The organism is Nonomuraea sp. NPDC003560 (assembly GCF_042878785.1).
Lineage (GTDB): Bacteria > Actinomycetota > Actinomycetes > Streptosporangiales > Streptosporangiaceae > Nonomuraea.
Genome location: NZ_JBIAOF010000006.1, coordinates 283,830 through 338,960 on the forward strand (window position 1 = coordinate 283,830; position 55,131 = coordinate 338,960).

The window sequence follows — 55,131 nt, forward strand, 5'->3', positions numbered from 1 at the left end:
GCCATCGTGCCCCGGTGGTAGTCCAGGGCCAGGCGGCCGGCGGTCACCGCGCGGGTGGCGTGCCAGATGCCGAGGCCGGACGCCTGGTCGGCGGCGTCGGCGTACAGGTCGTCCGCCTGGTCGAAGTGGCCGCCGAGCACCATCCGGCCCGCCCGCCAGAGCGTGTGCTGGAAGCGCGGCCAGGGCAGCGGGAGCCGGTCGAGCAGGTCGTCGCAGCGGGCCGCGGCCAGGTCGGCGCCAGTGACGTCGAACAGCTCCAGCCGGTTGTGGGCGTCCATCATGTTCGCCAGCAGCTGGTAGGCCGGCTCGCCGTCCGCCAGCTCGTGCAGCTCGGCGGCGAGGTCCGCCAGCTCGTGCACGTGCAGCGGACGCGGCAGCGACAGGTGCCTGGCGTTGAGCGCGCGCATCAGCAGCCGCCGGTCGCCCAGCCGCCGGGCCATGGCCACGGCCTGCGCGGACAGCCCCTCGGCCCGCGGGTCGCCGGAGGCGTCGTAGAGCTCCTGGGCCAGCCCGGCCAGCAGCATCGCGCGCTCGGGGCCGTCCGGTTCCGGCAGCTCGCGCAGCGCGTCCTCGAAGCGGCGGACGAGCAGCGGGTCGGCCGCGCCGTACGGGTCGCGCAGCGTCCAGATCGTCGGCGTGTCGAACGAGGTCAGCGCCCGGACCCGGAGCGCCGCTCCCCCGTCCGTGACGCGGTCGGCCGCCCGCACGGCCTGGTCCCTGACCCGGCGGGCGGCAGCCGGCTCGCCCGCCGCGAGCAGCGCGCGCACCTGCCGCAGCAGCAGCTCCACGTGCTCGGCCGGGTCGCCGCCGCAGGCGTCGTGCGCGGTCACCGCGTGCCCCAGCCAGGACGCGGACTCGGCGTAGCCCAGGCGCAGCTCGGCCTGCTCGGCCGCGGCCCGCGCCCACCGCACCGCCTCCCCGTACGCCACCGGCCCGGCCTGCACGGCGTGATGGGCGATCACCTCGACGTCGGTCGCCGGACGGGCGGACAGCGCGGCGGCCAGGTCCCGGTGCAGCGCCGCCCTGCGCAGCGGCGGCAGGTCCCTGACGAGCGCCTCGCGCACCAGGTCGTGCACGAACGCCAGCCGCCCGCCGGCCCGCGCCGCCAGCAGGCCGCCGCGCACGGCCCGGTCGAGCGGCCCGTACGCCTCCTCCCCCGCGACCCGGGCCACCACGGCCGGGTCGAACTCCCGGCCGGCCAGCGCCGCGACCGCCAGCACGTCCGTGACCCCGGCGAGCGCGTCCAGCCGCAGGCGGACCAGCTCGGCCACCGCCTCGGGCACCTCGTCCACGTCCGGGTTCTGAGCGAGCAGCCTGATGCTCTCGCGCAGGAAGAACGGGTTGCCGCCGGTGCGGTCGGCCATCCTGGCGCACGACTCGTCGTCCAGCTCGACGCCGAGGTCGGCCGCGATGGCCCGGACCGCCTCGGGGCCGACGCCGGTCAGGCGCACCCGCGACAGGTCGTAGCGGACCAGCCGCCCGAGCACGTCGCCGGTCCCGGTGCGGAAGGCCGCGACCAGCGTGACCGCGCCGCCGCGCAGCAGCATGACCAGATGCCTGAGCAGGTCGAGCGAGGCCGGGTCGGCCCATTGGAGATCGTCCAGGACGATGACGAGCGGCTGGGCGCGCGAGGCCGTGACCAGCCATCGGGCGGCGGCCTGGTTCCGGCGCGACAACAGGACCTCGGCCGGGCCACCGGCGTCCGGCGGCGCTTCGGGGCGGGCGTCGAGGAGGCCGGACAGGGGCTCGCGGTCCGGCGGCGGGCAGTGCGGCTCCAGCGCCTGGAACACCTGCGTCCACGGCCACAGCGCGGGCGTGCCCTCGGCGTCGTGGCAGCGTCCGCGGAGCACGAGCCGGCCGAGCCGCGCGCAGTGCTCGCCGAACGCCTCCAGCAGCCGCGTCTTCCCGATCCCCGGCTCACCGCTGACCTCGGCGACCGCGAGCCCGGCGGGCGCGGCCCGCTCGGCCACCGCCACCAGCTCGGCCAGCTCGGCCTCCCGCCCGTGCGGGACGTCCAGCGGGCGTGGCGCGGCCACCAGCGCCGGGGTGTCGTCCACCGGCGCGAGCGAGCCGGCCTGGCGCAGGATGTCCGACTCCAGCGACCGCAGCTCGGGCCCGGGATCGAGGCCGAGCTCCTCGGACAGCCGCCTGGCCGCCGTACGCAGCACGGCCAGCGCCTCGGCCTGGCGGCCGGTGCGGTACAGGGACAGCGCGAGCAGGCACCACAGGCGCTCGCGCAGCGGGTTGGCGACGGTCTCGGCCTCCAGCTCGGTGATCAACGCCTGCGGACGGCCCAGGTCGAGCAGCGCGCGGGCCCGCCGCTCGACCGCGACCAGGCGCAGCTCGCGCAGGCGGCTCACCTCGACGATCGTCCACGGCTCGTCCTGGAACTCCTCGTACGGCGAGCCGCGCCACAGCCCGAGCGCCTCCTCCAGGCAGGCCAGCGCCTCCTCGGCCGACCGGAACTCGGCCCGGTTCACCAGCGCGGCGAAGCGGAGCGCGTCCACGTCGGCGGCGGCCAGCAGGTAGCCGGGCGGGCGGGCGATCAGCGTCCTGGGCCGGGCGCGCGGCCCCCGGTCCGGCTCGATCGCGCGGCGCAGGTTGGAGACGTAGGAGTGCAGGGTGGGCAGGGCGCTGGGCGGGGCGGCGTCGCCGTACAGGTCGTCGATCAGCGTCTCGGCGGGGACCACGGCCCCCTGCGCGACCAGCAGCCGGGCCAGCACGGCTCGCGGACGGGGGCCGCCGAGACCGACCGCGCCCCCGTCGGCGTCGCGGACCTCCAGCGGCCCCAGAACTCGGAATTCCACGTTGTCCCACTCATCGGCTTCGTCCAAATCGATCACAGTATGGTCGGGCCGACTTGCAGGAGACTGGAAACCCTCTACGTGCCCGCCCTGATCGGGACGACGTTGCCGGGCCCGCCGCGGCGTGGCAGCGCGAACCAGGTGGCCTTGCCGACCAGGTCGGGGTGGGTCAGGTACCGCTGGGGATGACAGCCGTAGAAGCCGTCGGAGAGCCGGGCGACGATGCGCAGCCCCCGTCCGTGCTCGGCGGACGAGTCGGGGACCGAGGGGGCGGGCAGGGGCGGGCCGGCGTCCACGACGACGCACATGACCTCCTTGGCGTCCACGTGCAGGAGCAGCTCGTAGGGGCCCTCGCCGTACATGAACGCGTTGGTGACCAGCTCGCTCACCATGAGGACGGCGTCGTCCACGACGTCGTCGTGCAGGTCGAGCCCGGACAGCTCCTCCCGGACGATCGACCGGGCGTGGCCGACGGTCCGGGCGTCCGGGCGCAACGGCCATACGTACTGCATCCGGCTCCGCCGGGCCGACCGCAGCCTGGACATGGCCTCTCCATCCTGGGAAGGGCGGCGACGAATGCTCGTTTCAGTCAACACGAGACCTGCCTCCGAGTTGTCGGACATGCGGCTGTCCAAACCTGTACGCACGCAAGGGCCGTTCGGGTCGAACGTTTTCCGAGAAATCCCGACTTTCTTCGCGTCCGACATGTCTTCCCAGGTCAGCGGGTACGGACAGGGCCATGAGCAGTCCTGACGAGAACACCCCCGAGACCGACACCACGCCGCTCCTCGACGCGGCCAGGCGTCCGGCCAGGCGTCCGGCCGAGCGCCCGGGTGAACGTCCGGGTGAGCGCCCGGCCGGACGTCCGGGCGTGGCGGGGAGGACCCCGGCGGAGCACAAGACCGCCGGGCAGGCGGCGCTGGAACAGGCCCTGTCGCAGTCGGGCAAGCACCTGGAGGACCTGACCGGCGAGACGACGCCCGACCGGCCGCGCGGCTAGCCAGGCCCGCGCCCCGAGACCGGCCGGGCCCGCGGCTACGGGCGGCCGATGCCGGCGCCCACCTCCTCGATGAGGTCGTCGACCCGCCTGGCCAGCTGCACGTCGAGGGCCGTCACCGCGCCCACGGAGACGGTCCTGACCACGATGGCCAGGCCGTCGGCGGTGTCGTGGAGCTGGGGCTGCCGGCCGTAGGTGGCCTTGAGCCGGTCGAGCGCGCGGCGGACGGCACGCAGGTTCTCCCGCGGCAGGGAGATCTCCCGGCGCAGCGCCGAGCGGTCGCCGGTCCACAGCGGCAGGGTGGCGAGGGCCGCGGCGATCTCGTCGGCGGTGAGCGGGGCGGCGTGCCCCTTGGGGCCGGTGATGCCGCCGCCGCTGTCCGGCGGGTCGAACAGGGGGCGTACCTGCTCGGGGATGTGCAGCCGGGCGATCAGCTCGGGGTCCTGCTCGGCGACGGCGGCCAGCACGGCCTGCGCCCTGATCCTGGCCTGCTCGGGCGGACGGCGGCCGAGCAGCGCCGCCTGCCGGACGAAGCCCTCCTCGGTGCCGTCGTTGCGCGGATGGTCCATGGGGAAGTCGTTGGTCAGCTCGGGCGGCAGGGCGTCGATGAGCTCGCGCCGGTCGTCGTCGTCGAGTGTGCGGGCGAGCGTGGTCAGCGTGGCCTCCGCCGCCGCTCTGGCCGGGCCGGCGCCCAGGCCCGTCATGCGGCCGATGGACGCCAAGAGTGCACGATATTCCATGATTCGTCCCCCGATCCGAACCTTCAGGCTCCTCGTGCCCAGGTCAGAGGTGCCGACACCTCCACACGGCCTGAGGGGTGAGGGGCACGTCGGTGACGCGTCCGGCCAGCTCGGGCATGGCGGCGGCGACCGCGTTGCCGATGGCGGCGGGCGGGCCGATCGTGCCCGCCTCGCCCGCCCCCTTCATGCCGCCAGGGGTGAGCGGCGAGGGGGTCTCCAGCAGCACGACCTCGATGTCGGGCACCTCGCGGGTGGTCGGCAGCAGGTACTCGGCGAGCGGCTGCCCGTCCTCGGTGTGGACGATCTCCTCGGTCAGCGCCATGCCGATGCTCTGCGCGACCCCGCCGCGGATCTGGCCCTCGACCATGGACGGGTTGACCAGCGTCCCGGCGTCGTTGACCACCCAGTAGCGCTCCACCTCGACCGCGCCGGTCTCGGGGTCCACCGCGACGGCGGCGGCGTGCGCGCCGTAGGCGAACGTGTAGGCGGCCGGGTCGTAGCTGACCCGCTCCTCCAACCCCGGCGTGACGCCTTCCGGCAGGTCCCAGGCCCGCCAGGCGGACGTGGCCAGCTCCCGCAGCGACACCGACGCCCGCGGGTCGCCCTTGACGCGTACGCGCTCCTCGGCGATCTCCAGGTCGCCGGGCGCCGCCTCCAGCCGGTGGGCGGCGATGGCCAGCAGCTTGTTCCGCAGCCGGGCGGCGGCCTGGACGAGCGCCCCGCCGCCGACCGCCAGCGACCGGCTGGCGATCGACCCGATCGACGAGTACGGCGTCGCCGCCGTGTCCCCCAGCACCACCCGCACCCGCTCGATCGGCACCCCCATCCGGTCGGCCGCGACCTGGGCCAGCGCGGTCTCGATGCCCTGCCCGATCGAGACCACCCCGGACGACACCACCACCGACGCGTCCGGCTCCATGCGCAGCACCGCCGTCTCGTAGCCGCCCGCCTGGATGCCCGACGCCTTCATCTCCATCGACGGGCCCAGGCCGGTGGTCTCGACGTGGCAGGAGTAGCCGACGCCGCGAAGGCGGCCGTCGTCCACGCCGGTGACCGGGGTGACCAGGTCGCGCAGGGTGCGCAGGGCCCGGGGATAGTCGCCGGAGTCGTACTGCTGGTAGACCCGGCTCGTGCACGGCAGCTCGTCCGGCGTCAGCATGTTGCGCAGCCGCAGCTCGACCGGGTCCAGGCCGAGCCGCCGGGCCGCCTCGTCGATCAGGCGCTCCCTGGTCCAGGTGCACTCGGGCTGCCCGAAGCCGCGGTAGGAGCCGGTCGGGGTGGTGTTGGTGACCACCCCGCGCACCCGTACGCCGACCCGCTCGAACCGGTACGGCCCCGGCAGCAGGGTGGCCGAGACCGCGAAGGGCGAGATGCCCACGTTCGAGGGATGGGCGCCGAGGTCGCCGAGGATGTCGGCGTCCAGGGCGACGAACCGGCCCTGGCCGTCGAGCGCCAGCCTGGCCCGGTGGACGGCGGCCCGCGCGGGCAGGGTCGCCGCCAGCCGGTCGCCGGGCGACTCGGTCCAGCTCACCGGGCGGCCCGTCCGCATCGCGGCCAGGCAGACGAGCGCCTCGTCGGGGTAGACGTGCTCCTTGCCGCCGAACCCGCCGCCGACGTCCCGGCTGATCACGCGTACCCGGTCGTGGGTGAGCCCGAACGCGTCGGCCAGGTGCTCGCGCACGTGGTGCGGGGCCTGGGAGGAGGTGTGCACGGTCAGCTCGTCGTCGGCGTAGGAGGCCACCACGCCGCGCGGCTCGACGGGATGCGGTGAGATCCGGCCCGTCCTGAACGTCATCTCGACGACGTGCTCGGCGGACTCGACGAACTCCGCGCAGTCGGCGTCGCCGAGCAGGAAGTCGGTGACCAGGTTCGTGCCCCACTCGGGGTAGAGCAGCGGCGCGTCCTCGTCGAGTGCGCGTTCCGCGCCGACGGTCGCGGGCGACTGGTCGAGCTCCAGGTCCAGCAGGTCCGCGGCGTCGCGGGCGGCGGCGGGGGTGCCGGCCACGACGACGGCGATCGGCTGGCCGGCGTACCTGATCGTGTCGTCGAGCACCCGGTAGGCGGTCAGCCGCTGGCCGGGGGCGAGGGTGACGCAGGGCAGCAGCAGCTCCGCGGCGTCGGCGGGGGTGATGACGTCGAGCACCCCCTCGACCGTCCAGGCCGCCTTGGCGTCGCAGCCGAGGAGCCGTCCGTGCGCGACGGGGCTGCGCACCACCACCGCGTACGCCATACCGGGCAGGCGTACGTTGCCGACGTATCTCCCCTTTCCGGTCAGCAGTCTGGCGTCTTCCCTGCGAGGCGTCCGCGCGCCGACATAGCCCATGGGCCGATTGTGCGCGCCGCGAGGCGTGCGGTCCATATACGATCTCGCGGGGCGGCAGGCGGGAAAGACCAGGTCAGCGGGGGTATAGATGCAGACATTTCTTCCGTATCCGGATTTCGCGGCCAGTGCCGGGGTCCTGGACGCGCTGCGGCTGGGCAAGCAGCGGGTGGAGGCCCTGCAGGTGCTGCGCGCCCTGATCGTCCCCGGCTACGGCTGGCGCCACCACCCCGCCGTCAAGATGTGGGCCGGCTACGAGGAGGCCCTGGTCCGCTACGGGCTCGACGTGTGCGAACGCTGGTGCTCGACCGGCCGGGCCGACACCTGCGCGGCCACGATGTCCGTCGAGCTGGGCCGCGCCTGCGGCACCCCCGTCATCCGCACCCAGCACGAGCTGGCGGCGGCCGGCGAGCTGCCGCCCTGGCTCGGCGACGACGCCTTCCACCTCAGCCACCGCTCCGCCCTCCTGCGCAAGGACCCCGATCACTACCGCCCGCTCTTCGGCGACGAGCCCGACGACCTGGAATACGTCTGGCCCGCCTCGGGCCGCCCGCCCGCCTGCCTACCGGCCTGACCGCCCGCCCGCGCCCGCGCGGGTCCCGGTGAGGACGCCCTCCGCGTGCCGCGTCGCCGTGGCGGCGCCGAAGGCGACGAGCCGCACCAGGTCCTCGTCCGTCGTCGCATCGCCGCGCCAGGCGGCGACGTCCGCGTCGGTGACCCGGTAGGGGGCGAGGGCGGCGAGCAGCGCGAGCCTGGCTCCCGGCCGTTCCTCGCCGGGCACGCCCGTCAGCGGGCCCGAGAGCCAGTCGCCGCCCATCGGCGGGTGCTCGCCGTCCCAGGCCGCGACCGCCTCGGTGACGGCCGTCCGCGCCGCCTCGCCGAGCAGCTCCCCGCCCGTCGCCGCGACGGCCATGAGCGTGGCGTACGCCGTGCCGACCGGCGTGCCGGCCGCCCAGGCGGGCTCGGGCGAGGAGGGCAGGCCGTCCAGCACGTCCAGGCCCGCGCCGGGCGGCAGCTCCCTGCGCACCGTCCGGGACATGGCCCGGCCGCCCACGCTGCGCACCAGGCGCGACTTCTGCAGGTTGCCCGGCAGCAGGTTCTCGGTGAGCAGGGACGAGGCGATCCGGTTGACGAAGTGGAAGGTCAGCGCGGTGCCGACGTACGCGGGCGCCTCGTCCGCGGGGAAGGGCGCGGGCACGCGCCGGTCCTTGGCCCACCGCAGCAGCGCGGCGTGCCCGGGATCCGCCGGCACGCCCCCGGCCGCGACGGTCTCGGCCAGCCTGTGGTCGCCGGTGGCGTGCAGCAGCGTCGTGTGCGCGGCCACGCAGAACGGGCACCGGTTGGCCAGCGACACCCCCAGCGCCACCACCTCCCTGCCGGTCCTGGACCCCGGCCCGGCCAGCAGCGACTCCCGCAGCAGCGCCCAGGTCCCGGCCAGCACGGCGGGCGCGGGCGACAGGGTCAGGAAGACCGCCATGCGGGCCATGCCGAAGTCGTCGGCGAGGCGGGCGTAGACCTGGGCCACCCGGCCCGTGGCGTCCTGCGGCCGGACGGGCGTGACGTAGCGGAACTGGCCTGCGGCCGTCTGCGTCGTGTTCATGGCCGCCATGGTGGGCCGCGGGACGGGCCGGAGTCGTCCTGCCCGGGATGACTTCCGCGGCTACGGCGCGGGGCGCAGAGGCGGACGGCGTACGACGGCGGGAGTAGTCCCCCATTCCGCCCACGTGAGGACGATTATCGACACATCAGGCTCTACTGTGCTTGGCATGAGCTTGCGATGGCACCCCGCCGTCATGGACGCGGCCCTCGCGGCTGTCGTGGCCGTGCTGCTGACGGCGACCGTGGTGGCCACGCCGGACGCGGGGCCCGCGGACTACGCCGCCGTGCTCGCCGGGTCGCTCGCGCTCGTCGCCTGGCGGCGGGCGCCGGTCCCGGCGCTGCTGGTCACCACGCTGTGCATGCTGGTCTACTCCGCGCACGCGCAGCCCGGCCCGCCGGCCGCCTTCCCGGTGATGGTGACCGTGTTCGCCACGGTCAGGGCCGGTCACCGGGCGCTCGCGGCGGCGGCCGGCGCGGTGTTCCTGGGCGGGACCCTGGCGGTCAACCTGGCCACCCCCGACGGGCAGACCGCGCAGGAGATCGTGCAGAAGACGACGCTGCTGCTCGGCTGGTTCCTGGCGGCCGGGGTGACCGCGACCGTGACCCGGCACCGGCAGGCGTACCTCGTGCAGGTCGAGCAGCGGGCCGCCGAGGCCGAGCGGACCCGCGAGGAGGCGGCGCTGCGCCGGGCGGGCGAGGAGCGGCTGCGCATCGCCAGGGAGCTGCACGACTCGCTCACCCACACCATCTCGGTCATCAAGGTGCAGGCGGGCGTGGCCGTGCACCTCGCGCGCAAGCGCGGCGAGGAGGTGCCGGCGGCGCTGCTGGCCATCCAGGAGGCCAGCGGCGAGGCCATGCGCGAGCTGCGCGCCACGCTGGAGGTGCTGCGCGAGGACGACGACGCCCCCGCGGCCAGCGGCCTCGACCGGCTCACCCACCTGGTCGAACGGGCCCGCTCGACCGGCGTCCCGGCCACGGTGACGGTCACCGGCGACCGCCGCGACCTGCCGGCCGAGGTCGACCGGGCGGCCTACCGGATCGTCCAGGAGGCGCTGACCAACGTCTCCAAGCACGCCGGTCCCGCCACCGCCTCGGTACGCGTCGACTACGGCGAGGAGGAGCTGATCGTGCAGGTGGACGACGACGGGCGAGCGAACGGCGGCCCCTGCGACCCCGGAGTGGGCCTGCTGGGCATGCGCGAGCGCGTCACGGCGCTCGGCGGGCGGCTGGCGACCGGGCCGCGTCCCGAGGGCGGGTTCACCGTGCGCGCCGAGCTGCCGCTGCAGGAGGCCCGGTGATCCGCGTGCTGCTGGTGGACGACCAGGCCCTCATCCGCGGCGGCTTCCGCGCCCTGCTGGAGGCCGAGGACGACATCGAGGTCGTCGCCGAGGCCGCCAACGGGGAGCAGGCGGTCGCCCTCGCCCTGGAGCACCGCCCCGACGTGGCGCTCGTGGACGTGCAGATGCCCGTCATGGACGGCATCGAGGCCACCAGGCGGATCGCCGCCGACGAACGCCTGGCCGAGCTCCACGTGGTGATCCTGACCAACTACGGCCTGGACGAGTACGTCTTCCACGCCCTGCGCGCCGGCGCGAGCGGCTTCCTGGTCAAGGACACCGAGCCCGCGGACCTGCTCCAGGGCGTCAGGGTGGCCGCCCGCGGCGACGCCCTGCTCTCCCCCGCCATCACCCGCCGCCTGATCGGCGAGTACGTCGCCCGCCGCCCCGAACCCGACCCCCAGGGCCTGGACGTGCTCACCAACCGCGAACGCGAGGTGACCGCCCTGGTCGCCCGCGGCATGTCCAACGACGAGATCGCCGCCCAGATGGTGATCAGCCCGACCACCGCCAAGACGCACGTCAGCCGGGCGATGACCAAGCTGCACGCCCGCGACCGCGCCCAGCTCGTGGTCTTCGCCTACGAGTCGGGCCTGGTGACCCCGCGCGAGCGCTGACCCGAGGCTTGACCGTCGAGGAACGCGGTCCCTCCGCATACCCGTCCCGGACTGAGTACACTCGGGCACGTTCAACGGCCGAGACTTGTACGGCGAGGCTCTTGGCCCGGGGCGGTGGCCCCTCGGCCCCCGTCCCTCTGGAGTCACGTGAGCAGCGGGCTTGTCGATGCTCCGCCCTCCAGCGACCCCGGCGCCCCCAAGAGGCGCCACGGGCGCTGGCTACGCTGGGTGATCGCGATCGCGGTCGCCGTCGTCCTCCTGGTCGCCGGCGTGGCCGTCGGCGTCACCGCGAAGCTCAGCGGCAACCTCAAGCGCTCCACGGTCACCAAGGAGGACCTCGGCGAGACGCGGCCCCCCAAGGTCGCCACCTCGGCGATGAACGTCCTGATCGTGGGCTCCGACCAGCGCGACGGCAAGAACGCCAGGTACGGCCGCCGCATCGCGGGCGAGCGCACCGACACGATCATGCTGGCGCACGTGTCGTCCAAGCGGGACAACGCCATGGTGATCAGCTTCCCGCGCGACTCGCTGGTCCAGCTCCCCGCCTGCCGGGCCACGGGCGGCCTGCCCGGCCAGCAGCCGCACCTGGGCATGATCAACGAGTCGTTCAACTCCGGGGGCATCGCCTGCACCTGGAAGACGATCGAGTCGCTCACCCGCATCCACATCGACCACTTCGTGAAGGTGGACTTCACCGGCTTCAAGAGCATGGTCAACGCCGTGGGCGGCGTCGAGGTCTGCCTGCCCTCCCCGGTGAACGACAAGAAGGCCCTGCTCCACCTGCCCGCCGGGCGGCAGACGCTCAACGGCGAGCAGGCGCTCGGCTACGTCCGCGCCCGCTACAGCCTCGGCGACGGCTCCGACATCGGGCGCATCCAGCGGCAGCAGATGTTCATCGCCTCGATGCTCAAGAAGGTGATGAGCGGCGAGACGCTCACCGACCCGTCCAAGCTGTTCGGCTTCCTCGACGCCGGGACCAAGTCGGTGACCGTCGACGACGACCTGTCGGTGGGCGTCATGAAGGACCTCGCCACCAGCCTCCAGGGCCTCAACGCCGGGCAGATCCGGTTCATCACCACCCCCTGGCACTACTCGCTGACCCAGCCGGGCCGGGTCGAGTGGGTGCAGCCGCAGGCGGGCCGGCTGTTCCAGATCGTCGCCAGGGACCAGAGCGTCCAGGGCGTCAAGGGCGGCCAGGCCAAGGTGGGGCGGTCGAAGATCCAGATCGAGCTGCGCAACGGCACCTACCGCGGCGGCCTCGGCACGCAGGTGGCCGCCTTCCTGGAACAGCGCGGCTACCACATCAGCAAGATCGGCGACACGGCCAGGAAGCCCCAGGCGAAGACCACGCTGCTCTACGGCCCCAACGCCGAGACGCGGGTGCCCACGCTCACCAACGACCTGCTCGCCGCCACGCCCAAGCTGGTCGCCGGCGCCCGGACGAACCACCTGGTGCTGGTGATCGGCGACGACTGGAAGGGGCTCAAGCCGCTGCGCGCCGACGACACCGAGGCGATCAAGGGCTTCGACGCCACCCACGACACCTGCGCGGCCTAATTCCGGCCCCCTCGGCTCCCCCAGGCCCGTCCCGGCTCATGTAGGGCCGGCCGGGCCCAGCCCGGCTCGGCCCGGCTCACAGGGCGTCGGCGAGCCCGCCTCCGTCGATGGCGGTGAAGCCGGCGTCCTCGATGAGCGGCACCACGGCCTTCTTGGCGGCCTCGTCGTCGCCCCAGTAGGGCATGTCGGCCCGCGGGCCGCCCCGCTGCCCGGCCGTGCCGAGGTCCAGCAGCTCGTTGGGGTACTTGGTGTTGAACGTGCGCACCAGCCGCACCTCGCGGCCGAGCACGTGCTGCTGGTACTGCGGGCTGGTCAGCCCGTCCGGCACGGCCACCACCGCCTCGGCGCCGTCGAGCCGGGTGATCGGGTTGCTGGGATCGATGACGATCTTGCCGCCCAGCGCCGCGCCCAGCTCCTCGACCACGGTGGGGAACGCCTCCCACCACACCGCCATGACGACGACCTCGCCGAAGCGCGCCGACTCGATCGGCGAGCCGACGCCCGACTGCCCCTCGGCGGCGGCCGCGGCCTCCTCGGCCAGGGCCGGCCGGGCGTCGCTGAAGAGCACGTCGTGACCGGCCGCCGCGAACAGCCGGCCGAGCGGCGCGCCGAGCCGGCCCGAACCCACGATTCCTACGCGCATGTCTGGATCTCCTTGTCGGCCGATCGGCACCTGCCCATCGGCCTTCCCCGCATGCCCGGCTTTGCGCCTGCGCCGCGAGATCTTTTGCCCGCCGGTGATCCCTACACTCGTCGTCCATGAACGATCCCGATGTCCACGAGCTGCGCAGGGGCAGCGCCGAGCGGGCGCACCTGCGTGCGCGGGGGCCCGAGCTGCCGCAGGTGAGCGACCTGGCCGGGCCGCGCGGGCTGCCGCTGCGGCACTACCGGCCCGCGCGGGAGCGGCGGCCGCTGGTGGTGTACGTGCACGGCGGCGCGTGGGTGCTCTGCGACCTGGACACCCACGACCGGATCTGCCGCCTGCTGGCCCGCGAGTGCGACGTGGAGGTGCTGGCCGTGGACTACCGGCTGGCGCCCGAGCACCCGTACCCGGCGGCCGTCGAGGACGTCGTGGACGTGCTGCGCGAGGCCCGTCCGGTCGCGGTGGCCGGGGACAGCGCGGGCGGCTACCTGGCCACGATGGCCTGCCTGGCGCTGCGGGACGCGGGCGACCCGTTGCCCGCCGCCCAGATCCTGGTCTGCCCCAACACCGACCTCACGCTCTCCTGCCCCAGCGTGCGGGAGAAGGGCACCGGTCACGGCCTCGACGAGAGCTTCCTCGCCTGGGCCGTGCGGCAGTGGGCGCCCGATCCGGCGCGGCGCGCCGACCCGAGGCTGAGCCCGCTGCTCGTGCCCGACCTGAGCGGGATGCCCGCCACGCTGGTGGTCACCGCCGAGCACGACGCCCTCAGGGACGAGGGCGAGGCGTACGCCCGCCGGCTGGCCGAGGCGGGCGTGCCGGTCACGTGCCGCAGGGAGCCCGGCCTCACGCACGGATTCCAGCAGAACGCCGACCCGGTGTCGCAGGCCGCCACCGGCCGCCTGCTCGCCGACGCGCGCCGCCTGCTCGAAGCGGTGACGGGCTAGCCCGCCGGACCACCGTGGCCCGGCCCGCGCCCTGCGGCACGCCGCCGGGCGGGCACGGGAACACCGCCTGGAACTCGCGGCGACCGGTCAGGCGCCGGAGGCCAGGCGGCCCGAGAACGTCGCGGACGCCCCCGCGAAGCCGGCGCGCGTCATTGCGCGCGCTCGGACTCCTGCTCGGACGCCGTAGACGTGTACATCTCCTCGCGCGGCGTGTCCGCGCCCAGCTCCTCGCGCAGCCGGTCGTAGTCGATGTTGTGGTTGGCGTACTTCAGCTGGCGAGCGACCTTCGTCTGCTTCGCCTTGGCTCTTCCTCGGCCCATGGCTACTCCCTAGTCCCCGCTGTCATGCTATCCAACAACGTTACGACTTGAAGAATTATGCAACTGCGCTCGATTAGTCTTGCAATATGCACGTGGAGGTCCACCAGGCCAAGGCCGACTTCTTCAGGACGCTCGGCCACCCCGCTCGCATCAGAGTGTTGGAGCTACTCCAGGAAGGTCCACTGCCCGTCAGGGACCTGCTGGCCCAGATCGACATCGAGGCGTCGAGCCTCTCACAACAGCTGGCGGTCCTGCGCAGGGCCGGGATCGTGAGCGCGATCCGCGAAGGCAGCACGGTGGTCTACACCCTGGCCACTCCCGAGCTGGCAGACCTGCTCGGGGCCGCCCGCCGCATCCTCACCGACATGCTGGCCGACCAGGGGGAGCTCCTGGCCGAGCTGCGGGCGGAGGTCACTTAGCGGCGGCCTCGGCGCGGCGCCTGACCACCTTCGGGTAACGGGCGGTGAAGACGGCGGGCACGACGAACGAGAGCACCTTGATCGCGATGACGACCGTGGTGGCGTGGGGGGCCGCGGCCAGCACGAACGTCAGCGAGACGGCGGCGAGCGTGAACGCCACCGCCCACACCGTCGTGATCACCACGTTGACGCGGCGGAACGCCTGGGTCTCCCAGATCTCCTTCGGCGCCATCGTGCGCGCGATGCCCAGCGTGAACGGCTTGCCGATGGCCAGCGAGCCCCAGGCGGTGCCGGCCAGCCAGACGTTGACCAGCGCGGGCCCGTACGGCGTGAGCGGCGAGTGCGGGGCCGCCAGGGAGAGCACGGTGAGCAGGGCGAAGAAGGCGGCGGCGCTCGTCTCGATCACGATCTCGTCCCAGGCCCGGCCGGACCGCCGGTCGATGGCCACGAGGGCGAGGGCGATCACGAGGCCGGTGATGGCGCCCCAGCGCCACTCGTCGCCGGTGGCGATGACCGCGTAGACGACCCAGGGGAGGAAACCGAGCAGACCGCGCATCGCGCAACTCCTTTGACATTCCTAAGTAGACATGTCGAATGTAGAACCTCCTGTGGAGATATGTCAATATAGGAATATGAGCTTGAGACACGCCGTGCTTGGTCTGCTCGCCGAGGGGCCGGCCAGCGGCTACGACCTGCTGAAGACCTTCGACGTCTCATTGTCCAACGTCTGGCCGGCCACGCAGAGCCAGCTCTACGCCGAGCTCGGCAAGCTGGCCGACGCCGGTCTCGTGAGCGTCGCGGCCGAGGGCCCACGTGGCCGCAAGGAGTACGCGATCACCCAGGAGGGCCGGGCCGAGCTGCGCCGCTGGATCACCGAGGTCGAGCCGGTCAGGGTCGGGCGCAGCGACATGCTGCTGCGCGTGTTCTTCCTCGGCCAGGTCGATCCCGAGCAGGCCCGCGCCTACCTGCGCCGCCAGGCCGAGGTGGTGGGCAAGCACCTGGAGCACATGGAGGCCATCAAGGGCTTCGTCGAGAGCGGCCAGGACAACCTGTCGGTCTACGGCCGGCTCGCCCTGGAGTACGGCCTGCGGCTCGCCGCCGTGCAGAAGGAGTGGGCCGAGTGGGCCGAGGGGCAGATCCGTTAGGCTCGCCCCCATGGTCTCCGAGCTGTTCGATCCGAAGATGTGGCAGGTCGTCGAGGGCTTCGACTTCACCGACATCACCTACCACCGGGCCCTCGACCAGGGCACGGTGCGGGTCGCGTTCAACCGGCCCGAAGTGCGCAACGCCTTCAGGCCCCAGACGGTCGACGAGCTCTACCGGGCGCTCGACCACGCCAGGCAGGCCACCGACGTCGGCTGCGTGCTGCTCACGGGCAACGGCCCCTCGCCCAAGGACGGCGGGTGGGCCTTCTGCTCCGGCGGCGACCAGCGCATCAGGGGCAAAGACGGCTACCAGTACGCCGACGGCACCCCCGCCACCGGGCGCCTGCACATCCTGGAGGTGCAGCGCCTGATCCGCTTCATGCCCAAGATCGTGATCTGCGTGGTGCCCGGCTGGGCCGCGGGCGGCGGGCACAGCCTCCACGTCGTGGCCGACCTCACCCTGGCCAGCGCCGAGCACGCCCGCTTCAAGCAGACCGACGCCGACGTGGCCAGCTTCGACGGCGGCTTCGGCTCGGCCTACCTGGCGCGGCAGGTCGGGCAGAAGTTCGCCCGCGAGATCTTCTTCCTGGGCGACACCTACAGCGCGGCCGACGCCCACCGCATGGGCATGGTCAACGCCGTCGTCCCGCACGCGGAGCTGGAGGCCACGGCGCTGGAGTGGGCGCGCAAGGTCAACGGCAAGTCGCCCACCGCGCAGCGCATGCTGAAGTTCGCCTTCAACATGATCGACGACGGGCTCGTCGGGCAGCAGGTGTTCGCGGGCGAGGCGACGCGGCTGGCGTACATGACGGACGAGGCGGCCGAGGGGCGCGACTCCTTCCTGGAGAAGCGGGCGCCCGACTGGTCGCCCTTCCCCTGGCACTTCTAGCCGCGGGCGCCCCGGCCGGAGGCAGACTGGGGCGATGAGGATCATGGTTCCCGAGGCGTTGACCGCATCGCATGTGAAGATCGACGGCGAGCGGGGGCGGGCCTGGTCGGCCGGCCTGCCCGCGCTGGCCGAGCGTTACCTGGAGGAGTGGGGACTGCGGCTGGACGAGGGCCGCCCCATGCACGGCGTGGTCTCCCTCGTGCTGCCCGTCGTACGGGAGGACGGCACCAGGGCGGCGCTCAAGCTCCAGCCCGTCACCGACGAGAACGCCACCGAGGCGCCCGGCCTGCGCACGTGGGCCGGGAAGGGCTCGGTCCTGCTGCTCGACGACGACCCCGAGACCGGCACCCTGCTGCTGGAACGCCTCGACTCCGGCCGCCCGCTGTCGGCCATACCGGACGACACCGAGGCGCTGACGATCCTGACCGGGTTGCTGGGCCGGTTGACCGCCCTCCCCGCCCCGCCGGGGCTGCGCCGGTTGGGCGACATCGCCGCGCAGATGCTGGCCGACGTCGACCGCGCGACGGCCGCGCTGCCCCGCGAGCAGGACAGGTACTGGCTGCGCTGGTGCGCCGACGCGGTCGCCGAGCTCGTCGCCGAGCCGGGCGACCGGCTGCTGCACTGGGACCTGCACTACGACAACGTGCTGGCCGCCGAGCGGGAGCCGTGGCTGGCCATCGACCCCAAGCCGCTGGCCGGCGACCCGGGGTTCGACCTGTGGCCCGCCCTGGACAACCGCTGGGACGCCGTCGTCGCCACCGGCGACCCGATCAGAGGCGTGCTGCGGCGGTTCGACCTGATGGTGGACGGGCTGGGCCTCGACCCCGCCAGGGCGGCCGGCTGGACCCTCGGCCGGATCCTGCAGAACGCCCTCTGGGACGTCGAGGACGGCGAGCACGAGATCGACGAGGTCGCCCTGGTGATCGCCGAGGCCGTGCGCCACCGGCAGTGACGGTTCACCGCCAGTAGGCGGGATATCTGTGGCCCGGCAGCGCCCGTCCGAGCGCCACCCCGGCGGCGATCACCACGACGCTCGCGACCAGGACCGGGTCGAGCAGGTACACCGGGTCGGGGGCGGTGAGTCCGATCAGCGCCGCCGTGGCCCCGGCCGGCGGGTGAGGGGCCCGCAGCAGCAGCATCGGGGCCGTGGAGAGCGCCGCCGCGGCGACCGCCGTCCACACCGAGGGGCCGGTGAGGGCGGTGAGCGCCAGGGCGAGCGCGGTGGCGCTCAGGTGGCCCAGGAGGATGCTGCGCGGCTGGGCGAACGGCGCGGCGGGCGCCAGGGCCACGATCCCGGCGGTGGCGGCGAACGGCAGCGCGAACAGCTCCATGCCGGTGAGGCCGGCCAGCAGGGCCAGTAACGACAGTCCGGCCAGCGCCGCCGCGGTGGCCAGGGCCACCGCCCTGCCGGACGGACGGGCGGGCGCCCCCGACGTCCCGGCCCGCCCCCACCTCCGGGTGGGCGGCGGCCCGGCCGTCGGACCCGCCGCGCGCCCGTGGGGGGCGGGCGTGCGGCGGGAGCTCAGGGATCGGTGCGTGTGGACGGCGGCGGCGGACAGGCCTGGGCGGGCCGTGGTGTTCCCGCGGCGGCGGGGCTGGGCCATCGGAGGCTCCTGTCAGTCGGAGAGGCGGCGGAGGAAGTCGCGGACCAGCGCGGCGATCTGCCGGCCACGGGTCTCCAGGGCGAAGTGGCCGGCGTCGATGAGCTGGATCTCGGCGCGCTTGGTGTCCCGGTCGAAGGCGAGGGCGCCGTCGGGGCCGAAGATCTCGTCGTGCCGCCCCCACACGGCCAGCACCGGCGGCTGGTGGGTGCGCAGGTACTCCTGCCACTGCGGGTAGAGGCCCGGGTTGCGGCCGTAGTCCACGAAGAGGGCGAGCTGGACGGCGTGGTTGCCGGGCCGGTCGAGGCGGGCCTGGTCGAGGGCGGCCTTGTCGGGGTTGACCATGGCGGCGTCGGGGACCCCGTGGGTGTACTGCCAGTGGGTGGCCTCGGGGGTGAGCAGGCCGAGCAGCGCGGAGGTGTTCTCCTCGGAGGGGTCGGCCCACGCCTTGCGCAGCGGCTCCCAGAACGGCGTCAGGCCCTCCTCGTACGCGTTGCCGTTCTGGGTGACGATGCCGGTGATGCGCTCCGGGTGCCGGACGGCGAGGCGGAAGCCGACGGGGGCGCCGTAGTCGTGCACGTAGAGCGCGTACTTGGTGACGCCCAGGGTGTCCAGGAGGCTGTCCACCACGTCGGCCAGGTGGTCGAAGCTGTACTCCCACTCGTCGGCCGCGGGGGCCGAGCTGTGACCGAAGCCCGGGTAGTCGGGCGCGATCAGATGGAACTCGTCCGCCAGGTCGGCGATCAGCTCCTGGTAGGCCACCGACGAGGTCGGGAACCCGTGCAGCAGCACCAGCGTGGGCGCCGACGGGTCACCGGCCTCCCGGTAGAACACGTCGAGGCCGTCCACCACAGCGGTGCGGTACCGAACAGTCATCTCATCCTCCAGCTATAACCGGCTAAATCCGTTTTGCTGGTTAAGTGATAGCATGGCGATCGATAACCAGTCAAATCGCTTTGGGGGGTTAGAGGCAGTGAGGATACGGCCGCTTCGCGACGAGCCCATGGCGCTCGACCTGGTCGACACCGTCTGGGTGGAGCACGGCGCCCTGCTCGACCAGTTCGACGACCTGGAAGGCGTGCGCTCCTGGCTCGGCGACCACGGCCTGCCGGGCGAGGGCGATCTGGAGCGGGTGCGCGACCGGCTCGTCCGGGCGCGGGACGCGCTGCGCGGCTCGCTCGAAGGCCGGGGGCACAACGCGCTCAACGCGGTGCTCGCCGAGGGCTCGACCAGGCCGCGGGTGGACGCCGACGGGCCGCGCGAGACCGTCGTGGTGAGCGATCCGGCCTGGGAGGCGGCCTGGACGGCGGCCGCCGACTTCGTCCGGCTCCTGCGCGAACGTCCCGAACGGCTGCGCAAGTGCGCGAACCCCGCCTGTGTCCTGTGGTTCCTCGACGTGAGCAAGAACGGCAGCCGCAGGTGGTGCTCGATGGAGGTGTGCGGCAACCGCGCGAAGGCGGGCCGGTTCAACCAGCGCCACAAGAACGCCGTCTGAACCGCGAAGGCGGGCCGGCTCGGCCGACGCCACAGGAACGCCGCCCGAACCGGCCCGCCCGGAGATCGTGGCGGACCTCTAGTCCGTCACCAGGACGACCTTCCCCCGGCCGTGGCCGGTCTCGATCTCGCGGTGGGCGTCGGCGGCCTCCTCCAGCCGGTACGTCCGCCGCACCGGGAAGGCGAAGCGGCCCTCGGCGTACAGGGCGGCGTACCGGCCGAGCCGTTCGGCCGTGCGCTCGCCCTGGACGACCTTGACGCCCAGCTCGGCCGCCCGGCCGTGCTCGACCAGGGTGACGATGCGCCCGCGGTCGGCGACCAGGTCGAGCGAGACCTCCAGGGCGTGGCCGCCGGCGCCGTCGAGAGCCGCGTGCACGCCGCCGGGGGCGAGCGCGCGGACCCGGTCGGCGAGCCCGTCACCGTAGGCGACCGGGATCGCGCCGAGGTCGCGCAGGTGGTCGTGGTTGGCCTCGCGGGCGGTGCCGATCACCGTGGCGCCGCGCATGCGGGCGATCTGCACGGCCGCCGTGCCCACGGACCCGGCCGCGCCGTGCACGAGCAGCGTCTCGCCGGCGCCGACCGCCAGGGCGTCGAGGGCCAGCTCGGCCGTCTGCACGCCGGAGGTCAGCCCGCCGGCCACCTCCCAGGGCGTCCCGGCGGGCTTGGGGGCCACGTCGGCCGCCGGGACCACAATGTACTCGGCGTAGGCGAACAGGCGCGAGAAGCCCAGCACCTCGTCCCCGGCCGACACCCCGGCGACCCCGTCGCCCACCTGGTCGACCACGCCGGCGAACTCGTTGCCCGGGATGCGCGGCCACGGCACGTCCCCCATGTACGGCGGCAGCCACCCCGCCCGTACGGCCGCGTCGAACGGCTGCACGCCGGCCGCCCGCACCCGGACGCGCACCTGTCCCGGGCCCGCCTGCGGCGCGGGCACCTCCATCACCTTCAGCACCTCGGGGCCGCCCGGCTCGGCGAACGCCGCCGCCCTCATCACGTCAGTCATGCCGTCGAGCGTGCTACCTCAACCGCCCTTGAGGTCAAGTCGGCTAACTTTCGATATGAAGTCGGGAACTTTCCGCTTTAGTCGCGCTTTATATGTATATAGTCCGTCAGGACACACCGGGGGATGGGGCAAACCGAGGGCTGATGACCGAGTTCTTCCACGCCGCTCTGGGCTTTCCGACCGTCATTTTCACTTTCCTCCTCGCGGCGGTCCTGGCTTATTGGCTGGCCGTCATCGCGGGCCTGCTGGACCTCGACCACGACGCGCCATGGCTGGGATTCGGGGGCGTCCCCGCCGGGATCGTCATCTCCCTGCTGGTCGCGGTCGCCTGGCTGCTGAGTCTGGTCGGCGGCCAGGTGCTGCCGGACGCCGCGCTGGCCGCCGTGCCCTTCGCCGCGGCGGCGGGCGGCTGGCTCGCCACGCGCGCCCTGATCGGGCCGCTGCGCAGGGCTTTCCAGGACGGCGGGCAGCACTCGCGCGGCGGCCTCGTGGGCCGCCCGTGCGTCATCCGCACCGGTGCCGCCACCCCCGACTTCGGCCAGGCCGAGGTCACCGCCGAGGACGGCTCGACCGCGGTCGTCCAGGTCCGGACGACCGGGCGGGACCGCCTGGGCCGCGGCGACAAAGCACTCATCTTCGAATACGACAAAGACGGCGAATTCTTCTGGGTCATGCCCTACGAAAGCGAGCTCTGATGGACGTCATCTCCACGGGCTTCGGCGTATTTCTCGCCGTCGTCCTGGTCATCGTGATTGGCCTGCTGGTCATCATCGGCCGCCTTTTCCGTAAGGTGGAACAGGGCAAGGCGCTGATCGTGTCGAAGGTCAACAAGGTGGACGTGACGTTCACCGGCGCCATCGTGCTGCCGGTCGTCCACAAGGCCGAGACCATGGACATCTCGGTGAAGACCATCGAGATCACGCGTACCGGCCGTGAGGGGCTGATCTGCCGGGACAACATCAGGGCCGACATCAAGATCACGTTCTTCGTCCGGGTGAACAAGACCGCCGAGGACGTCATCAAGGTCGCCCAGGCCATCGGCACCGCGCGGGCCAGCGACGAGAACACCCTCCAGGAGCTGTTCAGCGCCAAGTTCTCCGAGGCGCTGAAGACGGCCGGCAAGCAGCTCGACTTCGTCGACCTCTACACCAAGCGGGACGAGTTCCGCGACGAGATCATCCGGCTCATCGGCACCGACCTGAACGGCTACAGCCTCGAAGACGCCGCCATCGACTACCTGGAGCAGACCGCGCTCACCCAGCTCGACTCCAGCAACATCCTGGACGCGCAGGGCATCAGGAAGATCACCGAGCTGACCGCGCTGGAGCACGTACGGACCAACGAGTTCCAGCGGGCCGAGGAGAAGGAGATCACCCGCCAGAACGTGGACGCCCGCGAGGCCATCCTGGAGCTCCAGCGCCGCCAGGCCGACGCCGAGCTCAAGCAGCGCCGCGAGATCGAGACCGTCAAGGCCCGCGAGGAGGCGGAGATCGCCCGCGTGCAGGCCGAGGAGCGGCTGCGCGCACAGACGGCCGGCATCAAGACCGACGAGCAGATCGGCGTGCAGCGGGAGAACCAGGCCCGCGAGGTGGCGGTCGCCGAGAAGAACCGCGAGCGGGTGATCGCGATCGAGAGCGAGCGCATCGAGAAGGACCGCCTGCTGGAGGTCATCGCCCGCGAGCGGGAGACCGAGCTGTCGCGCATCGCCAAGGACAAGGAGGTCGAGACCGAGAAGCGGTCGATCGCCGAGGTCATCAGGGAGCGCATCGCGGTCGACAAGACGGTGGCCGAGCAGGAGGAGAGCATCAAGCGGCTGCGGGTGGTCGAGGAGGCCGAGCGCACCCGTCAGCAGGTGATCATCGCGGCCGAGGCCGAGGCGCAGGAGAACCTGGTCAAGGACATCAAGGCGGCCGAGGCCGCCGAGGCGGCCTCGAAGTTCAAGGCCCGCGAGGAGCTGGTGCTGGCCGAGGCCCGGCAGCAGGCCGCGGAGCTGGAGGCGCGGGCCAAGATCCGGCTCGCGGAGGGCGTGCAGGCCGAGTCCGCCGCGGCCGGGCTGGCGCAGGTGCAGGTCAAGGAGCGCGACGCGGACGCCATCGAGAAGGTCGGCCGCGCGGAGGCCCTGTCCCTGGGCGAGCGGCTGCGGGCCGAGGCCGAGGGCGCGCGGGCCATGGCGCTGATCGAGGGCGACCGGCTCAAGGCCCAGGCCGAGGGCGAGCAGGCCATGGCGCTGGCCGGCGCCACCGCGATCGGCGAGAAGCTGAAGGCCGAGGCCGAGGGCCTGACCCAGAAGGCCGCCGCGATGGCCGCCCTGGACGAGGCCAGCCGGGGCCACGAGGAGTACCGCCTGCGCCTGGAGGCCGACAAGGAGATCAGGCTCAAGCACATCGACGTCACCCGCCAGGTGGCCGAGTCGCAGGCCAGCGTGCTGGCGGCGGGCCTGGCCAAGGCCAACATCGACATCGTCGGCGGCGACACGATGTTCTTCGACAAGGTGGTCGGCTCGATCACCACGGGCAAGGCGGTGGACGGCTTCGTCGGCCACTCGAACGTCGCGGGGGCCCTCGCGGCGCCGTACCTCAACGGGACGGCCAGCCTGGCGGCGGACATCGCGAGCGTGGTCGGCGGGGTGCGCACCGAGGACATCAAGAACCTGACCGTCTCGGCCCTGCTCATGCGGCTCATCCAGGACGGCGGCCCGCAGTCGACGGCGCTCGGCGAGCTGCTGGAGACCGCGCGCCGGCTGGGCGTGGCCGACTCCCCCGTGGCCGCGCTGGCGGCGGCGAAGGGCTGACGTGAGCACCACCGAGCTGGAAGCCGGGACCTACGAGGTTCTGCGGAACCGTCTCCAGGCGCAGGCCAAGGCCCTCGCGGTGGCGGCGGAGGAGGTCAACGGGCGGCGGCTGCGCGTCTTCGGCGGCGCGGAGCTGCGCCTGCTCGGCACCGAGCGGATCAGGACCGAGAACAACTGCGTCCCGAGGGACATCGTCTCGCTGGGCGAGGTGATGTTGTTCGGCTACAACGTCTTCATCGGGCTCAAGCCGGAGACGACCGTGGCCGACGTGTTCGCCGTGCACCGCTTCACCAGGGACGGGGACGCGTTCACGTTCGAGACGGGGAAGCTGGAGACGCTGGAGGAGCCGGCGTTCAGGAAGGACTTCGCCGAGCTGTACCGGTACTACAAGGAGACCAGGCTCCAGCAGCTGCGCCGGGTCGAGGGCAAGCTGCTGGCGGTGTTCCGGACGGGCCCGGCGGACACGCGGGTGCTCAGGTGGACGGTCAGCAACGGCGGTATCCCGAAATATCTGGATAACAGGGGGGAGCGGGACCACGTCTTCCCCCCGTCCCACGACTTCGAGTGGACGCCGACCACCCGCGACGACCACGTGCTCGGCCGCCATCCGCACATCTCCATCGAGGGCGAGGTCTTCGTCGAGACGATCGGCGGCGACCTCACCATCAAGGTCGAGAACAACACCGAGACCGGCGCGGGCGTCTACTCCGAGCCGGTCACCGAACGCCTCCAGTCGCTGGCCGACGCCGACGTCGAGTACGCCAGGGTCGGGCCGCTCGTCCTCATGCGGATCAGGCCGTACAAGGAGCCGGACTGGCGGCATCTGGTGTTCAACACCCGTACCAAGGCGGTGACCAGGCTCGACGGCATCGGCCAGTCCTGCCAGCGGCTGCCCGAGGACCAGGGGCTGATCTTCCCGGGCGGCTACTACCTGGCCACCGGGATCAGCAAGACCTTCGACACGGACGTGGCGGACCTGGAGTTCGAGCGGGTCGTGCGCTCGCCCAACGGCGAGGACGTCCTGTACGTCTTCCACGCCCGCGGCGACGGCCGCTCGTTGCTGCTGCCGTACAACGTGATCAGGAAGGAGGTGGCCAACCCCATCGTCTGCCACGGGTACTCCCTGTTCGACGACGGCACGATGGTGGTCTTCCGCGCCCTCTCCGAGGAGCCGACCCGGGTCCACCCGATGCAGGTGTGGCAGACGCCGTACGTGTCCGACACCTACGCCGCCGCCCAGCCCGCCGGGACCGGGCCCCTGGAGCGCATCGGCAACGCCGAGCTGGTGCGCGGCATCTCCGACTGCCTGTCCGTGGCCCGCATGGTCGAGGAGATGGCGGCGTCGGAGGCCACGTTCGAGGCGCTGATCGCCGCCTGCACCCGCGCCGCCGACTCCTACCACTGGCTCGGCGAGCACGGGCTCGCCGCGCCGCTCGCCGACGTGCGCGCCACCGCCGAGCAGGTGCTCGACGAGTACGAGAACGTCGAGCAGCTCACCCGCCAGGCCGCCGACACCCTGGCCGCGGCCGCCGCGGAGACCACCCACCTGGTACGCGCGGCCGCCGCCGACACCCCCGCCACCGCCGACGCCTGGGTCACCACGCTGGCCGGACTGCGCAGGCAGCAGGGCCGCCTGGTGACCCTGCGCGACGTCCGCTACCTGGATCTCGCCCGCCTGGACGAGCTGTCCGCCGCCGTGACCGCGGAGCTGGCCGCGACCGGCCGGCGCGCGGTCGCCTTCCTGGAGGGCGCGGAGGCGTTCACCGCCTACCACGTGGCGGTCGAACGGCTGGCCGCCGACGCCGCCGCCATCGCGACCGTGGCCGAGGCCGCGCCCGTCGCCGACCGGCTGGCCGAGCAGGCGGAGGGCCTGGAGGTGGTGACGGAGGTCGTCGGCTCGCTGGAGATCGCCGACGCCACGGTCCGCACGTCGATCCTGGGCCGGATCGCCGAGGTGCTGGCCGGGGTGAACCGGGCGCGGGCCGTGCTCGACGGGCGGCGGCGCGAGCTGCTCGGCTCGGAGGGCCGTGCGGCCTTCGCCGCCGAGTTCGCCCTGTTCGGGCAGGCCGTCTCGGGCGCGCTGGCGATGGCCGACACGCCGGACAAGTGCGACGAGCAACTCGGCCGCTTGATGCTCCAGGTGGAGAACCTGGAGGCGCGGTTCGGCGAGTTCGACGACTTCGCCGCCCAGCTCGCGGGCAAGCGGGACGAGGTCTACGAGGCGTTCTCGGCCAGGAAGCAGACCCAGCTCGACGGCCTGGCCCGGCGGGCCGACCGGGTCTTCGCCTCGGCCGAGCGCATCCTGGGCAGCGTGACCAGGCGGCTGGCGTCCCTGGGGTCGATGGACGAGGTCAACACGTACTTCGCCACCGATCCGATGGTCGGCAGGGTCCGTACGGCGGCGGCCGAGCTGCGCTCCCTGGGCGACGCCGTCCGGGCCGAGGAGCTGGACGGCCGGGTCAAGGCGGCCCAGCAGGAGGCCGGCCGCGCCCTGCGGGACCGGCTGGACCTGTTCACCGACGGCGGCGAGACGCTGCGCCTCGGCCGTCACCTGTTCGCCGTCAACACCCAGCCGATCGACCTGACGCTGGTCCCGCACGACGGCGAGATGCACTTCGCGATCACGGGCACCGACTACCGCGCGCCCGTGCCGGCGTCGTTCGCGGACACGCGGCCGTTCTGGGAGCAGCTGCTGGTGTCGGAGACGCCGGAGATGTACCGGGCCGAGCACCTGGCCGCCTCGCTCCTGGACTCCGCGGTGCCCGGCGCTCCCCTGGCCGACCTGGTACGCCAGGCCGCCGAGCAGCGCTACGACGAGGGCTACGAGCGCGGCGTGCACGACCACGACGCGATCCTCGTCCTGGAGAGCCTGGTCCGCCTGCGCGAGGGCGCCGGCCTGCTGCGCTACCCGCCCGAGGCCCGCGCGGCGGCGCAGCTCTTCTGGGCCTTCGGCACGGACGAGGTTTCACGTAAAACATTGGCCACCAGGGCCGCCTCCCTGGTCCGCGCCCGCGCGGTCTTCGGCCGGACGCCCGCCCTGGAGGCGCTGGCCGCCGAGCTCGGCGGCCGGATCGCCGCCTTCTCCCCCGGCCAGGACACCGGGCAGGACACCGGGCAGGACACCGGGCAGAGCACGGCCGCGCTGGCCGGCGAGTACCTGGTCGAGGAGCTGGGCGCGACGCCGTCGGGCTTCGTGACCGGCAAGGCGGCGCGCGACCTCCTCGACGGCTTCAGGCAGGCGCTCGGCCCGGCCAGGACCCGCGAGTTCGAGGAGGAGCTGGCCGCGCTCCCCCTGCCCGAGCGGCTGCAGCTCGCCCACGCCTGGATCGGCGCCTACCGGCAGGGTCCCGAGGTGGCCGAGGCCGTCGCCGTGCTCCTGTGCGACCTGCCGCGTCACGACTCCGGCGCCGCCGTCGAGGAGACCGTCGAGGGGCTGCTCGGCGCGCATCCGCGCGTGCAGGACCGCAGGCTCCGGATCAGGCTCGACGAGCTGCTGACCAGGGCGCGCGCCTTCAGGCAGGACCGGGTCCCGGCCTACCGGGCCTACCAGCGCCGCCGCAACGAGCTGATCGAGCAGGAACGCCGCCGGTTGCGTCTGGAGGAGTACCGGCCCCAGGTCATGAGCGCGTTCGTCCGCAACCGGCTGCTGGACGAGGTCTACCTGCCGCTGATCGGCGACAACCTGGCCAAGCAGCTCGGCGCGGCGGGCGCGGGCAAGCGCACCGACCAGATGGGCCTGCTGCTGCTCATCTCACCGCCCGGCTACGGCAAGACCACGCTGATGGAGTACGTCGCCAGCCGCCTCGGCCTGGTCTTCGTCAAGGTGAACGGCCCGGCGCTCGGCCACGGCGTCACCTCGCTCGACCCGGCCGACGCGCCCGACGCCACGGCCAGGCAGGAGGTCGAGAAGATCTCCTTCGCGCTGGAGAGCGGCAACAACACCCTGCTCTACCTGGACGACATCCAGCACACCTCGCCGGAACTGCTGCAGAAGTTCATCTCGCTGTGCGACGCCCAGCGCCGCATCGAGGGCGTCTGGAACGGCCGGACCCGCACGTACGACCTGCGCGGGAAGCGCTTCGCGGTGTGCATGGCGGGCAACCCGTACACCGAGTCCGGGCAGCGCTTCCGCATCCCGGACATGCTGGCCAACCGGGCCGACGTGTGGAACCTGGGCGACGTGCTCTCCGGCAAGGACGAGCTGTTCGCGCTGAGCTACGTGGACAACGCGCTCACCTCCAACCCGGTGCTCGCCCCCCTCTCGGGCCGCGACCGGGCCGACGTCGAGCTCCTGGTGCGCCTGGCCAAGGGCGACCCGGCCGTCCGGCCTGACCAGCTCCGGCACCCGTACGGCAAGGCCGAGCTGGAGCAGGTGCTCGGCGTGCTGGGCAAGCTGGTGCGGGCGCAGGAGGTGGTGCTGGCCAACAACGCGGCCTACATCGCGTCGGCGTCCCAGGCGGAGGCGTCCAGGACCGAGCCGCCGTACCGGTTGCAGGGGTCGTACCGGAACATGAACAAGCTGGCCGAGCGCATCGTGCCCGCCATGAACGACGAGGAGCTGGAGGCGGTGATCGACGACCACTACCTGGGCGAGGCGCAGACCCTCACCCAGGACGCCGAGGCCAACCTGCTCAAGCTGGCCGAGCTGCGCGGCCGCCTCACCCCCGCCCAGGCGGCGCGCTGGGCGGAGATCAAGGCGGCCTTCCTCCGGGCCAGGGCGCTCGGCGGCTCCGGCGACGACCCGATGACCAGGGCCGTGGGCGCCCTCGGCCTCCTCGCCGACCGGGTGAGCGAGGTCGGCACGGCCATCAGGGAGTCTGACCGCTGACCCCAGCCGTCAGGGGCCGGCCCCTGAGCGCAGCGGCCCGGCCGTCAGGAGGCCCGATCGCTGAGCGCAGCGGCCCGGCCCTCGGCGGGCCCGGTCCCTGAGGGGAGCGGGCCCGGCTGTCAGCGGGCCCGCTCGCTGGGCCGGGCGGGTGCGAGCTCCAGGTGGGTGCCGGTGAAGGCGGCGCGCAGGCGGCGGTCGTGGGTGACGACCACCAGCGCGCCCTCGTAGTGGGCCAGCGCCTCCTCAAGCTGCTCCACCAGCATCGGCGACAGGTGGTTGGTCGGCTCGTCGAGCAGCAGCAGGTCCACCGGCTCCGTGACCAGGCGGGCCAGCTCGACCCGGCGGCGCTGTCCGTAGGAGAGGTCGGCCAGCCGCCGCCGCAGGTCGTCCGGCCGGAACAGGCCCAGGCCGAGCAGCCGGTCGGCGTGCTCGTCGGGGCTGCCCGTCCGTCCCTCGGCGAAGGCCGCGAGGACGGTACGGTCCAGCCGGGCCGCCCGGTCCTCCTGACGCAGCAGACCGGCCCGTCCGGTCCGCCGTACGGTCCCCTCGTCGGGACGCAGCTCGCCGGCCAGCACCCGCATGAGCGTGGTCTTGCCCGCGCCGTTCGGCCCGGTGACGAGCAGCCGCTCCCCCCGCCGTACGGCGAGCCCGTCGATCCGCAGCCGCCCCGCCACGCGCACCCCGTCGAGCACGACCACCATGGACCGCCACCCCACCCCGCCCGCCTCGCCCACGCCCTGGAGGCGTCCCGGCAGCCGCACATCGGCCCGAGCGACCACGTCCTTGGGGTGTTCCGGCAGGCGCACGTCGGCGGGGGCGATCACCTCTCGCAGGTGATCCGGGAGGAGCACGTCGGCGGGGGTGATCACCTCTCGCGGATGACCCGGGAGGAGCGCGCCGGCGGGGGGCGGGGCGGTGATGGCGGCGGTGAAGCGGAGCGGCACCGGGGGCGGCGGCACCGCGTGCTCTTCGAGCCATCGCATCCGCGCCCGCGACTGCCGGACGCGCCCGGCGGCGCCGTGCGTACGCGACCGCGCCCGCCACGCGCCGGTGCCCATCCCGGCCTGGACCATCCCGCGCGGGATGGCCGCCATCCGCCCCGCGTTGGCCGCCACCAGCCCGGCGTGCCGGGCCAGCTCGGACCGCCACTCCTCGTGGGCCCGCACGTGCGCGGCCCGTTCGGCGGCCTTGGCCGCGAGGTAGCCCGAGTAGCCGTCGCCGTAGCGGCGCACCTGCCCGTCGGAGACCTCCAGGATCACCGTGGTGACCCGGTCGAGGAACGTCCGGTCGTGGCTGATCGCGACGACCGTGCCGCGGTGCTCGCGCAGGTGCTGTTCGAGCCAGGCGACGGCCTGGTCGTCCAGGTCGTTGGTCGGCTCGTCGAGCAGCAGCAGCTCCGGCGCGGCGGCCAGCGTCGCGGCCAGGGCGAGCCTGGACCGCTCGCCGCCCGACATCGTCGCGACCGGACGGTCCCGGTCCAGGCCGGACAGGCCCAGGCCGTGCAGCGCGACGTCCACCCGGGTGTCGGCCTCGTAGCCGCCGCGCGCCTCGAACTCGGCGACGGCGGCGGCGTAGGCGTCCAGGTCGGTGCCGGCGAGCGCGCGCATGCGCGCCTCGATCTCGCGCAGCTCGGCCAGGGCCAGGTCGACGACGTCGGCCACGGTGGCGTGCGGCGGCGGCTCCAGCGACTGCGGCAGGTGCCCCACGCCGCCGGGCGCGACCACGGTCAGCTCGCCGTTGTCCGGACGCTCGACGCCCGCCATGAGCCTGAGCAGCGTGGACTTGCCCGAGCCGTTGTCGCCGATCACCCCGGCCTTCTCCCCGGGCCGGACGGTGAGCGACACCCGGTCCAGGACGATTCGGGTGTCGTAACGCTTGGTGATCTCGTTCAGTGCCAATTGGGCAGCGGTACGCATAGAGGCTCCACCTCCTTGTCTCAACGCGGACATGACCGGTACGAGGCGTGGCGGAGCGGTCGGCTCAACGCGTATGCGCCTCGGGCGTGAGAATCACAGGAAGCAGTAACCCATATCGGCGGACACCGTAGCCCATAAGCGGAATTGTGTACAGCCCTTTATTCGGTGCGCAGCGACGTGGTGGCCTCCCGTTGCAGGGCCGTGGACCGCCGGAGGAAGTCGACGATCAGGGACAGCTCGTCGTCGGTGTAGCGGTCGTACAGGCCGGACATGGCGGCCACGAACGGCTCGAACAGCTCGCCGAAGCCGGCCAGCCGCTCCCAGTTGATCTCGACGATGACCCGTCGGCGGTCTTTGGTGTCGCGCACCCTGCGGACCAGCCATTTGGCCTCCAGCCGGTCGATCAGCCCGCTGACGGAGGCCGGGGCGAGGCCCGTGTGCTGGGACAGCTCCCCGGCGGTCAGCGGCCCGAGGCGCTGGAGCAGGTCGAGCGTCTTCTCCTCGGTCATCCCCAGGCCCAGCCGCTCGCCCATGGCGCTGTGGTACATGACCGCGGCGTTGCTGCTCTCCCGGCCCGCCTCGACCAGTTCGTCCAACAATTTCTTTCGATGCTCCGAAATATCCCTGGACATCCCGCCACCCGCGCTCATATATTTCGTTCGGTCGAACGAAAGGATACCAGCATGAAGGCTCTGATCATAGGCTGCGGGATCGGCGGGCCCGTCACGGCGATGGCCCTTCAGGCGGCCGGCATCGACGCCGAGATCCACGAGGCGTACCCGCGGGGCGCCGAGAACGTCGGCTCGTTCCTCAACCTCGCCTCCAACGGCCTGGCCGCCCTGCGCGTGCTCGGCGTCCACCGCGAGGTGCTGTCGTCGGCCATCCCCACCCCGCGCATGGTCATGTGGAGCGGCACCGGCAAGCGCCTCGGCGAGGTGGCCAACGGCCTGCGCCTCGACGACGGCACGGTCAGCCACACCGTGCTCCGCTCCGACCTCTACGGCGCCCTGCGCGACGAGGCCGCCCGGCGCGGCATCCCCATCGCCTACGGCCGGCGCCTGGTCTCCTACGACGACACCGGCGACCAGGTCGTGGTGACCTTCGAGGACGGCGCCTCGGCCGCCGGCGACCTGCTGATCGCCTGCGACGGCGTGCACTCGCGCACCCGTTCGCTGCTCGACCCCGGCGCGCCCGGCCCGCGCTACAGCGGCCTGTACAGCTTCGGCGGCATCGTCAGGAGCACTGAAAGCAGGGGCTTCGGCGAGCCCGGCGTCTACGACATGGTCTTCGGCAAGCGGGCCTTCTTCGGCTGCACGGTGACCGAGTCGGGCGACACGTGGTGGTTCGCGAACCTGCCCAGACGGCTCGGTGACGTGCCCGCCGACTGGCGGCCCGTCCTGGCGGCGGCGTTCGAGGGGGACGCGAACCCCTCGGCCGACCTCGTCCGCCGCGGCCCCGTGGGCCCGGCACTGCCGGTGTACGACCTGCCGCCGGTGCCCGTCTGGCACCGGGGCCGCGTCCTGCTCACCGGGGACGCCGCCCACGCCACCTCGCCCAGCTCCGGCCAGGGCGCCTCGCTGGCCGTCGAGGACGCGGTCGTGCTGGCCAGGTGCCTGCGCGAGGCGAAGGACCACCGCGCGGCGTTCGAGCGGTTCGAGGCCGAGCGGCGGCCGAGGGTCGAGCGGGTGGTCGCCTACTCCAGGACGATCAGCAACAGCAAGGCCGCGGGCCCGGTCGCCCGGGTCTTCCGTGACCTGATGCTGCCGATGTTCCTGAAGCGCGGCGCGAGCCAGGAGTCACTGGCCTGGATGTACCGCCACCAGGTCGGCCTGTGACACCGCGGCGGCGGAGGCGGGCAGCAGCGGCAGCCGCACGTCCGGCGTCGGGATCAGGCCCCTGGCGTGCAGGACGCCCTTGATCACGGTCGGGTTGGGCTCGGCGAAGAGCGCGCGGGAGACCTGGGCCAGCCGGTGCCCGAGCGGGCGCGCGGTGGCCACGTCCCCCGCCAGCCAGGCGTCGACCAGCTCGACGAAGCTCCTGGTCAGCACGTGGGCCGAGGCCAGGATGCCGCCGGTGGCGCCGAGCGCGAGCAGCGGCGAGACGAACGCGTCGTCGCCGCCCAGCACCTCGAAGCCGTCGGGCAGGTCCGCGAGCAGGTCCACCGTGTCCTGGTCGATGCCGCCGGCGGCGTACTTGACACCCGCGATGTTCGGATGCTCCCCGACGGCCCGCAGTGTCGCGGCGCCCACGGCCTGACCGGTCCGGTAGGGGATGTGGTAGATCACCAGCGGCACGGGTGACGCCTCGGCCAGCGCCTCGAAGTGCGCGATCACGCCGCGCTCGCCGGGCCGCAGGAAGTACGGCACGGTCACCAGGGCCGCGTCCACCCCGGCGGGCAGCTCGCGCAGCGCCGCGGCGGTCGTGCGGGTGTCGTTCCCGGTCACGCCGACGGTCAGCAGCGCCCGGCGCTCGGCGCACACGCGTACGCAGGTCTCGACCACCAGGGCCCGCTCGCCGGGGTCGAGGGCGGCCACCTCGGCCGTCGTCCCCAGCGCCACCAGACCGGCCGCGCCCTCGTCGAGCATCTGCCGGGCGAGCTTCTCGACCGCGTCGGCGGCCACCTCCCCCGACGACGTGAACGGCGTGACAAGCGGTACGTGGATTCCTCTCAGCATGCTTCGAGCCTGCCGCCCGCAGACCTGTTAGGTCCAGTTCGGATTTCTTCGTTCGAGCTTAAGATGAACTTATGCTCGATCCACGCAAGCTCCACCTGCTCCGCGAGCTGGCCAGGCGCGGCACGATCACCGCCGTGGCCGAGGCGGTCACGTTCACCCCCTCGGCGGTCTCGCAGCAGCTCAGCGCCCTGGAACGGGAGGCGGGCGTGCCGCTGCTGGAACGCACCGGGCGCACGGTCACGCTCACCCCGGCCGGGCTGCTGCTGGTCGAGCACGCGCAGGCCGTCCTGGAACAGCTCGAACGCGCCTCGGCCGCGCTCGCCGCGGCCCGGGGCGGGCCGTCGGGGCCCCTGCGGATCGGCGCGTTCCCGACGGCCACCCGCGTGCTCCTGCCGCCCGCGCTCGCCCGCCTGGCCGCGGACTGTCCGGGGCTGGAGCCGATGGTGGCCGAGATCGACCCCGCCGACGTCTCGGCGGCGCTGCGCGCGGGCGAGCTCGACGTCGCCCTCGTGCACGAGTACGACTTCGTGCCCCCGGTCACCGACGCCTCCATCGAGACCGAGCCGCTGTTCACCGAGCCGATGTACCTGACCGACCGGGCCCGCGTCCTCGACGCCCGCGACGACCCGTGGATCACCGGCAAGCCGGGCACGCTCTGCCACACCATGGCGATCAGGGCCTGCCAGGCGGCCGGGTTCGAGCCCCGGGTCCGGCACCACATCGACGACTTCGACACCGTGCTCGCCTTCGCCGCCGCCGGTCAGGGCGTCGCGCTCGTGCCCAGGCTGGCGGCGCTGACCCCGCCGGACGGCGTCTCGCTGACCCGCCTGCCCCTGAGCCGCCGCACGCGGGCGGCCTTCCGCCGCGGCTACGGCGACCATCCGGCGGTCCGCGCGGCCGTCGCCGCCTTCCACACGGCCGCCACCACCCTGCCCCTCTGACGCCCGTACCCGCCGGTCCTCCGGGCTAAGGGGAGGGCCTGCCGAGCAGGCCCTCGGCGAGGGCGGCGAAGCTGCGGGCGAGCCGCGCGCTGTCCCCCGCCCGCAACCGGCTCGCGATCGGCTCCATGTGCAGGCACCCGAGCAGCAGGTGTGCGATCTCGTCCGCGTCCACGTCGGGGCGGCCTTCGGCGATCAGGGCGGTGACGTGCCGGTGCCAGCCGGTGTAGATCGGGTTGGTCTCCCGGGGCTCGGATCTGCTGGTCGCGACCGCGTGCTCGTGCGCGGCCACCAGGTTGCCGTTGCGCGCCGCCAGCTCGGCCACCGCGCCCAGGAAGGCGACCAGCCGCTCGACGGGCGGCGCTCCGGGGCCGAGCGGCGGCGGGCCCTCGGCCACCGCCTTGTCCAGCTCGCGGGCCCGCTCGCTCATCAGCTCCCGCATCAGCCCGGTACGGCTGCCGAACCGGTGGAACACCGTCCCCTTGCCCACGCCGGCGGCCACCGCCACCCGCTCGACGGAGACCTGCTCGGGCGGGTGGCGGCGGAGCAGCTCCTCCGCCGCCCGCAGGATCGCCCGCCTGTTGCGCGCGGCGTCGGCCCGCTCTTGACGTTCCATCCGGTCATTGTTGCCCATGGACAAACTTGACCAGAGGTCCATATATTAACTGGACCAATGGTTCAGATACAGACGGGAACAACCATGCGCGCCATCCAGCTCGACGCCCTCGGCGGCCCCGAGACCCTGCGTCCGGTGGACCTGCCCCGCCCGCGCCCCGAGGCGGGCCAGGTCCTCCTCCGCGCACAGGCGATCGGCGTCAGCCACGCCGAGACGCAGATCCGCTCGGGCGCGCTGCCGTTCCCGCTGCCGCTGCCCGTCGTGCCCGGCGCGGAAGCGGTCGGCGAGGTCGTCGAGACGGGCGAGGGCGTGGACGACAGCCTGCTCGGCACCGTCCGCGTGGGGGTGACCGGCGGCCTCGGCGCCTATGCGGAGTACGTGGCCATGCCCGCCGCCCTGACCTGCCCCGTCCCCGAGGACGTGACGCCCCTGGAGGCCCTGGCCGGAGCCGCGCCCGGCGCGATCGCCCTCGCCCTGCTGCACCGGGGGCGGCTCGGCGGCGGGGAGACCGTGCTGGTCGAGGCGGGCGCCGGCACGATCGGCGGCTACCTGGTCGCGCACGCCAAGGAGTTCGGGGCGGCCCGGGTGATCGCCACCGCGGGCTCCCCGGCCAAGCGGCAGCGGGCCCTCGACCTGGGCGCCGACCAGGCCCTGGACCACGGCGACCCGAGCTGGCCGGACACGCTGCCGGACGTCGACGTGGCCTTCGAGTCGATCGGCGGCGCGTCGGCCCGGCGGGTGCTCGACCGGCTCGTGCCCGGCACCGGGCGGATGTTGTTCTACGGCATGCTGAGCGGCGAGCCCGCCGCCGTCACGGCCGCGGACCTGATGGAACGCGGCGTGACCGTCGTCGGCTGCGGCGGCCCCGGCTGGACCGGCCAGGTGTTCGGCACGCACTATCCCGAGATGCTGGCCCGGCTCGGCTCAGGACGCAGCCGCGCCGTCGTCCACGAGACCCTGCCGCTGGCCGAGGCGGCGAAGGCCCACCGGCTCCTGGAGTCGCGCGCGGTCACGGGCCGCGTCCTGCTGGTGCCGTGAGCGGCTCAGCGGTCGAGGACGGCGTCCAGCACGGCCGTGGCGCTGGCCTGCTCGGCGTTGTAGTCGCCGGCCGTCACCGCGACGACCAGCTCCTCGCCGGGCAGCACGAGCAGCCGCTGGCCGCCGTTCCCGATCGCCTCGGTCCACGGCCGGTCACCGGTGCTCACGTACCACTGGTAGCCGTAGCGGAAGTCGCCGTCGATGACGACGCGGGGCCGCGTCATCTCGCGCACCCACTGCTCGGGGACGATGCCCAGCCCGCCGCCGAGCACCAATCGGCCGAGCGCGGCCAGGTCGAGGGGCCGCAGCCGCAGCCCGGCCGCGGCCATCGCCACGCCGTCCGTGCCCTTGACCCACTCGGTCCTGGTGATGCCCAGCGGCTCGAACAGCGCCTTGGCGGCGTACTCCGCCAGCGGTTCGCCGGCGCCCCGCGCGATGAGCCCGCCGAGCAGGGCCGAGGCGCCGCCGCAGTACCGCCACCGCTTCCCGGCCTCCTCGACCACCGGACGTTCCAGGACGAACCGGTACCGGTCAGGAGCGAGCTCCATCGCGATCTCGCTGTTGGCCGGGCTCGTGTACGGCAGGTCCTCGTTCCAGTCGATCCCGAGCGTCATGGTGAGCGCGTGCGCGACGGTGAGGTGCGCCCGGCCCGGATCAGCCACCAGGTCCGGATATTCGGGGAACTGCTCCACCAGTCTCGCGTCCGGCGGCGGCACCAGCCCGTCGCGCAGGGCCACGCCGTACAGCAGCGCGACCACGCTCTTGGTGACCGACCGGACGTCGTGCGGCGTGTCGCGGTCGAACACGACGTGCCGGGGCTCCTCGGTGATCCGCTGGTCGACGCCCGCGCCGTAGTGCTCGACGACGACCTCGCCGCCCCGCATGACCACGACCGCGTGCAGATTGGGCGCCGTGCCGGCCTTCAGGACCGCCTCGACCCGCTCCGCCATTCCCATGATGTCCTCCTAAGCCCGGGGGACATCCTGTCGTACCCGCTCACACGATGTCAGGGTCAAGGGCTGAGAGCGTCCTCAGCGTCTCTCAGGAGGGGCACAGCGGCGCGGGAGCAGGCTTGGTCCCATGGAGCAACTCGTGAACAGCCCCGCCGTCAGCCAGGGTCTGCGCAAGGTCGAGGCCAGGATCAGGCGGCTCAGCGGCTCGTCCGCGCTGCCGGGGATCAACGCGGGCGCCGGGCGGATCGTCAGCGCCGGAGGCAAGCGGTTGCGTCCGGCGCTGACGCTGGCGACCTCGCTCGCCCTCGGCAAGGCCCCCGACCGCCGGGTGATCACGGCCGCCGCGTGCGTGGAGCTGATCCACGCCGGCTCGCTCGTGCACGACGACCTCATGGACCGGGCGACCGAGCGGCGCGGCACCCGTACGCTCAACGCCGAGCTGGGCGAGGGCAAGGCCCTGGTGATCGGCGACTTCATGCTGGCCAGGGCGGGGCTGGCGGCCATCACCGCGGTGTCCAGGCCGGTCGCCGAGGTGCTCGCGGCCACCGTGGTGGAGCTGGCCGAGGGCCAGTACCTGGAGACGAGCGACCTGTTCAACCCGGCCAGGACCAGGGAGAGCGCGCTGCGTTCGATCACCGGCAAGACCGCCGCGCTGTTCCGGGCCGGCTGCCTGGTGGCGGCCGTCTGCGCGCGGGCCGGCGCCGAGGACCGGGCGCGCGTGGCGGCGTACGGCGAGAAGTTCGGGCTGATCTTCCAGGTGCTGGACGACCTGCTCGACCTGACCGCCTCCAGCGCCCAGCTCGGCAAGCCGGCCGGCAACGACCTGCGGCAGGGCGTCTACAGCCTGCCGCTGCTCCTGTCCGGCACCGATCTCGGCGACCTGCTCGGCCGCGACATGAGCGAGGAGCAGGTGGACGAGGCGCTGCGCCGGCTGCGCGCGGGCGACCTGGTGCCCAACACGCTGGAGTTCTGCCGCGGCCTGGCCTCGGACGCGCTGGCCGCCCTCCCGGTGATCCACGACAGGGAGATCGCGGCCCTGCTGTACGGCCTCCCGACGGCCTACATCGACCACGTCGCGGAGGTGTCGTCGCAGTTGACGGGCGTCAGTTGAGATTTGTTGGAACAATTGGTAGGAATCGCCTCCACAACCCGGCGAATCGCGCTAATACTGGAGTCACGCACTACAGGAGCGCACATGCGAAAGATCCCCCCTCGCATGATGATCCGGGACGACGGGCTTGAGTCCAGTCACTTCCTCCAGCTCGCCGCCGTGGACTTCACCGGCATCTACGCGGTCCACCTGGCCGCGAAGGAAGAACGGCTGAAGATGACCAGGCTCGCCATGAGCCTGTTGTCGGGGCCGTTCCTCGCGGCCATCGCCCTGACCAGCGCCAAGGTGGTGGACCCGCAGAGCCTCACGGAGTGGCAGCGCGTGCCGTGGTACCTGTTCGCCCTGGTCACGGCGTTCGGGGTGCTCAGCGTGCTGCCGTTCCTGCGGCTGATCGAGGCGGTTCGCGCGCACGCCAGGACGGCCCGCGCGATCAACAACTTCCGCCTGCTGTACGCCTCCAGGCTCAAGGACCGGCTCGGCTGGAGCCCGAACCTGCCGATCGACCCCCGCTTCCCGGAGACGTACGCGCCGCTGGCCTGGCCCGGCATCAACGTGACCACGCTGGCGCTGGCGAACTCGGCCTACCTGACGGTGGGCCTCACCGGCCTGTGCGGGCAGGCGCCCAACCTGCTCCTGCTCACCTTCGGCATCCTCCTGGTCACGCTGGTCCACTACGCCGTCTACTACGTGCGCTGCAACGTGACCAGGCGGCGCCGGCTCCCGCGCGACCCCTACGAGTTCCCGGATCAGGAGACCTGAATGCCCAGCCCTGCGTCATGGGCGTCATGTGGGGAGGCGTGGATGTGGATGATGCGACATGTCTGGACGGCGGGCACACTCGCCGACGACGACCGCGGCCCCGTGATCGAGGCGCCGTCCGTGCTGTTCGAGATCGCCGAGGTGCGGGGCGACGACCCGATCATCGCGCGGTACGGCGACGCGGAGCGGCTGGCCCTGTACAGCAGGAAGTTCAGCGAGGACGTGGTCGTGCCGCCGTTCAAGTACAGCTACGGCGCCCGGATCAGGGGGCAGCTCGCCTGGGCGGCCGACCTGCTGCGGGTCAAGCCGTACAGCAAGAGCGCGTGGATCTCGCTGACCATCCCCGGCGAGCCGTACGACGCGGTGCCCTGCCTGATCGGCGTGGCGTTCCGGATCCGGGACGGCGCGCTCGCCATGACCGCGACCTTCCGCTCCCAGAACGCCTTCACCAGCTACCTCAACTACCTGCCGCTCGCCGAGGTGCACGCGACCATGGCCCGCGACCTGGAACTGGACCGCGGGCCGATGCGGGTGTTCGTGGACGTGCCGCACCTGTACCTGGCCGACAGCACCCAGGTGCTGCGGGTCATGCGGCCCGCGCGGCGGTGAGCGGCGCGGCGATCTCCTCCAGCCCCTTGCGCTCGGCCTTGACCCCGAAGGCCAGCTCGACCAGCCCCGCGACGATCATCACGATCGCGCCGATCGAGAACGCCAGCGCCGTGTCGCCCGGCGCGCCGCTCTCGACCAGCGAGGCGAACACGAGCGGGCCGGCGATGCCGCCGGCGGCCGTGCCGATGGCGAAGAAGAACGCGATGGCCATCGCCCTGGTCTCCATGGGGAAGATCTCGCTCACCGTCAGGTAGGCCGCGCTGGCCCCCGCCGAGGCCACGAAGAGCACCACGGACCAGCAGAGGGTCAGCGTCATCGCGGTCAGCGCGCCCTGGTTGAACAGCCAGGCGGTGCCGAGCAGCAGCACCCCGGAGCCGATGTAGGTCGCCGAGATCATGGGGACCCGGCCGACGGTGTCGAAGAGCCTGCCGAGCAGCAGCGGGCCGAGGAAGTTGCCGACCGCGATGATCGCGAAGTAGTAGCCCGTGTGCGAGTCGATCTTGAAGAACGTGGTCAGGATCTGGGCGTACCCGAAGGTGATCGCGTTGTAGAGGAACGCCTGGCCGATGAAGAGCGACAACCCGAGGACCGTGCGCTTGGGATAAAGCGCGACCATCGTGTGCGCGATCTTCAGGAAGCCGATCGACCTGCGCTGGTGGATGGTCATCGACTCCTGCGGCTCGGGCAGGTCCCGGCCGATCTGGCGTTCGATGTCGTCCACGATCTGCTCGGCCTCGCGGTCGCGGCCGTGGATGAACAGCCAGCGCGGGCTCTCCGGGACGTTCCTGCGCACCAGGAGGATGGCCAGGCCGAGCACCACACCCAACCCGAACGCCACCCGCCAGCCGATGTTGACCGGCAGGTCGTTCAGCAGCGGCACGGTCAGCAGGGCGCCGCCCGCCGCGCCGAGCCAGTAGCTGCCGTTGATGATGATGTCGATGCGTCCCCGGTGGTGACTCGGGATCAGCTCGTCGATGGCCGAGTTGATGGCCGCGTACTCGCCGCCGATGCCGAAACCGGTCATGAAGCGGAACAGGAAGAACCACCACGCGTCGAAGGACAGGGCGGTCATCAGCGTCGCCGCGAGGTAGACCACGAGCGTCAGCAGGAACAGCTTCTTCCTGCCGAACCTGTCGGTCAGCCAGCCGAAGAACAGCGCCCCCACGCAGGCCCCGGCCACGTAGAGGGCCGCGGCGAGGCCGGCGACCTGCGCCTGGGTGATGTCCAGGCCGCTGCCGGGCTTGGCGAGCTGCCCGGACAGGTTGCCGACGATGGTGACCTCTAATCCGTCGAGCACCCATACCGTGCCGAGACCGATGACGATCATCCAGTGCCAGCGGGACCACGGCAGCCGGTCCAGCCGTGCGGGCACCTTGGTAGTTACGGTGCCGGTATCCACGTCGCTCATAAGGGCACTTGGGTACCCGGTAAACGGATGGCAAACGTTCCCTACAAGGCAGGTTTCTGGCCTCGACCAGGGTGGTGCCGAACCAGGGGCCGCCGTACCACAGGCGGGCGCCCAGGTCGCGCCGGCGGATGTCGATCACGCCCAGGTCGCGCAGGGCGTCCTCGTAATCGGGCGCGTGCCGGAAGTCGGCGATCAGCATGAGCCCGCCGGGCCGCAGCACCCGATGGGCCTCGCCGATCGCCCGCCGGCGGCCTTCGGCGGAGGGGATGTTGTGGATCGCCAGGCTCGACACGACGACGTCGAACGCGCCGTCCTCGAACGGCAGGTCACGCATGTCGCCCGTGACCAGCTCGACCCGGTCGGCGACGCCTTCGGCCGCGGCGTTGGCCAGGGTGACGGCCGCGGCGTTGCCCGACTGGTCCTTCGAGCTCCACAGGTCGACGCCGGCCGCCCGTCCGGAGGTGAGCCGGGCGGCGGCGGCCAGCAGCACAGCGCCGCGTCCGCAGCCGAGGTCGAGCACCCGCTCACCTCCTTCGAGCGGCTCCAGCAGCTCGGCCCAGACGGCGAACTTGCCCCGGCGCGTGGTGTAGAGGTAGCTGGCCGCGCTGGCCAGCGTGTAGAGCCCGCCGAAGGCGAAGGCGATCCCGGCGGCGGGGACGTCCAGCACGAAGGAGAGCGCCGCGAGAGCCAGCAGGACGATGGCCCCGAAGAGCAGTCCGCCGAGGGCCCACGGTGCGTCGAATCCGTAGCTACCGTGTCGAGTGCTCACTCTCACGTTATATCTCAAGAGGGTCTTGACCGGGAATTGAGCAAACACTTCCCCTTCACCCTCAATTGGCCCGCAACGCAATAACTATGGTGACTTGGATGGGCTGGCATTGGGGGTTTGACCAGGCATGACAGGGAAAAAACGCGAATTCGGCCTAGGAGCGAGCATCGCGCTGACGGTGGCGTCGGCCGCGCTGTGGGGGGTGGCGCACCTGGCCACCCACCGTCATCGGATGGGCATCGCCCTCATGGCGGCCTACGTGCTGATGCTCGCCGGCGTCCTGACGGTGTTCACCGCGTTCAGCACCCGGCTGCTGTCGCTGGCGGTCCAGCCCGGCTGGCTCACGGTGCTCACCGTGGCGCTGGTCGGGATCGCGCTGGCGTGGACCGCGGTGATCATCCGGTCGTTCCTGCTCGTCCGTCCCGAGTCCTCCGACACCGCCGGACGTTTCCTGACCACCACGCTCGCGGCCGCCCTCTGCGCGCTCGTCCTGGCCCCCACCGCGTACGCCACCCGCATGGCCTACCTGTCCCGCGACGTCGTCAGCCACGTCTTCGCCACCACCACCAGCAGCGCCCCGGTCGTCGCCCAGGACCCGTGGAACGGCGCGAAGCGCGTCAACTTCCTGCTGATCGGCGCGGACGCCGCCCCCGGCCGCCCCGGCGTGCGCACCGACAGCATGACGGTGGCCAGCGTGGACACCGAGACCGGCGCCACCACCCTGTTCGGCCTGCCGCGCAACCTGCAGAAGGTCCAGCTCCCGCACGGTCCGGCCAGGAGCCGCTTCCCCTTCGGCTTCACCGGCGACGGCCCCAGCACCCCCGGCCTGCTCAACGAGATCTTCCAGTACGCCGAGGACCACCCGGAGACGGTCCCCGGCGTGGGCAAGGGCAAGCGTGGCCCGTCGCTGCTCAAGCGCACCGTCAGCGACATCCTCGGCATCCCGGTCAGCTACTACGCCATGGTCGACATGAAGGGCTTCGCCGAGATCGTCGACGCGATGGGCGGCGTCCGGGTCACCGTCAAGGACCCCATCGTGTACGGCAAGTACCGCGAGGGCCTGCTGCCCGCCGGCACCCGCAAGCTGTCCGGCGAGGAGGCCCTCTGGTACGGCCGGTCCCGCACCGACAGCGACGACTACGTCCGCATGGGCCGCCAGAAGTGCCTGCTCAACGCGGTCGCCAAGCAGGCCGATCCGATGACCGTGCTCAAGAGCTTCGAGAAGCTGGCCGCGGCCACCAAGCGGGCCATCTCCAGCGACGTGCCCCAGGACCTGCTGCCCGCCCTGATCGAGCTGTCGGACAAGGTGAAGGACACCAGGATCCGGAGCCTCAGCTTCGTCCCGCCGCTGATCAGCACCGTCACGCCCGACTGGTACCTGATCAGGCGCAAGGTCTCCGAGGCCCTGGACGAGCGCCCGGCCAACCGGTCGGCGAGCGCGCACCACTCCGCCGCCCCGACCCAGGACCCGGAGAACCCGGTCAGCCTGGACGCCGCCTGCGGCTGAACCTCACCTTTCCGACAGCCACCACCCCAGCACGGAGTGTGGCATGATGGTGCGCGGGCCCAACGGAAACGATTTTCATCGTCATTTCAGGAGCGCACGTGAGAGTGGCATTCGTCGGCAAGGGCGGCAGCGGGAAGACGACGATCTCGGCGCTGTTCGCGCGGCACGTGGCGGCCCAGGGCGACCCGGTGGTCGTCATGGACGCCGACATCAACCAGCACCTGGCCCTGGTGCTCGGCCTCGACGCCCAGCCCGAGCCGCTCGGGGCCCACCTCGCCGAGATCAAAGACCTGCTGCGCGGCGACAACCCGCGCATCGCCTCGGCCGAGACCATGGTCAAGACCACCCCGCCGGGCCGCGGCTCGCGCCTGCTGGGCTTCGACGACCTGGCCGCGCTCGACTACGCCGTGACCACCCCCCATGGCCTGCGCCTGCTGGCCACGGGCCCGTTCGACGACGACGACCTCGGCGTGGCCTGCTACCACTCGAAGGTCGGCGCGGTGGAGCTGCTGCTCAACCATCTGGTCGACGGCCAGGGCGAATACGTCGTGGTCGACATGACCGCCGGCTCCGACTCCTTCGCCTCCGGGCTGTTCACCCGGTTCGACCTGACGTTCCTCGTCGCCGAGCCGACCAGGCAGGGCGTGAGCGTCTACGAGCAGTACCGCGATCACGCGGCCAAGTACGACGTCGCGCTCGCCGTGGTCGGCAACAAGGTCCACGGCCCGTCCGACGTGGAGTTCCTCCGCGCGCACGTGGGCGACGACCTGCTGACCTGGATGGAGCACTCCTCGGCGGTGCGCGCCATGGAGCAGGGCCGCCACTTCACGCTCGACGACCTGGAGCCGGCCAACACCGAGGCGCTGGCCGTCCTGCGCAAGACCCTCGACGCGCAGGAGAAGGACTGGCCGCGCTTCGGCCGCCAGACCGCGGAGTTCCACCTGCGCAACGCCCGCGCGTGGGCCAACGCCCGCACGGGGGCCGACCTGGCGGAGCAGATCGATCCTGACTTCGTCTACGGCCCCTAAAACGTACCTCCAGGCCTCTGGAGCTACCCACTTCTCCCACATAACGTCAGATTCGATCCCCTTCGAGAGGAGACAGCATGTCGCTGACCGTCCCGAACGATCTGCTGGACCAGGCCCGAGCCGGAGACGTGGACGACGCCGCGTTCGTCGCCTGCGTCCGCGACTCACTCCCCTACGCGTGGTCGCTGATCAGCGAGCTGGTCGCCGAGCGCGCGCAGAGCGGAGCCGAGTTCGCCGACAACCAGGTGCCACCGCCGTCCGAGGAGGCACGCGGCCAGCTCCTGCGGTGTCTGGCGAGCGACGCGATGCGCGGCGCGCTCGAACGCCACTTCGGCGTACGGCTGGCCTTCCAGAACTGCCACCGGGTCGCCGTCTTCGACCCGTCGGCCACCAAGGCCCTCGACGAGTTCGTCACCCCGCGGGCCCAGATCCTCAACCAGAGACCGGAGCTGGTCGACTGCTGAACCCACGGGCGAGCCGGGCCGTCCCGGCTCGCCCGTCAGTCCGCCAACAGGGGGATGACCTCGGCGCCGATGCGGCGCACGTCCTCCAGAGCCCGCCGGTGGTCGCCGATGCCCTCCACGGTCAGGATCACGTGCTCGATCCCGGTGCTCTCGGCCGTGCGCCGCAGCACCTCGGCGCAGTGGGCGGGCGTGCCGACCGGATGGATGCGCGTCAGCAGGTCGATGTAGGCGGTGACGTCCCGCGAGGGGCGCGGCCGGCTGTCCACCGGCAGATAACCGGCCAGCCCGGGGCCCAGCCACGCGGGCATCGACTCCTTCAGCTCACGGACGGCCGCCTCGGTCGAGTCGGCCACGTGCGCCACCCCGGCCGCCAGGTGTCCCGCCGGGCTCCCGCCCCGCGCGACGTGCTCGGCGACCAGCAGGGCCTTGTCGTGGTCGCCGATGTGCATGCCGAGCAGCATCGGCAGCCCGCGCTCGGCCGCCAGCGCCACCGTCGAGCCCGACGTGCACGCCACCACGGGCCGCAGCCGGGCCCTCGGCACCAGGGCGACCTCCCTGAACCGGAAGAACTCCCCCTCGGCCGCCACCGACCCCGTGGACAGGGCCTCGACCAGCAGGTCGAGCGACTCGGCGAAGCCCCGCTCGAACCGGTCGAGCCCGGTGCCGAACACCTCCAGGTCGACCCACGGGCCGCCCCTGCCGACGCCGGGCGTGAACCGCCCGCCCGACAGGTGGTGGAGCATGGCCGCCTGCTCGGCCAGCGCCACGGGATGCTGGGACGACAGCACGCTGACCGCCGTGCCGAGCCGGATCCGGCTGGTGCGCCCCGCCGCCACGGCGGCCAGCGTGACCGCCGACGGGCACACGCCGTAGGACATGAAATGGTGCTCGGCGATCCAGGCGTCGTGGAACCCGGCCGCCTCGGCGGCCTCGATCAGCTCCACCGAGTTCCGCAGGACCTGCCCTGGGTCCTGACCGGGAAAGCAGGCCGCGATGACGAAGATCCCGATCCGCACTCCCCCGATATTACGGCTCAGCCGAACAGCGCGGCCTGCCCTTCACCCACGAGCGGATCCCTGACCTGCTTCAGATGCCGCCACTGCGGCAGGTCGTCCAGGTAGGACCAGGAGAGCCGGTGGTGCGGTGTGGGGCCGAGCCGGGCCAGGGCGTCCTGGTGGGCGGGCGAGGGGTATCCGGCGTTCTCCGCGAAGCCGTACTCCTCATGCCCGATCGTGCCCATGTAGGCGTCCCGCCGCACTTTGGCCAGGACCGAGGCCGCCGCGACCGAGACGCTGGCCGCGTCGCCCTTGATCTCCAGACGGACCGGCCAGGGGGCGCCGATGTAGTCGTGCTTGCCGTCGAGGATCACGGCGTCGGGGCGCACCGGCAGGGCTTCCAGCGCCCGGCGGGCGGCCCTGCGCAGCGCCTCGGTCATGCCGAGCGCGTCGATCTCGGCGTGGCTCGCCTCGCCGAACCCGATGCCGGCCGCCCATGCGGTCAGCTCGCCGGCGAGCGGGCCGCGCTTGGCGGCCGAGACCTGCTTGGAGTCGGTCAGACCGGGCGGCGGCTCGGACAGATCGGTCACGACGGCGCAGACCGTCACCGGCCCCGCCCACGCGCCCCTGCCCACCTCGTCGACGCCCGCGACCGTGCGGGTGCTCGGCATGGACAGCAGGAGCTGCTCGATCTCGTACGTCGGCGCCATGGGCAGACGCTACCGCTCGGCCGGGGTCACCGGCTCCAGATCGCCGGCGATGTACCGGGCGGCCACGTGGATCGCCCGCAACGTCACCGACACCGACGGCCGGTGCACGCTGGACCGGCGGGCGACCGCGTGCACGTCGCGGCCGACCGGGTTGCCGGGGAACTCCCTGACCGCCAGCCCGCGCACCCCGGCGGCCAGCGCGAGCGCGGGCACCGCGGCGATGCCGATGCCTTTGGCGACGAGGGACAGGATCGTCCCGAGCCCCTCGAACTCCCAGGGCGTCGGCCGGGTGCCGCCGACGTCCACGAACAGCCGATCGACGGCCAGGCGCGAGGGCTCGCCGTCGGGGGTGGCCATCCACGGCTCGTCGCGCAGCTCGCGCAGGTCGAGCGGCACTCCGGGGTCGGCCAGCCGGTGCCTGCGCGGCACGACGAGCACGATGGGATCGCGCAGCAGGGGGAAGACCCGCAGGCTCTCGCTCTCGCGGACCGACCCGTACCAGTCGTCGACGAGGGCGATGTCCACCTCGCCCGACTGGACCTCCCGCATGCCGCGCCCCGACCTGCTCTGGCCCAGGCGGAGCGTCAGCTCGGTGTGCCGGCGCAGCGAACGCGCGAGCGCCGGCGCGAATGCCACGGCCGCTGTGGGGAAGGCGGTGACGACGACGCGCCCCGAGGGGGTGCCCGCATGGGCGGAGAGGTCGGACTCGGCCTCCTCGACCATTGACAGGATGCGTTCGGCGTGCTGGACGAGCCGGCGTCCGGCGTCGGTCAGCTCCGCGCTGCGCGCGGTTCTGTCGATCAGCGCGGTGCCGGTCTCCCGTTCCAGCGCCGCGAGCTGCTGGGAGACGGCCGAGGGGCTGTAGCCCAATGACTCGGCGGCGGCCGCGATGCTGCCCCGGCGAGCGAACTCACAGATCAGCACCAAACGCCGGAATTCGAGCATCAGACTTCCTTACGCCTACCCACAAAAAGCCTCGCTTGTACTGATGCCTTCATACAACCACCCTGGGAACGTGACAAACATGACCGTGACCTTGTCCGCCACCTTGGCGGCGAACGAAGACATCGAACGAAGACGGCGCGCTGGGGAACGCGTGCTGCACCTGGCCTTCGGCGAGGCCGGTCTGCCCGTCCACCCGGCGCTGCGCGACAAGCTGGCCGCCGCTTCCGAGCGCAACGGCTACGGGCCGGTCGCGGGCGCGTCCGGGCTCCGGGCCGCGGCAGCGGGCTACTGGACACGACGGGGGCTCCTGACCGACCCCGAGCTGGTCGTCTGCGGGCCTGGCAGCAAGTCGCTGCTGTACGGCCTGCTCCTGGCGATCGGCGGCGACATCGTCCTGCCCATGCCCAGCTGGGTCAGCTACGCCGCGCAGGCCGATCTGGTGGGCTCCCGTCCCATCCTGGTGCCCGCACCGCCAGGAGAGGGCGGGGTGCCCGACCCCGACCTGGTCGTCGCGGCGGTCCGCAAGGCCCGGTCGGCGGGCAGGACGGTCAGCTCCCTGCTGGTCACGCTGCCCGACAACCCGACGGGCCGGCTGGCCACGCCGGAGACCGTCGCCCGCCTGGTGGCCGTGGCCCGCGAGCTGGACCTGATCGTGATCTCCGACGAGATCTACCGCGACCTGGTCCACGACGAGTCGGCCGGCTACACCTCGCCGGCCGACCTCGCGCCCGAGCGCACGATCATCACCACCGGGCTCAGCAAGAGCCTGGCGCTCGGCGGGTGGCGGATCGGCGTGGCCCGGCTGCCCGAGGGCGCGCACGGGCTGCGTACCCGGCTGCTGGCGGTGGCCAGCGAGATCTGGTCGGCGCCGGCCGCGCCCGTCCAGGAGGCCGCGTCCTACGCCTTCGACGAGCCGCGCGAGCTGACCGACCGGGTCGCCGGCAGCCGGAGGTTGCACGGCATCGTGGCGCGGGCCGTCCACGAGCGGTTCACGGAGATCGGCGCCTCGGTGCCGCGACCCCAGGGAGGCTTCTACCTCTATCCCGACCTGAGCCACCTCAGGCTCGGCGGCTCCGCCGAGATCACCCGGATCCTGCTGGACGAGCACGGCATCGGCGTCCTGCCCGGACACGCCTTCGGCGACGACTCGTCGGCCGCCCGGGTACGCGTGGCGGTGAGCCTGCTCTACGGCGACTCGCCCGAAGAACGACTGACCGCGCTGAACAGCACAGATCCCCTTCAACTGCCATGGATCGCAGCGAATCTGAACCATCTGTCCATGGGTCTGAAGGAGCTCGCTCTGGTCCGTCACGGCGTCGTGGGTGAACGTCACCCGGCGCTGGTGCCGGCACCATGTCACGGTTAGGCGAATCTTTCCCCAAGAGCTGGTTTACCATCCACCAAATCAGCCCTCTGACCTGCGGAAACACCGCACATCCAGAAACCCGGGAAAGATGGCTTCGAGAGCCTGGTTACGCGCGCGCCGCGCGAGCCTCATCATGTGCTCATGCCCGCTCTTGTCACCTTGTCCGGGCGCTCCGTGCGCCTGGAACCTCTCAGCCACGCGGTGATCGACGATCTCGTCGCCGCGGCGAGTGAAGACCGCTCCACTTACGCCTTCACTCGCGTCCCGGACGGCCGGGACGAGATGGTCTCCTATGTGGAGGCCGCCATGGCTGAGCAGGCGGAGGGCCGCACGCTGCCCTTCGCCATCCGGTGGCTGAACACCGACCGCGTGGTCGGTGCCACCCGTCTCATGCACCTGGAGTATTGGCAGGGCCCCATGCCCTGGCCTCCGGGTACACGGGGTGCGGTGGGCGACATCCCGTCCGTGGCGGACATCGGTTACACCTGGCTGGGCGCCTGCGCCCAGGGCACCGGCGTCAACCGGGAGAGCAAGTTCCTCATGCTCTCACTCGCCTTCGAGACCTGGAACGTCCACCGCATCACACTCAAGGCAGATGTCAGGAACGTCCGATCCCGGGCCGCCATCGAGGCCCTCGGCGCACACTTCGACGGGGTGCGGCGAGCGGATAGCCGAGGCGCCGACAACACGGTCCGAGATACGGCCTTCTACTCGATCCTGAACTCCGAATGGCCGCTCGTCCGAGAACGGCTGGCCATGCGGCTCGGACTGGTAGAGGCAGCGTAGGAACATCGGCAACGGCCCCGCCCATACTTTTCCGGGCGGGGCCTGTATTTTTCTGCGTCCCCATCGGCTCTACATGACACGCCCCCGTGTCGGTGCGCCATGTACGGCCTGCCATCAGCATGCGGAGGCATGGTCAACACCTGATCAAAGGCGGATCAACGGTGTGTTCCGGCGATCAGCCCAGTTCTAGGTGGTAAGCGGTACTGGATCTATCATTTGGACACAAATCGTTCCATTGCCCGGGAGACAGACGGCATGGCTGGTCAGAGCGTTGAGGGCGGGCTGCGGTTCGCCGTGCTCGGTCCCGTCCGCGCGTGGCGCGAGGGGCAGGAACTCGACCTGGGCACCCCGCTGCAACGTTCGATCCTCGGCATGCTGCTCCTGCGGGAGGGCCGCGCGGTCACCCCCGCCGAGATGATCGACGCCGTGTGGGGCGAGGACGCGCCGCCCCGCGCCCTGGGCGCGCTGCGCACGTACGTCTCCCGCCTGCGCACGGTGCTCGAACCCGACAGGCCCGCCCGCTCCCGTCCCGAGCTGCTGACCTCCATCGGCCGGGGCTACGCCCTCCGCCTGCCCGACGACGCGCTCGACCTGACCCGCTTCGAACGCGGCCTCGCCGAGGCCGAGACCGCCCGCAAGGCCGGCCGGCTCGCCGCCGCCGCCGAGGGCATGCGGGCCGCGCTGACCCTGTTCGAGGGCGAGCCGCTGGCCGGCGCCGTCGGCCCGTACGCCGAGCACCAGCGCGACCGCCTGGCCGAACGCCGCGTCAGCGTCATCGAGACGCTCATGGACCTCGACCTGGAGCTGGGCGGGCACGCCGCGGTCGTGTCCGAGCTGATCGCGCTCACCGCCGAGCACCCCCTGCGCGAACGGCTGCGCGCCCAGCTCATGCTGGCCTACTACCGGTGCGGACGGCAGGGCGACGCCCTCAACGTGTTCACCGAGACCCGCGAGGCGCTGATCGACGAGCTGGGCATCGAGCCCGGCAGCGAGCTGACCGCCCTCCACCAGCGCATCCTGGCCGCCGACCCGGCGCTCACCCTCGTGCCGCCGCCCGCCGCCCCGGCCGAGCAGGCCGCCGGCGAGCCCGCGGCCGAGGAGGAGCCGCCCGCGCTCGAACTGCCCCGCCCGGCGCAGCTGCCGGCCGCGGTCAGCGACTTCACCGGGCGCAAGGAGGTGGCCGTCCGCGTCCACACCCTGCTGTCCGCGCAGTCGTCGGCCGAGGGCGTGCCGGTGGTGGCGTTGTGCGGCATCGGCGGCGTCGGCAAGACCACGCTGGCCGTCCACGTGGCGCACGCGGCCGACGACCTGTTCCCCGACGGGCAGCTCTACGCCGACCTGCGCGGCCACAGCGACGAGGTGACCGCTCCTGAGTCGGCGCTCGGCGGCTTCCTGCGCGCGCTCGGCATCCCGCCCGACGTCATCCCCGACGGCCTGGCCGAACGTTCGGCGCTCTACCGCTCGCTGCTGTCCGACCGGCGCATCCTCGTGCTGCTGGACAACGCCCGCGACGCCGACCAGGTCAGCCCGCTGCTGCCGGGCTCGCCGGGCTGCGCGACGATCGTCACCAGCCGGGCCAAGCTGGCCGACCTGCCCGCGGCCCGGCTGATCGACCTCGACGTCATGGAGCCGGACGAGGCGCTCTCGCTGTTCTCCTCCGTGGCCGGGCCCGAGCGGGTGGCCGCCGAGCACGGCGCCGCCATGGACGTGGTCGCCGCCTGCGGTTTCCTGCCCCTGGCCGTCCGGATCGTGGCCGCCCGGCTGGCCGCCCGCCCCTCCTGGACGGTCGCCTCCCTGGTGCCCAGGCTGGCCGACGAGCAGCGCCGCCTCGACGAGCTGCGCGTGGGCAACCTGGCCGTCGAGGCCACCTTCGCGCTCGGCTACGGCCAGCTCGAACCGGCCCAGGCCCGCGCCTTCCGCCTGCTGTCCCTGCCGAAGGGCCCCGACATCTCGATCGGGGCCGCCGCGGCCGTCCTGGCGATGAACATGTACGAGGCCGAGGAGCTGCTGGAGTCGCTGGTCGACATGAGCCTCCTGGAGGCCACCGCGCCCGGCCGCTACCGCTTCCACGACCTGCTCAGGCTGTTCGCCAGGCGCGTCCTGGACAAGACCGAGCGTCCCGAGGACAAGACGCTGGCGCTGCGCCGGCTGCTCGGCTTCTACCTGGCCTCGTCCCGGTCCGCCCACCGGCTGGCCTACGAGGGCAGCATGATCCCCGACAACCTGGCCGTGGTCGGCAGCGGGCTCACCTTCACCACCGTCGACGAGGCCGTGGCCTGGCTGATCTCCGAGGGCGACTCGCTGTTCGCGGCCATCAACCAGGCCGCGACCACGTCCACCGCCGGCGAGCAGCTCCTGCCCGCCGCCGACATGCTGGTGGCCATGGAACCGCTGCTGGAGGCCGGCACCCACACCCGCGAGTTCGACCAGGGCACCCGCGCGGTGCTCGCCGCCGCGCTGAACCTGGGCGACGAGGCCGGCGAACTGCGCTCCCGGTACGTGCTGGGCCGGGTGCTGTTCGCCGGCAACCAGCTCTCGGAGTCCGAGACCCACTTCCGCCGCGTGTACGAGCTCTCCGACACCCGCGGCGAGAAGATCGTCACCGGCGAGGTGCTCAACGCGCTGGCCGTCGTCGTCGGCCGGCAGCGCCGGCACACCGAGGCCCTCACCCTGTTCGACGCCGCCTCCCGCTACTACCGCGAGAACGGCGTCCCCGCCGGCGAGGCCCTGGTGCTCAGCTACTCGGCCCGCGACCACCTGGGTCTCGGCCACGCCGACGACGCCATCGCCGCGGCGGAGAAGGGCCTGGCGATCTTCACCGAGATCGGCAGCGGCGCCGGCACCGCCCGCGCCCGCTACCACCTGGGCATCGTGCTCAGCCGGGTCGGCCGGCTCACCGAGGCGGTGCACCACCACGCCGAGTGCCTGGCCTTCTTCCGCTCCAGCAAGCAGCGGGTCTGGGAGCAACGCGTGTGCTCCCGGCTGGCCGAGACGTTCATCGCCGCCGGGCGCTACCCCGACGCCGTACGCCACGCCGAGCAGGCGCTCGTGGTCTCGCGCGAGATCGGCCATCCCTACGGCGAGGCGCTCTCGCTCACCGTGCTCGGCCGGGCGCTACGCGGACTGGGCAGCGCCGCCCGGAGCCTCGACTGCCTCAGGCAGGCCTACGACGTCTTCACCAGGCTCGGCGCCCCCGAGGCCGGCGACCTGAAGCTCCTGCTGGACGGCTTCGCCGTCGAACGGTCCGTCGTCGAGTCCTGAGTACAGCTCGTCGTCCAGACGTGTCATCCACACATGGTTGATCAAGGCTGTCCTTAGTCAATGCCGATGGCAGCCCGGCCGGTCATCCTGACCGCCACGCGTCGCCAGGGGGCCCGGTCATCCGGATGCTTCGCGTGACGGCTAGCCGCCTCACACAGACGACCGGCCGGACTCGACGCGGACCTTCGAACCCCCCAGGCCCGCGTCTCGGTCAGAAGCCTCCACCGGCGCGGTCAACGTCGGATCAACGGTGAATCAAAGCAGGAAATAACCCTCGGCGATGAGCGGCCGGATCGCGTCGGCGTTGGGGATCTCGCCGTCGCCGACCAGCTCGGCGATCACGTTGAGCAGCGGCCCGAGCGCCAGCTCGCCGTCGCACACGCCGGCCAGGGCGGCCTCGACGGTGCCGACCTCCCTGCTGCGCCGCAGCCCCTGCGTCTGGCGCAGCACGATGCGGATCGGGTCCTCGGCGCCGGGCAGGCCGACGCGTTCGTCGAGCACCCCGTCGGCCGTGCGCAGCAGCGCCGTGTCGAGGTCGGCGGCGCGGTGGGCGGCGGCGATGGAGTCGAGCACGTCGTCGACGTAGTCGCCGACCGGCAGGGCCACCTGGTGGGGCAGGTGCTCCACGCGCACGACCGGGTCGAGGGTGCCCGAGTTGCGCATGGTGATCCAGCCGAAGCCGATGCCCTCGACCTTGCGCTCGTCGAACCAGGCCAGCCACCGGTCGTAGTGGTCGGTGTAGCCCTTGGTGCCCTGCTCGGCCGCGTCCTTGAGCCACAGCTCGACGTATTCGGCCGGATCCTGCACGTCACGCTGGACGACCCAGGCGTCGCAGCCGGTCTCGCGCAGCCAGCCGCCGACGCGGTCGTGCCAGTCCTCGCCCTCGACGTGCAGCCAGTTGGCCAGGAAGTGGGCCTGCCCGTCGGGCGCGAGGTGGCCCGGGGTGCGCCGGACCAGGTCGCGGCAGAAGTCGTCGGCCTCGCCGCCGGACTCGCGGTAGGTCAGCGTGCGCTCGGCCCCGGGGGCGATGACGAACGGCGGGTTGCTGACGACCAGGTCGAACAGCTCGCCCTCGACCGGCCCGAACATCGACCCCACCCGCGCGTCGACGCCCGTCACGCCGGACAGCTCCCAGCTCAGCCGGGCCAGCTCCACGGCGCGCGGGTTGAGGTCGGTGGCCACCACCTGCTCGGCCCGCCCGTCGAGGTGGAGCACCTGGACGCCGCAGCCCGTGCCGAGGTCGAGCGCGCGCGTGACGGGCCGGCGGCTGACGAGCTGGGCCAGGTTGGCCGAGGCGCCCCCGGCCCCCACGACGTGGTCGGCCCGCAGCGCCGGGTCGCCGGGCCGGACCTTGCGGTCGGAGACCACGTAGCCGCCGGTCTCCCACGGCTGGAGGTGCACGGTCGCCCTGATCAGGTCGCCGTCGGCCGACACCAGCCCCGACTCCAGGACGGCGGCCGGCACGGATTTGGCCGGCACCGGCACGCCGAGCCACCAGAGCCTGATCAGGGTGCCCAAGGGGTCGCCGTCGGCGGTCGCCCGCAGGGCCGGGACGAGCTCCTCCCGCGCCAGGGCCGAGGCCGCCATGGCGCCGAGCCGGTCGCGGACGCCGTCGATCGTGTAGCCGGTTTCGAGGAGGTGATGGCGCAGTCGTTCCACGGACACCATCCTTTCACCAGCCACCGACAGTGCTCATACTGTTACTTACGCACCCAAGCGTTCTGCAAGCCATGGACAAGTGGGTGGCGGTATCTCTAGGGGTGCAAGACGCCGTACCGAGGAGCGCGCCCCCATGCTGATCCCCTGCCTGGCCTGCGAGTCGCGATTCGGGCCCGACGAGTACTTCAACGCCTGCTCCGACTACAACCGGGGCCTGGACCTGGTCTCGTGGACCTGCCCGCGCTGCGGCAACCGCGACGACCTGCGGGTGCTGCCCGGCGAGCTGGGGTTCGGCTATCCCTCGCGCGGCAGGTTCGACGTGCACGACCGGCTGCGCGTGCCCGGCCTGCGCAGGCAGCGCGGCGACCTGCGGCTGGACATCTCCCTCGACCGCTCCCGCTGGCAGGTCAGGACGCGGATCCGGCAACCGGCCTGACCGGCGCGCACGCGTACGCGGGCGGCTCGCCGCGCAGCAGCCGCGCGATGTCCTCCACCAGCGCCTCCGCCAGCTCCTCCAGACTCTCCCCGGTGGCCTCGCCGAGCCTGGGCGTGAGCACCACGTTCGGCAGCCTGGTCAGCGGGTGGGCCGGATCGAGCCATTCGCCCTCGAAGTGGTCGAGCCCGGCGCCGCCCACCTGACCCTGGCGCAGCGCGTCCACCAGGGCGGTCAGGTCGTGCAGGGCGCCGCGCGAGGTGTTGAGGTAGATCGCGCCCTGGCGCATCGCGCCGAACTCGCTGTAGCCGAACAGGCCCCTCGTGTCCGCGGTCAGCGGCACGTGCAGCGACACCACGTCGGCCTCCGCCAGCAGCGCGGGCAGGGTGTGCGTGGCCTCGGGGACGTACGGGTCGCAGGTGACCACCCGCATGCCCAGCCCCTGGCAGCGCCAGCGCATGGCCCGGCCCACCCGGCCGAGGCCGACGATGCCGAACGTGCGTCCGGTGAGCCGTCTGCCGCGGTGGCGCTGGGCGGGGGGCACCCTGCCGCGATGGGCGCGGCCTCTGCGCACCTCACGGTCGGCGGTGACGATGTTCCTGCTGACCGCGAACAGCAGCGCGAGCGTCAGCTCGGCCACCGCCTCGGGGTCGCGGTCGGGGGCGTGCAGGACGGTGACCCCGCGTTCGGCGGCCAGGCGCAGGTCGACCCCCGTGGGGGCGCCGAGGCTGGCCACGATGTCGATGTGGAGTCCGAGCACCGAGGTGCGAACCTGGTCGCCGTCGGTGATGAGCACGTTCGCGCCGGTCTCGATGACCAGGTCGGCGAGCTGCTCGTCGGTGAAGCCGACGCTCGGCCGGGGAGGAGCCTCGGCCACGTCGGCGACCTCGCCCAGACGGGCGAGCGCGCTCTCCGGCAGGTCGGGCAGCACGAGCGCCCGAGGTCTTCTCACATTTGGACAATAACACCACAGACGGTACTCAGATCATTGCTCCCCGCGCTGGCGGAGACTCTGCCAGGCCGCCTCGCCCAGGCCCTTGATCTCTTCCTCGGTCGGGGTGTGCGCCCCGGCGAACCACAGGCGGCACATCTCCTGCGCCGGCCCGAGCCACAGGACGTAGCACATGGTGGCGT

At 72.6% G+C, this 55,131-nt stretch carries 50 protein-coding genes and 1 pseudogene (2 of these 51 running past the window's edge); 27 read left to right on the plus strand and 24 right to left on the minus strand.

What is annotated here, in order from left to right:
* Together ACFYUV_RS24900 and ACFYUV_RS24905 are read right to left on the minus strand one after the other, a co-directional pair.
* On the minus strand, nt 1-2,834 hold the 5' portion of the coding sequence (locus ACFYUV_RS24900) for a BTAD domain-containing putative transcriptional regulator (protein ID WP_387671638.1). The gene continues 457 nt to the left of window position 1, outside the view; only the first 2,834 of its 3,291 coding nucleotides appear in the window; it begins with the start codon at nt 2,832-2,834; the stop codon falls past the left edge of the window.
* A 47-nt stretch (nt 2,835-2,881) separates the two neighbouring features.
* The gene (locus ACFYUV_RS24905) at nt 2,882-3,349 is read right to left on the minus strand and encodes an ATP-binding protein (protein ID WP_387671640.1); all 468 of its coding nucleotides are present in this window, start codon (nt 3,347-3,349) and stop codon (nt 2,882-2,884) included.
* 194 nt (nt 3,350-3,543) lie between these two features.
* Here ACFYUV_RS24905 and ACFYUV_RS24910 point away from each other — a divergent pair, with 194 nt between their 5' ends.
* A complete protein-coding gene (locus tag ACFYUV_RS24910; protein WP_387671642.1) occupies nt 3,544-3,804 on the plus strand; it encodes a hypothetical protein in 261 nt (86 codons plus the stop codon).
* 35 nt (nt 3,805-3,839) lie between these two features.
* Here the strand turns inward: ACFYUV_RS24910 and ACFYUV_RS24915 are convergent, their stop codons facing one another.
* Complete coding sequence (locus ACFYUV_RS24915; protein ID WP_358291440.1) at nt 3,840-4,523, minus strand: DUF2267 domain-containing protein; 684 nt, start codon at nt 4,521-4,523, stop codon at nt 3,840-3,842.
* Nucleotides 4,524-4,584: 61 nt separating this feature from the next.
* Nucleotides 4,585-6,864 carry a xanthine dehydrogenase family protein molybdopterin-binding subunit gene (locus tag ACFYUV_RS24920; protein ID WP_387671644.1) on the minus strand — a complete coding sequence of 760 codons (2,280 nt, stop codon included), beginning with the start codon at nt 6,862-6,864 and terminating at the stop codon, nt 4,585-4,587.
* 88 nt (nt 6,865-6,952) lie between these two features.
* On the opposite strand from ACFYUV_RS24920, the gene ACFYUV_RS24925 reads away from it, so the two are divergent.
* Nucleotides 6,953-7,435: an MSMEG_6728 family protein gene (locus ACFYUV_RS24925; protein ID WP_387671646.1), complete on the plus strand. Its 483-nt coding sequence runs from the start codon at nt 6,953-6,955 to the stop codon at nt 7,433-7,435.
* Here ACFYUV_RS24925 and ACFYUV_RS24930 read toward each other — a convergent pair.
* A complete protein-coding gene (locus tag ACFYUV_RS24930) occupies nt 7,424-8,461 on the minus strand; it encodes a carboxymuconolactone decarboxylase family protein (RefSeq protein WP_387671647.1) in 1,038 nt (345 codons plus the stop codon). The genes ACFYUV_RS24925 and ACFYUV_RS24930 overlap by 12 nt on opposite strands.
* A gap of 166 nt (nt 8,462-8,627) precedes the next feature.
* On the opposite strand from ACFYUV_RS24930, the gene ACFYUV_RS24935 reads away from it, so the two are divergent.
* The 3 genes from ACFYUV_RS24935 to ACFYUV_RS24945 all read left to right on the plus strand — a co-directional run bounded on the left by ACFYUV_RS24935 (nt 8,628) and on the right by ACFYUV_RS24945 (nt 11,971).
* A complete protein-coding gene (locus ACFYUV_RS24935) occupies nt 8,628-9,758 on the plus strand; it encodes a sensor histidine kinase (protein ID WP_387671649.1) in 1,131 nt (376 codons plus the stop codon).
* Nucleotides 9,755-10,414: a response regulator gene (locus tag ACFYUV_RS24940; protein ID WP_387671651.1), complete on the plus strand. Its 660-nt coding sequence runs from the start codon at nt 9,755-9,757 to the stop codon at nt 10,412-10,414. Before ACFYUV_RS24935 ends, ACFYUV_RS24940 begins: the two co-directional genes overlap by 4 nt.
* A gap of 147 nt (nt 10,415-10,561) precedes the next feature.
* The gene (locus ACFYUV_RS24945; protein WP_387671653.1) at nt 10,562-11,971 is read left to right on the plus strand and encodes an LCP family protein; all 1,410 of its coding nucleotides are present in this window, start codon (nt 10,562-10,564) and stop codon (nt 11,969-11,971) included.
* 76 nt (nt 11,972-12,047) lie between these two features.
* Here ACFYUV_RS24945 and ACFYUV_RS24950 read toward each other — a convergent pair whose 3' ends face one another.
* Nucleotides 12,048-12,614, minus strand: coding sequence for an NAD(P)-binding domain-containing protein (locus ACFYUV_RS24950; RefSeq protein WP_352318322.1), 567 nt, complete (start codon nt 12,612-12,614; stop codon nt 12,048-12,050).
* A 116-nt stretch (nt 12,615-12,730) separates the two neighbouring features.
* On the opposite strand from ACFYUV_RS24950, the gene ACFYUV_RS24955 reads away from it, so the two are divergent.
* A complete protein-coding gene (locus tag ACFYUV_RS24955) occupies nt 12,731-13,558 on the plus strand; it encodes an alpha/beta hydrolase (protein ID WP_387671655.1) in 828 nt (275 codons plus the stop codon).
* Nucleotides 13,559-13,707: 149 nt separating this feature from the next.
* Here ACFYUV_RS24955 and ACFYUV_RS24960 read toward each other — a convergent pair whose 3' ends face one another.
* Nucleotides 13,708-13,878, minus strand: a complete 171-nt coding sequence (locus ACFYUV_RS24960; RefSeq protein ID WP_358291422.1) for a DUF3073 domain-containing protein — start codon at nt 13,876-13,878, stop codon at nt 13,708-13,710.
* An 86-nt stretch (nt 13,879-13,964) separates the two neighbouring features.
* Here ACFYUV_RS24960 and ACFYUV_RS24965 point away from each other — a divergent pair, with 86 nt between their 5' ends.
* A complete protein-coding gene (locus tag ACFYUV_RS24965; RefSeq protein ID WP_090938046.1) occupies nt 13,965-14,297 on the plus strand; it encodes a helix-turn-helix transcriptional regulator in 333 nt (110 codons plus the stop codon).
* On the opposite strand, the gene ACFYUV_RS24970 is transcribed toward ACFYUV_RS24965, so the two are convergent.
* Nucleotides 14,290-14,853, minus strand: coding sequence for a hypothetical protein (locus ACFYUV_RS24970; protein WP_387671657.1), 564 nt, complete (start codon nt 14,851-14,853; stop codon nt 14,290-14,292). The two genes, ACFYUV_RS24965 and ACFYUV_RS24970, sit on opposite strands and share 8 nt — an antisense overlap.
* 76 nt (nt 14,854-14,929) lie before the next feature.
* Here ACFYUV_RS24970 and ACFYUV_RS24975 point away from each other — a divergent pair, with 76 nt between their 5' ends.
* From ACFYUV_RS24975 to ACFYUV_RS24985, 3 genes are read left to right on the plus strand one after another with little or no spacing between them, the layout of a single operon-like run.
* A complete protein-coding gene (locus ACFYUV_RS24975) occupies nt 14,930-15,442 on the plus strand; it encodes a PadR family transcriptional regulator (protein WP_387671659.1) in 513 nt (170 codons plus the stop codon).
* 10 nt (nt 15,443-15,452) lie between these two features.
* Entirely contained in the window at nt 15,453-16,331 is an 879-nt protein-coding gene (locus ACFYUV_RS24980; protein WP_352366206.1) for a 1,4-dihydroxy-2-naphthoyl-CoA synthase, read from the plus strand.
* 34 nt (nt 16,332-16,365) lie between these two features.
* Nucleotides 16,366-17,283, plus strand: coding sequence for an aminoglycoside phosphotransferase family protein (locus ACFYUV_RS24985; RefSeq protein WP_387671661.1), 918 nt, complete (start codon nt 16,366-16,368; stop codon nt 17,281-17,283).
* A gap of 4 nt (nt 17,284-17,287) precedes the next feature.
* On the opposite strand, the gene ACFYUV_RS24990 is transcribed toward ACFYUV_RS24985, so the two are convergent.
* Together ACFYUV_RS24990 and ACFYUV_RS24995 are read right to left on the minus strand one after the other, a co-directional pair.
* On the minus strand, nt 17,288-17,935 hold the full coding sequence (locus ACFYUV_RS24990) for an HPP family protein (protein WP_387671663.1): 648 nt from the start codon (nt 17,933-17,935) through the stop codon (nt 17,288-17,290).
* Nucleotides 17,936-17,947: 12 nt separating this feature from the next.
* The gene (locus tag ACFYUV_RS24995; RefSeq protein WP_387671665.1) at nt 17,948-18,808 is read right to left on the minus strand and encodes an alpha/beta fold hydrolase; all 861 of its coding nucleotides are present in this window, start codon (nt 18,806-18,808) and stop codon (nt 17,948-17,950) included.
* A 97-nt stretch (nt 18,809-18,905) separates the two neighbouring features.
* Between ACFYUV_RS24995 and ACFYUV_RS25000 the strand changes: the two genes are divergently transcribed.
* A complete protein-coding gene (locus ACFYUV_RS25000) occupies nt 18,906-19,427 on the plus strand; it encodes a CGNR zinc finger domain-containing protein (protein WP_387671667.1) in 522 nt (173 codons plus the stop codon).
* A gap of 78 nt (nt 19,428-19,505) precedes the next feature.
* Here ACFYUV_RS25000 and ACFYUV_RS25005 read toward each other — a convergent pair whose 3' ends face one another.
* The gene (locus ACFYUV_RS25005) at nt 19,506-20,420 is read right to left on the minus strand and encodes an NADP-dependent oxidoreductase (protein ID WP_387672198.1); all 915 of its coding nucleotides are present in this window, start codon (nt 20,418-20,420) and stop codon (nt 19,506-19,508) included.
* 155 nt (nt 20,421-20,575) lie between these two features.
* Between ACFYUV_RS25005 and ACFYUV_RS25010 the strand changes: the two genes are divergently transcribed.
* From ACFYUV_RS25010 to ACFYUV_RS25020, 3 genes are read left to right on the plus strand one after another with little or no spacing between them, the layout of a single operon-like run.
* Nucleotides 20,576-21,127, plus strand: a complete 552-nt coding sequence (locus ACFYUV_RS25010) for a hypothetical protein (protein WP_387671669.1) — start codon at nt 20,576-20,578, stop codon at nt 21,125-21,127.
* A complete protein-coding gene (locus ACFYUV_RS25015; RefSeq protein WP_387671670.1) occupies nt 21,127-23,223 on the plus strand; it encodes a flotillin family protein in 2,097 nt (698 codons plus the stop codon). The genes ACFYUV_RS25010 and ACFYUV_RS25015 overlap by 1 nt, the downstream gene beginning before the upstream one ends.
* 1 nt (nt 23,224) lies before the next feature.
* The gene (locus ACFYUV_RS25020) at nt 23,225-28,051 is read left to right on the plus strand and encodes a DNA repair ATPase (protein ID WP_387671672.1); all 4,827 of its coding nucleotides are present in this window, start codon (nt 23,225-23,227) and stop codon (nt 28,049-28,051) included.
* A gap of 119 nt (nt 28,052-28,170) precedes the next feature.
* Here the strand turns inward: ACFYUV_RS25020 and ACFYUV_RS25025 are convergent, their stop codons facing one another.
* Together ACFYUV_RS25025 and ACFYUV_RS25030 are read right to left on the minus strand one after the other, a co-directional pair.
* Nucleotides 28,171-29,967, minus strand: coding sequence for an ABC-F family ATP-binding cassette domain-containing protein (locus tag ACFYUV_RS25025; RefSeq protein ID WP_387671673.1), 1,797 nt, complete (start codon nt 29,965-29,967; stop codon nt 28,171-28,173).
* A gap of 158 nt (nt 29,968-30,125) precedes the next feature.
* Nucleotides 30,126-30,566, minus strand: a complete 441-nt coding sequence (locus tag ACFYUV_RS25030; protein ID WP_387671675.1) for a MarR family winged helix-turn-helix transcriptional regulator — start codon at nt 30,564-30,566, stop codon at nt 30,126-30,128.
* A gap of 84 nt (nt 30,567-30,650) precedes the next feature.
* On the opposite strand from ACFYUV_RS25030, the gene ACFYUV_RS25035 reads away from it, so the two are divergent.
* The gene (locus ACFYUV_RS25035) at nt 30,651-31,802 is read left to right on the plus strand and encodes an FAD-dependent oxidoreductase (RefSeq protein WP_387671677.1); all 1,152 of its coding nucleotides are present in this window, start codon (nt 30,651-30,653) and stop codon (nt 31,800-31,802) included.
* On the opposite strand, the gene ACFYUV_RS25040 is transcribed toward ACFYUV_RS25035, so the two are convergent.
* Nucleotides 31,764-32,642: a 4-hydroxy-tetrahydrodipicolinate synthase family protein gene (locus ACFYUV_RS25040; RefSeq protein ID WP_387671679.1), complete on the minus strand. Its 879-nt coding sequence runs from the start codon at nt 32,640-32,642 to the stop codon at nt 31,764-31,766. The two genes, ACFYUV_RS25035 and ACFYUV_RS25040, sit on opposite strands and share 39 nt — an antisense overlap.
* A gap of 71 nt (nt 32,643-32,713) precedes the next feature.
* Here ACFYUV_RS25040 and ACFYUV_RS25045 point away from each other — a divergent pair, with 71 nt between their 5' ends.
* Entirely contained in the window at nt 32,714-33,583 is an 870-nt protein-coding gene (locus tag ACFYUV_RS25045; RefSeq protein ID WP_387671681.1) for a LysR family transcriptional regulator, read from the plus strand.
* Nucleotides 33,584-33,608: 25 nt separating this feature from the next.
* Here ACFYUV_RS25045 and ACFYUV_RS25050 read toward each other — a convergent pair whose 3' ends face one another.
* On the minus strand, nt 33,609-34,196 hold the full coding sequence (locus ACFYUV_RS25050; RefSeq protein WP_387671683.1) for a TetR/AcrR family transcriptional regulator: 588 nt from the start codon (nt 34,194-34,196) through the stop codon (nt 33,609-33,611).
* A gap of 84 nt (nt 34,197-34,280) precedes the next feature.
* Here ACFYUV_RS25050 and ACFYUV_RS25055 point away from each other — a divergent pair, with 84 nt between their 5' ends.
* Complete coding sequence (locus ACFYUV_RS25055; protein ID WP_387671685.1) at nt 34,281-35,234, plus strand: zinc-binding alcohol dehydrogenase family protein; 954 nt, start codon at nt 34,281-34,283, stop codon at nt 35,232-35,234.
* A gap of 5 nt (nt 35,235-35,239) precedes the next feature.
* Here ACFYUV_RS25055 and ACFYUV_RS25060 read toward each other — a convergent pair whose 3' ends face one another.
* Complete coding sequence (locus ACFYUV_RS25060; RefSeq protein WP_387671687.1) at nt 35,240-36,190, minus strand: serine hydrolase domain-containing protein; 951 nt, start codon at nt 36,188-36,190, stop codon at nt 35,240-35,242.
* Between the two features lie 124 nt (nt 36,191-36,314).
* Between ACFYUV_RS25060 and ACFYUV_RS25065 the strand changes: the two genes are divergently transcribed.
* From ACFYUV_RS25065 to ACFYUV_RS25075, 3 genes are all read left to right on the plus strand, one after another.
* A complete protein-coding gene (locus tag ACFYUV_RS25065; protein WP_387671689.1) occupies nt 36,315-37,298 on the plus strand; it encodes a polyprenyl synthetase family protein in 984 nt (327 codons plus the stop codon).
* 84 nt (nt 37,299-37,382) lie between these two features.
* Nucleotides 37,383-38,057 carry a hypothetical protein gene (locus ACFYUV_RS25070; protein WP_352362137.1) on the plus strand — a complete coding sequence of 225 codons (675 nt, stop codon included), beginning with the start codon at nt 37,383-37,385 and terminating at the stop codon, nt 38,055-38,057.
* Nucleotides 38,058-38,105: 48 nt separating this feature from the next.
* On the plus strand, nt 38,106-38,666 hold the full coding sequence (locus ACFYUV_RS25075) for a hypothetical protein (RefSeq protein WP_358291385.1): 561 nt from the start codon (nt 38,106-38,108) through the stop codon (nt 38,664-38,666).
* On the opposite strand, the gene ACFYUV_RS25080 is transcribed toward ACFYUV_RS25075, so the two are convergent.
* Both ACFYUV_RS25080 and ACFYUV_RS25085 read right to left on the minus strand, forming a co-directional pair.
* Nucleotides 38,644-40,074 carry an MFS transporter gene (locus ACFYUV_RS25080; RefSeq protein ID WP_352318361.1) on the minus strand — a complete coding sequence of 477 codons (1,431 nt, stop codon included), beginning with the start codon at nt 40,072-40,074 and terminating at the stop codon, nt 38,644-38,646. The two genes, ACFYUV_RS25075 and ACFYUV_RS25080, sit on opposite strands and share 23 nt — an antisense overlap.
* 196 nt (nt 40,075-40,270) lie before the next feature.
* Nucleotides 40,271-40,891 (minus strand): annotated as a pseudogene (locus ACFYUV_RS25085) (class I SAM-dependent methyltransferase); the annotation flags it as partial.
* 79 nt (nt 40,892-40,970) lie between these two features.
* Here ACFYUV_RS25085 and ACFYUV_RS25090 point away from each other — a divergent pair.
* From ACFYUV_RS25090 to ACFYUV_RS25100, 3 genes are all read left to right on the plus strand, one after another.
* A complete protein-coding gene (locus tag ACFYUV_RS25090; protein WP_387671691.1) occupies nt 40,971-42,350 on the plus strand; it encodes an LCP family protein in 1,380 nt (459 codons plus the stop codon).
* A 98-nt stretch (nt 42,351-42,448) separates the two neighbouring features.
* Nucleotides 42,449-43,378 carry an ATP-binding protein gene (locus ACFYUV_RS25095; RefSeq protein WP_387671693.1) on the plus strand — a complete coding sequence of 310 codons (930 nt, stop codon included), beginning with the start codon at nt 42,449-42,451 and terminating at the stop codon, nt 43,376-43,378.
* 77 nt (nt 43,379-43,455) lie between these two features.
* Entirely contained in the window at nt 43,456-43,842 is a 387-nt protein-coding gene (locus ACFYUV_RS25100) for an SCO5389 family protein (RefSeq protein ID WP_387671694.1), read from the plus strand.
* Between the two features lie 35 nt (nt 43,843-43,877).
* Here the strand turns inward: ACFYUV_RS25100 and ACFYUV_RS25105 are convergent, their stop codons facing one another.
* Genes ACFYUV_RS25105 through ACFYUV_RS25115 form a run of 3 tightly spaced genes read right to left on the minus strand, consistent with a single transcriptional unit; the run spans nt 43,878 to nt 46,492 of the window.
* Entirely contained in the window at nt 43,878-44,858 is a 981-nt protein-coding gene (locus tag ACFYUV_RS25105; protein ID WP_387671696.1) for an LLM class flavin-dependent oxidoreductase, read from the minus strand.
* A gap of 17 nt (nt 44,859-44,875) precedes the next feature.
* The gene (locus tag ACFYUV_RS25110; RefSeq protein WP_352318371.1) at nt 44,876-45,547 is read right to left on the minus strand and encodes a ribonuclease HII; all 672 of its coding nucleotides are present in this window, start codon (nt 45,545-45,547) and stop codon (nt 44,876-44,878) included.
* 9 nt (nt 45,548-45,556) lie between these two features.
* The gene (locus tag ACFYUV_RS25115) at nt 45,557-46,492 is read right to left on the minus strand and encodes a LysR family transcriptional regulator (RefSeq protein WP_387671698.1); all 936 of its coding nucleotides are present in this window, start codon (nt 46,490-46,492) and stop codon (nt 45,557-45,559) included.
* A 79-nt stretch (nt 46,493-46,571) separates the two neighbouring features.
* Here ACFYUV_RS25115 and ACFYUV_RS25120 point away from each other — a divergent pair, with 79 nt between their 5' ends.
* The 3 genes from ACFYUV_RS25120 to ACFYUV_RS25130 all read left to right on the plus strand — a co-directional run bounded on the left by ACFYUV_RS25120 (nt 46,572) and on the right by ACFYUV_RS25130 (nt 51,905).
* Complete coding sequence (locus tag ACFYUV_RS25120) at nt 46,572-47,858, plus strand: pyridoxal phosphate-dependent aminotransferase (protein WP_387671700.1); 1,287 nt, start codon at nt 46,572-46,574, stop codon at nt 47,856-47,858.
* A 141-nt stretch (nt 47,859-47,999) separates the two neighbouring features.
* Nucleotides 48,000-48,644, plus strand: coding sequence for a GNAT family protein (locus ACFYUV_RS25125; RefSeq protein ID WP_352318377.1), 645 nt, complete (start codon nt 48,000-48,002; stop codon nt 48,642-48,644).
* Nucleotides 48,645-48,899: 255 nt separating this feature from the next.
* Complete coding sequence (locus tag ACFYUV_RS25130; RefSeq protein ID WP_387671702.1) at nt 48,900-51,905, plus strand: BTAD domain-containing putative transcriptional regulator; 3,006 nt, start codon at nt 48,900-48,902, stop codon at nt 51,903-51,905.
* A 255-nt stretch (nt 51,906-52,160) separates the two neighbouring features.
* Here the strand turns inward: ACFYUV_RS25130 and ACFYUV_RS25135 are convergent, their stop codons facing one another.
* On the minus strand, nt 52,161-53,573 hold the full coding sequence (locus ACFYUV_RS25135) for a methyltransferase (RefSeq protein WP_387671704.1): 1,413 nt from the start codon (nt 53,571-53,573) through the stop codon (nt 52,161-52,163).
* 124 nt (nt 53,574-53,697) lie between these two features.
* On the opposite strand from ACFYUV_RS25135, the gene ACFYUV_RS25140 reads away from it, so the two are divergent.
* Nucleotides 53,698-54,000, plus strand: a complete 303-nt coding sequence (locus tag ACFYUV_RS25140; RefSeq protein ID WP_352318383.1) for a hypothetical protein — start codon at nt 53,698-53,700, stop codon at nt 53,998-54,000.
* On the opposite strand, the gene ACFYUV_RS25145 is transcribed toward ACFYUV_RS25140, so the two are convergent.
* Nucleotides 53,972-54,949 (minus strand): NAD(P)-dependent oxidoreductase, encoded by a 978-nt coding sequence (locus tag ACFYUV_RS25145; protein ID WP_387671706.1) that lies wholly within the window; start codon nt 54,947-54,949, stop codon nt 53,972-53,974. The genes ACFYUV_RS25140 and ACFYUV_RS25145 overlap by 29 nt on opposite strands.
* 33 nt (nt 54,950-54,982) lie before the next feature.
* On the minus strand, nt 54,983-55,131 hold the 3' portion of the coding sequence (locus ACFYUV_RS25150; protein ID WP_352318387.1) for a TetR/AcrR family transcriptional regulator. Its footprint extends 451 nt past the window's final position; the window shows 149 of its 600 coding nt (coding positions 452-600); the start codon falls outside the window, past its right edge; the stop codon is at nt 54,983-54,985.

Coding starts and splice junctions, on each gene's coding strand:
- ACFYUV_RS24980 (WP_352366206.1), top strand. CDS start 15,453: ATGGTCTCCGAGCTGTTCGATCCGAAGATGTGGCAGGTCGTCGAGGGC.
- ACFYUV_RS25005 (WP_387672198.1), bottom strand. CDS start 20,420: ATGAGGGCGGCGGCGTTCGCCGAGCCGGGCGGCCCCGAGGTGCTGAAG.
- ACFYUV_RS24990 (WP_387671663.1), bottom strand. CDS start 17,935: ATGGCCCAGCCCCGCCGCCGCGGGAACACCACGGCCCGCCCAGGCCTG.
- ACFYUV_RS25130 (WP_387671702.1), top strand. CDS start 48,900: ATGGCTGGTCAGAGCGTTGAGGGCGGGCTGCGGTTCGCCGTGCTCGGT.
- ACFYUV_RS25070 (WP_352362137.1), top strand. CDS start 37,383: ATGCGAAAGATCCCCCCTCGCATGATGATCCGGGACGACGGGCTTGAG.
- ACFYUV_RS24905 (WP_387671640.1), bottom strand. CDS start 3,349: ATGTCCAGGCTGCGGTCGGCCCGGCGGAGCCGGATGCAGTACGTATGG.
- ACFYUV_RS25045 (WP_387671681.1), top strand. CDS start 32,714: ATGCTCGATCCACGCAAGCTCCACCTGCTCCGCGAGCTGGCCAGGCGC.
- ACFYUV_RS25090 (WP_387671691.1), top strand. CDS start 40,971: ATGACAGGGAAAAAACGCGAATTCGGCCTAGGAGCGAGCATCGCGCTG.
- ACFYUV_RS25140 (WP_352318383.1), top strand. CDS start 53,698: ATGCTGATCCCCTGCCTGGCCTGCGAGTCGCGATTCGGGCCCGACGAG.
- ACFYUV_RS25050 (WP_387671683.1), bottom strand. CDS start 34,196: ATGGAACGTCAAGAGCGGGCCGACGCCGCGCGCAACAGGCGGGCGATC.
- ACFYUV_RS24970 (WP_387671657.1), bottom strand. CDS start 14,853: ATGCGCGGTCTGCTCGGTTTCCTCCCCTGGGTCGTCTACGCGGTCATC.
- ACFYUV_RS25110 (WP_352318371.1), bottom strand. CDS start 45,547: ATGGCGCCGACGTACGAGATCGAGCAGCTCCTGCTGTCCATGCCGAGC.
- ACFYUV_RS25125 (WP_352318377.1), top strand. CDS start 48,000: ATGCCCGCTCTTGTCACCTTGTCCGGGCGCTCCGTGCGCCTGGAACCT.
- ACFYUV_RS24950 (WP_352318322.1), bottom strand. CDS start 12,614: ATGCGCGTAGGAATCGTGGGTTCGGGCCGGCTCGGCGCGCCGCTCGGC.
- ACFYUV_RS25015 (WP_387671670.1), top strand. CDS start 21,127: ATGGACGTCATCTCCACGGGCTTCGGCGTATTTCTCGCCGTCGTCCTG.
- ACFYUV_RS25080 (WP_352318361.1), bottom strand. CDS start 40,074: ATGAGCGACGTGGATACCGGCACCGTAACTACCAAGGTGCCCGCACGG.
- ACFYUV_RS25035 (WP_387671677.1), top strand. CDS start 30,651: ATGAAGGCTCTGATCATAGGCTGCGGGATCGGCGGGCCCGTCACGGCG.
- ACFYUV_RS24920 (WP_387671644.1), bottom strand. CDS start 6,864: ATGGGCTATGTCGGCGCGCGGACGCCTCGCAGGGAAGACGCCAGACTG.
- ACFYUV_RS24910 (WP_387671642.1), top strand. CDS start 3,544: ATGAGCAGTCCTGACGAGAACACCCCCGAGACCGACACCACGCCGCTC.
- ACFYUV_RS25115 (WP_387671698.1), bottom strand. CDS start 46,492: ATGCTCGAATTCCGGCGTTTGGTGCTGATCTGTGAGTTCGCTCGCCGG.
- ACFYUV_RS24935 (WP_387671649.1), top strand. CDS start 8,628: ATGAGCTTGCGATGGCACCCCGCCGTCATGGACGCGGCCCTCGCGGCT.
- ACFYUV_RS24925 (WP_387671646.1), top strand. CDS start 6,953: ATGCAGACATTTCTTCCGTATCCGGATTTCGCGGCCAGTGCCGGGGTC.
- ACFYUV_RS25060 (WP_387671687.1), bottom strand. CDS start 36,190: ATGGGAATGGCGGAGCGGGTCGAGGCGGTCCTGAAGGCCGGCACGGCG.
- ACFYUV_RS24985 (WP_387671661.1), top strand. CDS start 16,366: ATGAGGATCATGGTTCCCGAGGCGTTGACCGCATCGCATGTGAAGATC.
- ACFYUV_RS25120 (WP_387671700.1), top strand. CDS start 46,572: ATGACCGTGACCTTGTCCGCCACCTTGGCGGCGAACGAAGACATCGAA.
- ACFYUV_RS24930 (WP_387671647.1), bottom strand. CDS start 8,461: ATGAACACGACGCAGACGGCCGCAGGCCAGTTCCGCTACGTCACGCCC.
- ACFYUV_RS24960 (WP_358291422.1), bottom strand. CDS start 13,878: ATGGGCCGAGGAAGAGCCAAGGCGAAGCAGACGAAGGTCGCTCGCCAG.
- ACFYUV_RS25010 (WP_387671669.1), top strand. CDS start 20,576: ATGACCGAGTTCTTCCACGCCGCTCTGGGCTTTCCGACCGTCATTTTC.
- ACFYUV_RS25135 (WP_387671704.1), bottom strand. CDS start 53,573: ATGGTGTCCGTGGAACGACTGCGCCATCACCTCCTCGAAACCGGCTAC.
- ACFYUV_RS25025 (WP_387671673.1), bottom strand. CDS start 29,967: ATGCGTACCGCTGCCCAATTGGCACTGAACGAGATCACCAAGCGTTAC.
- ACFYUV_RS24965 (WP_090938046.1), top strand. CDS start 13,965: ATGCACGTGGAGGTCCACCAGGCCAAGGCCGACTTCTTCAGGACGCTC.
- ACFYUV_RS25100 (WP_387671694.1), top strand. CDS start 43,456: ATGTCGCTGACCGTCCCGAACGATCTGCTGGACCAGGCCCGAGCCGGA.
- ACFYUV_RS24955 (WP_387671655.1), top strand. CDS start 12,731: ATGAACGATCCCGATGTCCACGAGCTGCGCAGGGGCAGCGCCGAGCGG.
- ACFYUV_RS25040 (WP_387671679.1), bottom strand. CDS start 32,642: ATGCTGAGAGGAATCCACGTACCGCTTGTCACGCCGTTCACGTCGTCG.
- ACFYUV_RS25065 (WP_387671689.1), top strand. CDS start 36,315: ATGGAGCAACTCGTGAACAGCCCCGCCGTCAGCCAGGGTCTGCGCAAG.
- ACFYUV_RS25055 (WP_387671685.1), top strand. CDS start 34,281: ATGCGCGCCATCCAGCTCGACGCCCTCGGCGGCCCCGAGACCCTGCGT.
- ACFYUV_RS25075 (WP_358291385.1), top strand. CDS start 38,106: ATGATGCGACATGTCTGGACGGCGGGCACACTCGCCGACGACGACCGC.
- ACFYUV_RS24975 (WP_387671659.1), top strand. CDS start 14,930: ATGAGCTTGAGACACGCCGTGCTTGGTCTGCTCGCCGAGGGGCCGGCC.
- ACFYUV_RS24995 (WP_387671665.1), bottom strand. CDS start 18,808: ATGACTGTTCGGTACCGCACCGCTGTGGTGGACGGCCTCGACGTGTTC.